The sequence below is a fragment of the Aminobacter sp. BE322 genome, assembly GCF_050433525.1.
GTDB lineage: Bacteria > Pseudomonadota > Alphaproteobacteria > Rhizobiales > Rhizobiaceae > Aminobacter.
Window position 1 is genome coordinate 53094 of the sequence record NZ_JBNPXB010000013.1, and the last position, 57671, is coordinate 110764.

The 57671-nt window shown below is 66.4% G+C and carries 47 protein-coding genes, 1 tRNA gene and 1 riboswitch (1 of these 49 only partly in view); of the genes, 18 read left to right on the plus strand and 30 right to left on the minus strand.

The window, feature by feature from the left end; all coding sequences use genetic code 11:
* Together J2X50_RS17745 and galE are read right to left on the minus strand one after the other, a co-directional pair.
* Positions 1-576 carry the 5' end (the start) of a D-amino acid dehydrogenase gene (locus tag J2X50_RS17745; protein ID WP_429096912.1) on the minus strand. It extends 675 nt beyond the left edge of the window, so only the first 576 of its 1251 coding nucleotides appear in the window; its start codon is at positions 574-576; the stop codon falls past the left edge of the window.
* 146 nt (positions 577-722) lie between these two features.
* Positions 723-1712, minus strand: coding sequence for a UDP-glucose 4-epimerase GalE (gene galE, locus J2X50_RS17750; RefSeq protein ID WP_429096915.1), 990 nt, complete (start codon positions 1710-1712; stop codon positions 723-725).
* A gap of 258 nt (positions 1713-1970) precedes the next feature.
* Between galE and hemA the strand changes: the two genes are divergently transcribed.
* On the plus strand, positions 1971-3248 hold the full coding sequence (hemA, locus tag J2X50_RS17755) for a 5-aminolevulinate synthase (RefSeq protein ID WP_429096917.1): 1278 nt from the start codon (positions 1971-1973) through the stop codon (positions 3246-3248).
* A 62-nt stretch (positions 3249-3310) separates the two neighbouring features.
* Here hemA and J2X50_RS17760 read toward each other — a convergent pair whose 3' ends face one another.
* Together J2X50_RS17760 and mscL are read right to left on the minus strand one after the other, a co-directional pair.
* On the minus strand, positions 3311-4477 hold the full coding sequence (locus tag J2X50_RS17760) for a pyridoxal phosphate-dependent aminotransferase (RefSeq protein ID WP_429096919.1): 1167 nt from the start codon (positions 4475-4477) through the stop codon (positions 3311-3313).
* A gap of 114 nt (positions 4478-4591) precedes the next feature.
* The gene (mscL, locus tag J2X50_RS17765) at positions 4592-5014 is read right to left on the minus strand and encodes a large conductance mechanosensitive channel protein MscL (RefSeq protein ID WP_429096921.1); all 423 of its coding nucleotides are present in this window, start codon (positions 5012-5014) and stop codon (positions 4592-4594) included.
* A 241-nt stretch (positions 5015-5255) separates the two neighbouring features.
* Here mscL and J2X50_RS17770 point away from each other — a divergent pair, with 241 nt between their 5' ends.
* Positions 5256-8750 carry a NahK/ErcS family hybrid sensor histidine kinase/response regulator gene (locus tag J2X50_RS17770; RefSeq protein ID WP_429096922.1) on the plus strand — a complete coding sequence of 1165 codons (3495 nt, stop codon included), beginning with the start codon at positions 5256-5258 and terminating at the stop codon, positions 8748-8750.
* A gap of 2 nt (positions 8751-8752) precedes the next feature.
* Here J2X50_RS17770 and J2X50_RS17775 read toward each other — a convergent pair whose 3' ends face one another.
* Entirely contained in the window at positions 8753-9445 is a 693-nt protein-coding gene (locus J2X50_RS17775; protein WP_429096925.1) for a response regulator, read from the minus strand.
* Positions 9446-9562: 117 nt separating this feature from the next.
* Positions 9563-9997 carry a hypothetical protein gene (locus tag J2X50_RS17780; protein ID WP_429096927.1) on the minus strand — a complete coding sequence of 145 codons (435 nt, stop codon included), beginning with the start codon at positions 9995-9997 and terminating at the stop codon, positions 9563-9565.
* A gap of 113 nt (positions 9998-10110) precedes the next feature.
* Here J2X50_RS17780 and J2X50_RS17785 point away from each other — a divergent pair, with 113 nt between their 5' ends.
* Both J2X50_RS17785 and J2X50_RS17790 read left to right on the plus strand, forming a co-directional pair.
* Positions 10111-10461 carry a DUF952 domain-containing protein gene (locus J2X50_RS17785; protein WP_429096928.1) on the plus strand — a complete coding sequence of 117 codons (351 nt, stop codon included), beginning with the start codon at positions 10111-10113 and terminating at the stop codon, positions 10459-10461.
* A complete protein-coding gene (locus tag J2X50_RS17790; RefSeq protein ID WP_429096929.1) occupies positions 10458-11534 on the plus strand; it encodes a quinone-dependent dihydroorotate dehydrogenase in 1077 nt (358 codons plus the stop codon). Before J2X50_RS17785 ends, J2X50_RS17790 begins: the two co-directional genes overlap by 4 nt.
* Here the strand turns inward: J2X50_RS17790 and J2X50_RS17795 are convergent.
* The gene (locus J2X50_RS17795) at positions 11510-12868 is read right to left on the minus strand and encodes an MATE family efflux transporter (RefSeq protein ID WP_429096930.1); all 1359 of its coding nucleotides are present in this window, start codon (positions 12866-12868) and stop codon (positions 11510-11512) included. The two genes, J2X50_RS17790 and J2X50_RS17795, sit on opposite strands and share 25 nt — an antisense overlap.
* A 112-nt stretch (positions 12869-12980) precedes the next feature.
* Here J2X50_RS17795 and J2X50_RS17800 point away from each other — a divergent pair, with 112 nt between their 5' ends.
* A complete protein-coding gene (locus J2X50_RS17800; RefSeq protein WP_429096933.1) occupies positions 12981-13877 on the plus strand; it encodes a histone deacetylase family protein in 897 nt (298 codons plus the stop codon).
* A 1-nt stretch (position 13878) separates the two neighbouring features.
* Here J2X50_RS17800 and J2X50_RS17805 read toward each other — a convergent pair whose 3' ends face one another.
* Positions 13879-14142 (minus strand): DUF6460 domain-containing protein, encoded by a 264-nt coding sequence (locus J2X50_RS17805; RefSeq protein ID WP_429096936.1) that lies wholly within the window; start codon positions 14140-14142, stop codon positions 13879-13881.
* A 144-nt stretch (positions 14143-14286) separates the two neighbouring features.
* On the opposite strand from J2X50_RS17805, the gene J2X50_RS17810 reads away from it, so the two are divergent.
* Positions 14287-14360, plus strand: a tRNA-Gly gene (locus J2X50_RS17810).
* Positions 14361-14510: 150 nt separating this feature from the next.
* Here J2X50_RS17810 and J2X50_RS17815 read toward each other — a convergent pair.
* Together J2X50_RS17815 and J2X50_RS17820 are read right to left on the minus strand one after the other, a co-directional pair.
* A complete protein-coding gene (locus J2X50_RS17815) occupies positions 14511-15290 on the minus strand; it encodes an ABC transporter substrate-binding protein (protein WP_429096938.1) in 780 nt (259 codons plus the stop codon).
* Positions 15291-15398: 108 nt separating this feature from the next.
* Positions 15399-16487 carry a 2'-deoxycytidine 5'-triphosphate deaminase gene (locus J2X50_RS17820; RefSeq protein WP_429096939.1) on the minus strand — a complete coding sequence of 363 codons (1089 nt, stop codon included), beginning with the start codon at positions 16485-16487 and terminating at the stop codon, positions 15399-15401.
* A gap of 149 nt (positions 16488-16636) precedes the next feature.
* Positions 16637-16714, plus strand: a riboswitch (SAM riboswitch).
* A gap of 43 nt (positions 16715-16757) precedes the next feature.
* Between J2X50_RS17820 and J2X50_RS17825 the strand changes: the two genes are divergently transcribed.
* A complete protein-coding gene (locus J2X50_RS17825) occupies positions 16758-17951 on the plus strand; it encodes an O-succinylhomoserine sulfhydrylase (RefSeq protein WP_429096942.1) in 1194 nt (397 codons plus the stop codon).
* A 74-nt stretch (positions 17952-18025) separates the two neighbouring features.
* On the opposite strand, the gene J2X50_RS17830 is transcribed toward J2X50_RS17825, so the two are convergent.
* Positions 18026-18958 (minus strand): DUF6454 family protein, encoded by a 933-nt coding sequence (locus J2X50_RS17830; protein WP_429096943.1) that lies wholly within the window; start codon positions 18956-18958, stop codon positions 18026-18028.
* 186 nt (positions 18959-19144) lie between these two features.
* On the opposite strand from J2X50_RS17830, the gene apaG reads away from it, so the two are divergent.
* On the plus strand, positions 19145-19537 hold the full coding sequence (gene apaG, locus J2X50_RS17835; RefSeq protein WP_340036301.1) for a Co2+/Mg2+ efflux protein ApaG: 393 nt from the start codon (positions 19145-19147) through the stop codon (positions 19535-19537).
* Position 19538: 1 nt separating this feature from the next.
* On the opposite strand, the gene J2X50_RS17840 is transcribed toward apaG, so the two are convergent.
* The 3 genes from J2X50_RS17840 to J2X50_RS17850 all read right to left on the minus strand — a co-directional run bounded on the left by J2X50_RS17840 (position 19539) and on the right by J2X50_RS17850 (position 22770).
* Positions 19539-20528 (minus strand): Hsp33 family molecular chaperone, encoded by a 990-nt coding sequence (locus tag J2X50_RS17840; RefSeq protein WP_429096946.1) that lies wholly within the window; start codon positions 20526-20528, stop codon positions 19539-19541.
* 116 nt (positions 20529-20644) lie between these two features.
* A complete protein-coding gene (gene argF, locus J2X50_RS17845; protein ID WP_429096949.1) occupies positions 20645-21562 on the minus strand; it encodes an ornithine carbamoyltransferase in 918 nt (305 codons plus the stop codon).
* Positions 21563-21576: 14 nt separating this feature from the next.
* Entirely contained in the window at positions 21577-22770 is a 1194-nt protein-coding gene (locus J2X50_RS17850; protein WP_429096952.1) for an aspartate aminotransferase family protein, read from the minus strand.
* Positions 22771-23121: 351 nt separating this feature from the next.
* Here J2X50_RS17850 and J2X50_RS17855 point away from each other — a divergent pair, with 351 nt between their 5' ends.
* Positions 23122-23643, plus strand: a complete 522-nt coding sequence (locus J2X50_RS17855) for a GcrA family cell cycle regulator (protein WP_429096954.1) — start codon at positions 23122-23124, stop codon at positions 23641-23643.
* Positions 23644-23797: 154 nt separating this feature from the next.
* On the opposite strand, the gene J2X50_RS17860 is transcribed toward J2X50_RS17855, so the two are convergent.
* From J2X50_RS17860 to J2X50_RS17870, 3 genes are all read right to left on the minus strand, one after another.
* A complete protein-coding gene (locus J2X50_RS17860; protein ID WP_429096956.1) occupies positions 23798-24805 on the minus strand; it encodes a magnesium and cobalt transport protein CorA in 1008 nt (335 codons plus the stop codon).
* Positions 24806-24893: 88 nt separating this feature from the next.
* Complete coding sequence (gene phoU / locus J2X50_RS17865) at positions 24894-25616, minus strand: phosphate signaling complex protein PhoU (RefSeq protein ID WP_340036295.1); 723 nt, start codon at positions 25614-25616, stop codon at positions 24894-24896.
* 114 nt (positions 25617-25730) lie between these two features.
* A complete protein-coding gene (locus J2X50_RS17870; protein ID WP_429096957.1) occupies positions 25731-27008 on the minus strand; it encodes an ATP-binding protein in 1278 nt (425 codons plus the stop codon).
* A 102-nt stretch (positions 27009-27110) separates the two neighbouring features.
* Here J2X50_RS17870 and ppk2 point away from each other — a divergent pair, with 102 nt between their 5' ends.
* Entirely contained in the window at positions 27111-28046 is a 936-nt protein-coding gene (ppk2, locus tag J2X50_RS17875) for a polyphosphate kinase 2 (RefSeq protein ID WP_429097037.1), read from the plus strand.
* A gap of 7 nt (positions 28047-28053) precedes the next feature.
* Here ppk2 and J2X50_RS17880 read toward each other — a convergent pair whose 3' ends face one another.
* On the minus strand, positions 28054-29859 hold the full coding sequence (locus J2X50_RS17880) for a glycosyltransferase family 2 protein (RefSeq protein ID WP_429096958.1): 1806 nt from the start codon (positions 29857-29859) through the stop codon (positions 28054-28056).
* Between the two features lie 519 nt (positions 29860-30378).
* On the opposite strand from J2X50_RS17880, the gene J2X50_RS17885 reads away from it, so the two are divergent.
* Positions 30379-31203: a transporter substrate-binding domain-containing protein gene (locus tag J2X50_RS17885; RefSeq protein ID WP_429097040.1), complete on the plus strand. Its 825-nt coding sequence runs from the start codon at positions 30379-30381 to the stop codon at positions 31201-31203.
* Between the two features lie 3 nt (positions 31204-31206).
* On the opposite strand, the gene J2X50_RS17890 is transcribed toward J2X50_RS17885, so the two are convergent.
* Positions 31207-31620: a tellurite resistance TerB family protein gene (locus tag J2X50_RS17890; RefSeq protein ID WP_429096961.1), complete on the minus strand. Its 414-nt coding sequence runs from the start codon at positions 31618-31620 to the stop codon at positions 31207-31209.
* A 154-nt stretch (positions 31621-31774) separates the two neighbouring features.
* Between J2X50_RS17890 and J2X50_RS17895 the strand changes: the two genes are divergently transcribed.
* Positions 31775-33427, plus strand: coding sequence for a lysine--tRNA ligase (locus J2X50_RS17895; protein ID WP_429096963.1), 1653 nt, complete (start codon positions 31775-31777; stop codon positions 33425-33427).
* A 209-nt stretch (positions 33428-33636) separates the two neighbouring features.
* Here the strand turns inward: J2X50_RS17895 and J2X50_RS17900 are convergent, their stop codons facing one another.
* The 8 genes from J2X50_RS17900 to J2X50_RS17935 all read right to left on the minus strand — a co-directional run bounded on the left by J2X50_RS17900 (position 33637) and on the right by J2X50_RS17935 (position 43461).
* Complete coding sequence (locus J2X50_RS17900; RefSeq protein WP_429096965.1) at positions 33637-34422, minus strand: thermonuclease family protein; 786 nt, start codon at positions 34420-34422, stop codon at positions 33637-33639.
* Between the two features lie 6 nt (positions 34423-34428).
* Complete coding sequence (locus tag J2X50_RS17905) at positions 34429-35076, minus strand: S24 family peptidase (protein WP_429096966.1); 648 nt, start codon at positions 35074-35076, stop codon at positions 34429-34431.
* A gap of 109 nt (positions 35077-35185) precedes the next feature.
* The gene (locus tag J2X50_RS17910) at positions 35186-35734 is read right to left on the minus strand and encodes a thioesterase family protein (protein ID WP_429096968.1); all 549 of its coding nucleotides are present in this window, start codon (positions 35732-35734) and stop codon (positions 35186-35188) included.
* A 7-nt stretch (positions 35735-35741) separates the two neighbouring features.
* On the minus strand, positions 35742-37961 hold the full coding sequence (locus tag J2X50_RS17915) for a 3-hydroxyacyl-CoA dehydrogenase NAD-binding domain-containing protein (protein WP_429096970.1): 2220 nt from the start codon (positions 37959-37961) through the stop codon (positions 35742-35744).
* A gap of 211 nt (positions 37962-38172) precedes the next feature.
* Positions 38173-39381 (minus strand): acetyl-CoA C-acetyltransferase, encoded by a 1209-nt coding sequence (locus tag J2X50_RS17920; protein ID WP_429096972.1) that lies wholly within the window; start codon positions 39379-39381, stop codon positions 38173-38175.
* Between the two features lie 220 nt (positions 39382-39601).
* Positions 39602-40771 carry an acyl-CoA dehydrogenase family protein gene (locus J2X50_RS17925; RefSeq protein WP_429096974.1) on the minus strand — a complete coding sequence of 390 codons (1170 nt, stop codon included), beginning with the start codon at positions 40769-40771 and terminating at the stop codon, positions 39602-39604.
* A gap of 216 nt (positions 40772-40987) precedes the next feature.
* Positions 40988-42784: an acyl-CoA dehydrogenase gene (locus J2X50_RS17930; RefSeq protein ID WP_429096977.1), complete on the minus strand. Its 1797-nt coding sequence runs from the start codon at positions 42782-42784 to the stop codon at positions 40988-40990.
* Positions 42785-43008: 224 nt separating this feature from the next.
* A complete protein-coding gene (locus J2X50_RS17935; RefSeq protein WP_429097042.1) occupies positions 43009-43461 on the minus strand; it encodes a MerR family transcriptional regulator in 453 nt (150 codons plus the stop codon).
* A 440-nt stretch (positions 43462-43901) separates the two neighbouring features.
* On the opposite strand from J2X50_RS17935, the gene J2X50_RS17940 reads away from it, so the two are divergent.
* The 3 genes from J2X50_RS17940 to J2X50_RS17950 all read left to right on the plus strand — a co-directional run bounded on the left by J2X50_RS17940 (position 43902) and on the right by J2X50_RS17950 (position 49567).
* Entirely contained in the window at positions 43902-47609 is a 3708-nt protein-coding gene (locus J2X50_RS17940) for a peptidoglycan-binding protein (protein ID WP_429096980.1), read from the plus strand.
* Positions 47610-47843: 234 nt separating this feature from the next.
* Entirely contained in the window at positions 47844-48773 is a 930-nt protein-coding gene (locus J2X50_RS17945) for a sulfite exporter TauE/SafE family protein (protein ID WP_340036281.1), read from the plus strand.
* The gene (locus J2X50_RS17950) at positions 48770-49567 is read left to right on the plus strand and encodes a TIGR02186 family protein (protein ID WP_429096982.1); all 798 of its coding nucleotides are present in this window, start codon (positions 48770-48772) and stop codon (positions 49565-49567) included. The genes J2X50_RS17945 and J2X50_RS17950 overlap by 4 nt, the downstream gene beginning before the upstream one ends.
* A gap of 162 nt (positions 49568-49729) precedes the next feature.
* On the opposite strand, the gene pdeM is transcribed toward J2X50_RS17950, so the two are convergent.
* Together pdeM and J2X50_RS17960 are read right to left on the minus strand one after the other, a co-directional pair.
* Positions 49730-50443, minus strand: a complete 714-nt coding sequence (gene pdeM / locus J2X50_RS17955; RefSeq protein WP_429096985.1) for a ligase-associated DNA damage response endonuclease PdeM — start codon at positions 50441-50443, stop codon at positions 49730-49732.
* The gene (locus J2X50_RS17960; protein WP_429096987.1) at positions 50440-53100 is read right to left on the minus strand and encodes a ligase-associated DNA damage response DEXH box helicase; all 2661 of its coding nucleotides are present in this window, start codon (positions 53098-53100) and stop codon (positions 50440-50442) included. The genes pdeM and J2X50_RS17960 overlap by 4 nt, the downstream gene beginning before the upstream one ends.
* A 391-nt stretch (positions 53101-53491) precedes the next feature.
* On the opposite strand from J2X50_RS17960, the gene J2X50_RS17965 reads away from it, so the two are divergent.
* On the plus strand, positions 53492-53668 hold the full coding sequence (locus J2X50_RS17965) for a hypothetical protein (RefSeq protein ID WP_429096988.1): 177 nt from the start codon (positions 53492-53494) through the stop codon (positions 53666-53668).
* Here J2X50_RS17965 and J2X50_RS17970 read toward each other — a convergent pair.
* Positions 53665-54576 (minus strand): methyltransferase domain-containing protein, encoded by a 912-nt coding sequence (locus J2X50_RS17970; RefSeq protein ID WP_429096989.1) that lies wholly within the window; start codon positions 54574-54576, stop codon positions 53665-53667. The genes J2X50_RS17965 and J2X50_RS17970 overlap by 4 nt on opposite strands.
* A gap of 85 nt (positions 54577-54661) precedes the next feature.
* On the opposite strand from J2X50_RS17970, the gene J2X50_RS17975 reads away from it, so the two are divergent.
* Both J2X50_RS17975 and J2X50_RS17980 read left to right on the plus strand, forming a co-directional pair.
* Entirely contained in the window at positions 54662-55672 is a 1011-nt protein-coding gene (locus J2X50_RS17975) for a ligase-associated DNA damage response exonuclease (protein WP_429096990.1), read from the plus strand.
* A 259-nt stretch (positions 55673-55931) separates the two neighbouring features.
* On the plus strand, positions 55932-57650 hold the full coding sequence (locus tag J2X50_RS17980) for a cisplatin damage response ATP-dependent DNA ligase (RefSeq protein WP_429096991.1): 1719 nt from the start codon (positions 55932-55934) through the stop codon (positions 57648-57650).
* Positions 57651-57671: the final 21 nt, after the last annotated feature.

Here is a 57671-nt window from a genome sequence, read left to right on the forward strand (position 1 = left end):
CGAGAAGACGGCGCCGGCAATGCCGTCCCTGGCGGCGGCAAGCCCCGGCTCGAGCTCGGCCATGCGGTTGCGGTCGACGACCTCGATGTCGAGGCCATGCTCGGCAAGGAAGCCGTACATCGCAGCGCCATGCTCCAGGCTCTGCTGCGAGCGGAAGAAATACATGATGCCGCGGGCGCGCTGGTCGTAGCCGATGCCGGTCTCGGAGGTGATCTCGTTGATGCAGAGGCGCGAATAGAGCGCCAGCCTGAGCTTCGCCCTGGTGTTCTCGCGCACCCGGGCATTGGTGCACTGGAGCAGGAAGCGGAAGCTCCAGGCGTAGAAATAAGGATCGAGCCCGAGCCGTACCTTGATGCCGAGGTCCGGCGTGTAGAGCGACTTGATGAAGGTCTTGAGCGCCGCCGGCGAGGCCCAGGCGGTGGCGTCCCCGGGCGACACCAGGCCGGCATTCGAATAGCTCGTCCCCCGCGCGGCCTGCGCGTGGCGTTCGACGACCGTCACCTCGTGACCGTCGCGGGCCAGGTAATAGGCGGCCGCCGTTCCGACCACGCCCGCGCCGAGAACCAGGATCTTCATTCCGTACCTTGATTGACACCGGGCTCTGAGCGGGAACCCATGACCGCCGGGAACTCAGTTCCGCGGGTGCACGACTAGCGCTTCCTCCCCCGAATTTCGAGGGAGGAAGGGCAAGATTCCACTAAGCCAGCGCCAAGCGGCCGGCGTCAGGCCGAGTTCTTGCGGCTCAGCAGGCTTTCCCAGTTGAGCGCGTCGCGCACGATGCCGTCGAGATCGTCACGGGTAGGCGTCCAGCCGAGCTCCTTGCGCGCAAGGTCGGCGTTCGCCACCACCGAGGCGGCATCGCCGGCACGGCGGGGACCGGTCTCGACGGCGAAGTCCGCGCCGTGCACGCGCCGTACGCTGTCGATCACCTCGAGCACCGAATAGCCGTGGCCGTAGCCGCAATTGGCGACGAGGTTCCCTTCACCCGCGCGCAACCGCTGCAGCGCAAGCCGATGCGCCGCGGCCAGGTCGGAGACGTGGATGTAGTCGCGCACGCAGGTGCCGTCGGGCGTCGCATAGTCGGTGCCGAAGACCTGCATCGACGCCCGCTTGCCGAGCGCGGTCTCGGAAGCCACCTTGATCAGGTGCGTTGCGCCCTTGGTCGACTGGCCCGTGCGTCCCTTGGGATCGGCGCCGGCGACGTTGAAATAGCGCAGCGCCGTGTAGCGCAGCGGATGCGCGGCGGCCGCGTCGCGCAGCATCCATTCGCTCATCAGCTTGGACAGGCCATAGGGCGACTCGGGCGCGAGCCGGGCGTCCTCGCTCACCGGCTCTACTCCGGCCGCGCCATACACGGCAGCGGTGGACGAGAAGATGAAGTGCTTCACGCCGCAGCTGACCGCCGTCTCGATCAGGCTGCGGGTCTTGCAGGTGTTGTTGTCGTAGTAGCCGAGCGGGTCGGCGACCGATTCCGGCACCACGATGGACCCGGCGAAATGGATGATCGCGTCGACGCCGTTCTCCCCGATCAGCTTGCCGACGAGTTCGCTGTCGGCGACATCGCCCCTGACGAGCTTGGCCTCCGGCGCCACCGCCCAGTCGAAGCCGGTCGAGAGCCGGTCCAGCACGACGACCTGTTCGCCGGCGTCGAGCAGTTCCCAGACCATATGGCTGCCGATATAGCCCGCGCCGCCCGTCACCAAAACCGCCATCTATGCCTCCATATGCCGACTCGTGGGCCTCCTCTGTAGCGCGAAAGGTCCGTCGAATACGAGGCATGCCCGAACACAATCGATGAACGCAGGCAATGCGCGCCGCATCGCTGCGGCGCGCTTGATCTGCATCAACGACGCCGCCGCCGGCGGATGGTCTTTGACAAGCGTCGAGGGCGTGGCATTTTGACCGGTGTCGGTCGATGGACGCCGAACCGGCCGTTGATTATGCTCACGGCGAAAAATTGGGACGTCGAGATGAACTACCAGCGGTTTTTCGAAGAAGCGATCGACCAGATCCACGCCGAGCGCCGTTACCGTGTATTCGCCGATCTGGAGCGCATCGTCGGAAAATTCCCGCGCGCCATATGGCGGTCCAACGGCAAGGCCCAGGAGATCACCGTCTGGTGCTCCAACGATTACCTCGGCATGGGCCAGCACCCCGACGTTGTATCGGCCATGCAGCACGCGGCCGGCAACATGGGCACCGGTGCCGGCGGCACCCGCAACATCTCCGGCAACAACCACCCGCTGGTCGAGCTCGAACTCGAGCTCGCCGACCTGCACGGCAAGGAAGCCGGCCTCGTCTTCACTTCGGGCTTCGTCTCCAACGAGGCGGCGATCTCGACCATCGGCCGGCTGCTGCCGAACTGCCTCATCCTGTCGGACGAACTCAACCACGCCTCGATGATCGAGGGCGTGCGCCGCTCCGGCGCCGAGAAGAAGATCTTCCGCCACAACGACGTCGCCCATCTCGAAAGCCTCTTGCAGACGGCCGGCCGCGAGCGGGCCAAGCTGATCGTGTTCGAGAGCGTATATTCGATGGACGGCGACATCGCGCCGATCGAGGCCATCGCCGACCTCGCCGAGAAGTACAATGCCATGACCTATATCGACGAGGTCCATGCGGTCGGCATGTACGGCCCGCGCGGCGGCGGCATCACCGAGCGCGAGGGCCTGGCGCATCGCATCGACATCATCGAGGGCACGCTCGCCAAGGCGTTCGGCACGCTCGGTGGCTACATCACCGGCACCCGCTCCGTGATCGACGCCGTGCGCTCCTACGCGCCGGGCTTCATCTTCACCACGGCGCTGCCGCCGGCGATCGCCGCCGCGACCACCGCATCGATCCGGCATCTCAAGAATTCGCAGGCCGAGCGCGACGCCCAGCAGCGCCAGGCGACACGCGCCAAGCACGTGCTGGCCGAAGCAGGCCTGCCGGTGATGGAATCGGCCACCCACATCGTGCCGATCCTGGTCGGCGACCCCGAGCTCTGCAAGATGGCCACCGACCGCCTGCTCGGCGTGCACGGCATCTATATCCAGCCGATCAACTATCCGACCGTGCCGCGCGGCACAGAGCGCCTGCGCATCACGCCGACGCCGTTCCACGACGACGGCCTGATCGAGACGCTGAAGGATGCCTTGATCGAGACCTGGAACGCGCTCGGCATACCCTATCGCACCGAGGGCCACACCGAGGTCGCCAAGAGCGAGCGCATCGTGCCGCTGCTGGTGCCCAAATCCGGCGGCTGACCGACAGTTAGCCGAACCCAACAAAAAAGGCCCGGAGCGGTTTCGCTTCCGGGCCTTTTTCGTCAGAGGTCCCTGATCCACTTCGCCAGGCGGTGCGCCGCCTCCTCGACCTGGTCGAGGCGGCGGTGGAAGCAAAGCCTGAGGAAGCCCTCGCCGCCTGCACAGAATGCCGTGCCCGGCGCCAGGCCGACCAATGCCTTGTCGACGATGTCGAAGGCGGCCCGCTCGGCGTCCTTCATGCCGTCCACCGCGAAGAACAGGTAGAACGCGCCCGGCGGCACGCTGAACCGCACCCTGCCCGTCTCGCCCAGAACCCGGCAGACGATGTCGCGCGCCTTTCTTGCCCGCGTCACCTGCTCGGCGATGAAGCCGTCGCCCTCGTCGAGGGCGGCGATCGCGCCGCGCTGCAGGAACTGCGCGACGCCCGACGTCGAATACTGCACCAGGTTCTCGAACATGCGGCTGAGCGAAGGATGCGTCTTCAGCCAACCGACGCGCCAGCCGGTCATCGCCCAGTTCTTCGAGAAGGTGTTGACGAACAGGATCTTGTCCTCGGGCTCCATGATGTCCATGAAGGACGCCGCCCGGCCGCCGCCATAATAGAACAGTGCGTAGATCTCGTCCGCGACGATCCAGAGGCCGTGCTTGCGGGCGAGGTCGAGGATCGCCTGCAGGGTCTCGCGGTCGGCGGTCCAGCCCGTCGGGTTGGACGGCGAATTGACGAAAATGACCTTCGTGCGCGGGGTGATCGCAGCCGCGATCTTCTCCACGTCGCAGGACCAGCCGTTGTCGGTCATGTCGAGCAGCACCGGCACGGGCCTCGCGCCGGCAATCCCCGCCGCACCGGCGAAATTCGGCCAGGCCGGGGCGAGATAGATCGCCTCGTCGCCGGTGCCGGACGTCGCCTGCAGCGCCATGGTGATCGCCTGCATGCCGCCGATGGTGACGATGAATTCGTCTGCGCCGAAATCCCTGCCGAAATGGCGCGTGTGGTAGCGCGCAATCGCCTGGCGCAGCTCCGGAATGCCGGCCTGCCAGGTGTAGAAGGTTTCGCCGTTGGCGAGCCCGCGGCTGGCGGCATCGCTGATGAAGGCCGGCGTCGGCATGTCGCTCTCGCCGGCCCAGAGCGGGATCAGGCCGGCACGGTCGCGGCCGTAATTGGCCACCGCCTCGATGCCGCTCACCGGCGCGAGACGGGCTTCGGGGCGAACCATATCGATGAGGCTCATGATCATCCCAGGCTAGGAGTTGCTGCTAGCACCAACTCCTAGCGCGCCGCTGGCAACGAAAAAACCCCCGGTGGACCAGCCACGCGGGGGTTTTCGGCATGCCAGCGAAAGACGTTACTTCTTGGCCAGCAGATCGCGGATCTCGGTGAGCAGCACCACGTCGGCAGGCGGCGGTGCGGCCGGTTCGGCTGCCTTTTCCTTTTCCAGCCTCTTGCGCATCGTGTTCACCGCCTTGACCATCAGGAAGATGATCCAGGCCAGGATCAGGAAGTTGATGACGACGGTGAAGAAGTTGCCGTAGGCGAATACCGCGCCCTGCTTCTTCGCCTCTTCCAAGGTCACCGCCGTGACCGACGACGACAGCGGCAGGAAGTAGTTGGAGAAGTCGAAGCCGCCGAAGACGGCACCAACGACCGGCATGATGATGTCGCCAACCAGCGACGACACTATCAATCCGAAGGCGCCGCCGATGATCACGCCGACGGCCAAGTCCATCACGTTGCCCTTGGAGATGAACTCCTGGAATTCCTTTAGCATAGAACCCTCCTTGTGCGATCTGCAGAAAGGCGAATCGTCCCCCGCCATCCGTCGCCGAGCGCCGCCACCATAGCAAAAACCTCCGCGTGCAAAACCCGTCAATGCAACGACAGCGTACAAGCCGGACCAGACCCTGCGGAAAGCCTCTAGGCGACAAGGATAATGGACTTGGCTTGCAAGCTGTGATTGCCTCCGGCGGAAGGGCCCGGGAAGCGGCCCGGATCCGGAGAAGGCGCTCGACGTGCAAGGCCTGGCTATCGTCTTCATCGCCATCGCCTATGTGTCGCTGCTGTTCGCCATTGCGAGCATCGGCGACCGCCGTGCCGCCGGCTGGGCGCCCGGCCGGCCACGGCCGTTCATCTATGCGCTGAGCCTTGCCATCTACTGCACCTCCTGGACGTTCTTCGGCTCGGTGGGTCTCGCCTCGGAACGCGGACTCGAATTCCTCGCCATCTATATCGGCCCGGTGCTGGTATTCATGTTCGGCTTCCCGCTGCTCAGCCGCGTCATCAAGCTCGCCAAGGCCGAAAAAATCACTTCCATCGCCGATTTCCTCGGCGCCCGCTACGGCAAGAGCTTCACCGTCGCCTCCATCGCCACGCTGATCGCCACCGTGGGCGCGGTGCCCTATATCGCCCTCCAGCTCAAGGCGATCTCGGGGTCGGTCAGCCTGATGGTCGAGCACTACACCGGCTCGCCGCCGTCCTTCGATCCGTTCGTCAGCGACATCTCGCTGGTCGTGGCTCTGCTGCTCGCGCTGTTCGCGGTTTTGTTCGGCACCCGCCATGCCGACGCCACCGAGCATCAGAACGGGCTGGTGCTTGCGGTCGCGGTCGAGTCCATCGTCAAGCTCGTGGCGTTCCTGGCCGTCGGCCTGTTCGTCACCTTCGGCCTGTTCGGAGGCCCCGGCGACATGTTCAAGAGTTTCGCCGCCAATACCCAGGCGACAGACGCCATGGGCTACGGCACGTCGCTCGGCACCTGGCTGGTCGTCACGGTCATGAGCGGCTTCGCCATCGTCATGCTGCCGCGCCAGTTCTACGTGATGATCGTCGAGAACCGCAGCGACAGCGAGCTGCGCACGGCGGCTTGGGTTTTTCCGGCCTACCTGGTCGCCATCAACCTGTTCGTTCTGCCGATCGCCTTTGCCGGCCTCGCCATCGTCGGCGGTGGCACCACGGGCGACCTCTACGTGCTGTCGCTGCCCTTGTTCGAAGGCTACGACTTCCTGGCGATGGTCGCCTTCATCGGCGGCCTGTCCGCCGCCACCGCCATGGTCATCGTCGAGAGCGTGGCGCTGTCGATCATGATCTCCAACGACCTGGTGATCCCGATCTTCGTGCGCCGCCTGATCAACACAAAGTCCGGCAATACCGAGGACTGGTCGGCGATCATCCTCAACATCCGCCGCGCCTCGATCTTCATCATCCTGTTCGTCGCCTTCCTCTACTACCGCGAAAGCACCAACAGTACGCGGCTCTCCTCGATCGGCCTGATGTCGTTCGCGGCCATCGCCCAGTTCGCGCCGGCCCTCATCGGCGGCCTGATCTGGCGGCGCGCCAATGCCCGCGGCGCGGCCCTCGGCATGACTGCCGGCATCGCCACCTGGTTTTACACCCTGCTCTTGCCTTCGCTCGCCTCGCCCGGCGCCTCGATCATCTCCGACGGCCTGTTCGGCATCGAGGCGCTTCGCCCGCAGTCGCTCTTCGGCACCGTGGCCGAGCCGCTCAACCATGGCGTCCTCTGGAGCCTCGCCGTCAATACGCTGTTCTTCGTGCTCGGTTCGCTGTCGCGCGCATCCGTGCCGCTCGAACGCATCCAGGCGTCGATCTTCGTGCCGCGCGACACGAGCCCGATGCCGAGCCTGCGCCGCTTCCGCACGGCGATCACCGTCAACGACCTCAAGGACACGATCGCCCGCTACCTCGGCGTCGAGCGCACCGAACGCTCGTTCCAGACCTTCCAGAACGAGAGCGGCAGCAAGCTCGTCGGCAACGAGCAGGCGGGCATGGACGTCATCCGCTTCTCCGAGCAGCTGCTCGCCAGCGCGGTCGGCTCATCGTCGGCCCGGCTGATCCTGTCACTCCTGTTCAAGCGCGGCGACAACTCCGCCAAGGACACGTTCCGCCTGCTCGACGACGCCACCGAGGCGCTGCAGCACAATCGCGACCTGCTGCAGATCGCGCTCGACCAGATGGAACAGGGCATCACCGTCTTCGACCAGGACTTCAGGCTGATCTGCTGGAACCGGCAATACCGGTCGCTGTTCGACCTGCCGGACGACATGGGCCAGGTCGGCGTCTCGATCGACCGCATCCTCGGCTACCTCGTGGCGCGCGGCGACATTGCGCAGGCCTCGCGCCTGACCGCGCTCAACCGCCTTACCGGCTTCGGCGGACCATGGCAGATCGAACTCAAGACGAGTGGCCGCATCATCGAGATGCGCTCCAACCCGATGCCCGACGGCGGCATCGTGGCGACCTACACCGACATCTCGGCGCGCGTCGCCGCCGACCTCGCGCTCAAGCGCGCCAACGAGTCGCTCGAGCAGCGGGTGAAGAGCCGCACCGCCGAACTCACCCGCGTCAACGAGGAGCTGGCGCAGGCGCAGATGCTCGCCGAGGAGGCCAATCTCGGCAAGACGCGCTTCCTTGCCGCCGCCGGCCACGACATCCTGCAGCCGTTGAACGCCGCTCGCCTCTACTGCTCGTCGCTGATCGAGAAGGCCGGCAAGGGGACGACCGGCCAGGCGGCGCGCAACATCGAATCCTCGCTCGAATCCGTCGAGACGATCCTGGGTGCGGTGCTCGACATTTCGCGCCTCGACGCGGGTGCGATGAAGCCGGCCGAGTCCGCCTTCCGCCTCGACGGCCTGCTGCGCCAGATCGGCACCGACTTCCAGCCCATGGCGCGCGCCAAGGACCTCGACCTCGTCATCGTGCCGTCGCGGCTCGCGGTCGAGACCGACCGCAACCTCCTGCGCCGGCTGATCCAGAACCTGGTCTCAAACGCCATCAAATACACACGCTCGGGACGCATCCTCGTCGGCGTCAGGCGGCGGGGCGAGCTCGCCGAGATCCAGGTCATCGACACGGGCATCGGCATCGCCGCCGACAAGCTCGGCACCGTCTTCAACGAGTTCACCCGCCTCGACGACGGCGTGCGCGAAGCGCAGGGGCTGGGTCTCGGCCTATCGATCGTCGACCGCATCGCGCGCGTGCTGAAGCTCGAGATCCGCATCCATTCGCTCAAGAACAAGGGCACGCGCTTCTCGGTCATCCTTCCGGTCACCATCGCCGAGGCTCTGCCGGCCGCCTCGGCCGCGCGGCCGCGCGTGCAGGCGGGTGCGGTGCTCGACGGCCTCCGGGTGATCTGCATCGACAACGACGCCCGCATCCTCGAAGGCATGCGCCTGCTGCTCGAAGGCTGGGGCTGCGCGGTGCGCACCTATTCGGGCACGGCCGAGTTCGCTGCAGCCGCCACGGACGGCCCTGCGCCGGAGGTCATCCTCGCCGACTACCATCTCGACGGCGAGAACGGCCTCGACGTCATCCAGGCCCTGCGCGCCAGCTTCGGCGAAACCACCCCCGCCGTGCTCATCACCGCCGACCGCTCGAACGAGGTGCGCGCGGCCGCCGACGCGATCGACGTCGTCGTGCTCAACAAGCCGCTGAAACCGGCCGTGCTCAGGACGCTGATGAACCGCATGCGGCGGATGGCCCACGCCGCGGAATAGGCTCAGGAGGCGATGCGCGGCTCGCTGCCGATCTTGGAGAGCAGGATCACCGCCTGGGTGCGGCTGTCGACGCCGAGCTTCTGCAGGATGGCCGAGACATGCGCCTTGATGGTCGCCTCCGACACGCCGAGCTCGTAGGCGATCTGCTTGTTCAACAGCCCTTCGGCCAGCATGCCGAGCACGCGCGTCTGCTGCGGCGTCAGCGATTGCAGGCGCTTGATGAGATCGGAAATCTCGGGGTCGCGCTCGACGCCCAGGTCGATGTCGCTCGGCGCGATGATTTCGCCCGACAGCACCGTCTCGATCGCCTCGCGGATCTCGTCCATGCTCGCCGACTTCGAGATGAAACCCGAAGCGCCGAGCTCCAGCGCGCGGCGGATGGTTTCCGGATCGTCGGTGGCCGAAACGATGACGACCGGAACCGTGGCATGGACGCCGCGCAGCGAGATCAGCCCCGACAGGCCGCTCGCGCCCGGCATCGAAAGGTCGAGCAGCACGATGTCCAGGTCGTCATTGGCGGCGACGATCGCCTTGACGCTTTCGAAATCGCCGGCCTCGAGCACGCTCGACACGTCGGCCAATCCGGCAATGGCCTGCTTGAGCGCGCCCCGAAACAGCGGATGATCGTCTGCGATGACGAACTTGTGGCCTGCCGACAATTGTCCCTCCCGAGATCCCGGCCATCTGCGCGCCATGGACCGTCGGGCGCGATTATGCGGCCCGGTGGCGTCTTTTCAAGCAGTTAAACGGAAGTCGGGCCTCCAGAATGCGCTTCATGCGCAACTTTCGGGCATCGGCGGGCGGTCGGCGGTTCAAGTCCGGTCGGGCGCCGGCGCCGGCTTGCCTGTCTTTTCGTTCTCGAAGTCCTTCACGATGCCCAGGAAGCTGCGGAAGAAGCGCTCCATGTAGCCCATCGTCTTCTCGAACTCCTCCTCGCTCGGCAGGGTCGATTCGAATTTCTGGGCCAGCGAGCCCTCGAGCTTGACGACACGCTGGTCGAGATCCTTCAGCTCGGTCTGCAGCCGGTCGATCTCGTCCTGCAGTGCCGAGCGCTCGTCGGCGGCCAGCTTGCAGACGAGTTGGCCGTCGCGGTCCTCGCAGATCGACATCTCGCCGGTCTGCGTGTCCATGCGCACGTAGCCCTTCTCCGTCTTCTCCATCTGGTAGCGCTGGACCTCGGCTGCCGAGGCGTTCCCCATGCCCAGGCCGGCCAGCAGCGGAACGAGCAGGATTGCACTCTGGCGCATGGCATTCTCCATTTTCGACCCGGGGCCATTGTCGCGCCCCAATAGGCCCAAATTACGGTGGGGCGAGGCTTGCCGCCCTTCCACGCATGATGCTTTCAGCCTATAGCGCCCGTATGACGAAGACCATCTACAAGATCTGCCCCGAGCCGCTGTGGCGCGACGCCGAGCGCAAGGGGGTTTTCGAGGGCGCCACGGTCGATCTGGCCGACGGCTTCATCCATTTCTCGACCGCCGGACAGGTCAGGGAAACGGCGGCAAGGCACTTCGCCGGCCAGGCCGGCCTGCTCCTGGTCGCCATCGACGCCGATAGCCTCGGCGCGGCCTTGAAATACGAGGTCTCGCGTGGCGGCGCCCTGTTCCCGCATCTCTACGCCCCGCTCCAGACGGCAGCCGCCGTCTGGGCCCGGCCGCTGCCGCTCGAGGCAGACGGCAGCCACGACTTTCCGGAGCTCGAACGGGAATGAACGCACTCGACCGGCTTGGACGCCACCTGCTCTTCGGCTTCGATCCGGAGGCCGCGCACGGGCTGTCGATCAAGGCGCTGCGTTGCGGCCTGCCGGTCGGCGGGCGCGCGCCGCTGGATGCCCGGCTCAGGGTCAGGGTCGCCGGCCTCGACTTCCCCAACCCGCTCGGCATGGCCGCCGGCTACGACAAGAACGCCGAGGTGCCCGATGCGCTGCTCGGCCTCGGCTTCGGCTTCGCCGAGGTGGGCACGGTGACGCCGCTGCCGCAGGCCGGAAACCCCAGGCCGCGCATCTTCCGCCTCGTCGAGGACGACGCCGTCATCAACCGGCTCGGCTTCAACAACGAGGGCCACGACGCCGCCGAGCGGCGGCTTGCGGCGCGCGCCGGACGCCCAGGCATCGTCGGCGTCAACATCGGCGCCAACAAGGACAGCGCCGACCGGATCGCCGACTACGTCATCGGCGTGAAGCGCTTTGCCCGCCACGCCTCCTATCTGACGGTCAACATCTCGTCCCCCAACACGCCCGGCCTGCGCAACATGCAGGCGCGGGAGCAGCTGGCCGAGCTATTGGCCAGCGTCATGATCGCCCGCGCCGAGACCGGCCAGGCGGTGCCGATCTTCCTCAAGATCGCGCCCGACCTGCACGAGGCCGAGCTTGAGGACATCGCCGCCGAGGTGACCGAAAAGGCCATCGACGGCATCATCGTCTCAAACACCACCATCACGCGGCCGCCGCTGCGCAGCCCGGTCCATACCGGCGAAACCGGCGGCCTCTCCGGCAAGCCGGTGTTTGCTCGCTCCACCGCGGTGCTCGCCCGCATGCGCAAGCTGGTCGGCCCCGAGCGCGCGATCATCGGCGTCGGCGGGGTGGATTCCACCGACACCGCGCTCGAGAAGATCCGCGCCGGCGCCGACCTCGTGCAACTCTATACCGGCATGGTCTATGCCGGGCCGTCGCTGCCGGCGCGCATCGTCCGCGGCATGTCCGACTTTGCCCGGCGCGAGGGCCTCAAGAGCATCGCCGAACTGCGCGACAGCAAGCTCGATCAGTGGGCCGCGGCACCGCTGTGAAAGGCCGTGCGCGCCCGCGGCCGCAGCAATGCGAGCAGCGACAGGCCGCGCGCGATCAGGAACAGATGCAGCGAAGCCCATAGGCCGGCATTGCCGAAGACGGCCGGTAGCGTCGCCAGCGCGGTCACGAACACCAGCAGCGACAGCAGCATCATGTTGCGCATGTCGCGCGACCAGGCGGCCCCTATGAAGACGCCGTCCATCTGGAAGGCGAGGACGCCGCTCAGGGCGGTGAAGGCCGCCCAGGGCAGGAACGCCATCGCCACGGCACGCACATCCTCCGCCGTCGAGATCATCGCGACGAAGCTGCCGCCGAAGGCGAGCAGGACGAGCGCCATGACACCGGCCATCGCGAAGCCCCAGACCGAGCAGAGGCGGACGGCCTTGCGGAAGGCCGGCTCGTAGCGGGCGCCGATCGCCCGTCCGGCAAGCTGCTCGGCCGCGGTGGCGAAGCCGTCGAGGAAGAAACTCGCGACGAGGAAGAAGTTCATCAGCACGGCGTTGGCCGCGAGCGTCGCGGTGCCGAACTGCACGCCCTGGCGGGTGAACAGCGCAAAGGCCGCGAGCAGCGCAAAAGAGCGGATCATGATGTCGCGGTTGAGCCCGAACAGCCGGCGGAACGCCTTGCCGTCGAAGATGCGGGCGCGCGCCAGCGGCGGCTGCCGGCCGAACCGCCGCATGAGCACGGCGAGCCCGAGAACAGAGCCTGCCACCTCGCCGCCCACCGCCGCCCAGGCCACGCCCTCGACGCCCCAGCCCAGCTCCAGCCCGAGGAGGATGGACAGCACGATGTTGACGCCGTTGAGCGTAGCCTGCAGCAACAGGCCAAAACCGCCCTCGCCGCGGCCGAGCACATAGCCGAGCACGGCGTAGTTGACGAGCGCGAACGGCGCCCCCAGCATGCGGATGCGGACATAGGCGTCGAGCGTCTGGCTGACGCGCGGCTCGGCCGACATGAACCATTGCCCGGCGAGCGACGTCAGCGGCGCCGCAAGCATCAAAAGCATGCCGGCGACCACGGCGATCACCGTCGCCCGCCAGAACACGGCCTGCTGCTCGGCATCGTCGTCGCGGCCGACGGCCTGGGCCACCAGGGCCGTGGTACCGGCGCGCAGGAAATTGAAGCTGGTGAAGACGACGTCGAAGGCGACGGCGCCCGCGGCCAGTCCGCCGAGCAGGGCCGCATCGCCGAACTGCCCGACCACCGCCGTGCCGACCACGCCGATGAGCGGCGTCGTCAGATAGGCGAGCGTCATCGGCACGGCGATCGCCAGCACCGTCCTGGTGGTCACGTCGAAAGCAGCTGTATGCGTGGCCCTGGACGCAGCGTCCACCGTCTCCCCTCCCCAGGCATGATTCCCGTCAGCTGCGCAGTTGGACCGGTTTCTTCGCCCCGCGCAACCGTCTAACCTGGCCGGACAATTCATTGCGCCGCACTGGTTCAGCATGCCGCTTCAGATCGTCAGCCACCCGGATTACGACGCCGGCTTCTCGCCGGATCACCGTTTCCCGATGGGCAAATACACTCGGCTCATGGAGCGCCTCGCCGAGCTGGGCCTGACGGCCGGCCTCAACCGTCCCGAGCCGATCTCGCCCGAATGGCCGCGGCTCGCGCATGACGACGGCTATGTCGGGCAGGTGCTGGCCTGCGCGGTGCCGCCGCACATCGAGCGCGAGATCGGCTTTCCCGTCGGCGAACGGGTGTCGCGCCGCGCCCAGCTCGCCGCCGGCGGGACGCTGCTGGCGGCGCGGCTGGCGCTCGACCACGGCATCGCCTGCAACACGGCCGGCGGCAGCCACCATGCCAGGCGCTCGCAGGGCGCCGGCTTCTGCACCTTCAACGACGTCGCGGTCGCGGCACTGGCGTTGCTCGCCGAGCGGCGGGTCGAGAACATCCTCGTCGTCGACCTCGACGTTCACCAGGGCGACGGCACCGCGGAGATCCTCGCCGGCGTGGCCGGAACCTTCACCTTCTCCATGCATGCCGAGAAGAACTATCCAGTGCGCAAGGTCGCCTCCAGCCTCGACATCGGCCTGCCCGACCGCACCGGCGACGATGCCTATCTGGCGACGCTGTCGGAGGCGCTCGGCAGCCTGTCGGCGATGCGCCGCTGGGACCTCGTCTTCTACAATGCCGGCGTGGACCCGCACCGCGACGACCGGCTCGGCCGCCTCGCCCTGAGCGACGACGGCCTGCGCCGGCGCGAGCGTCTGGTCATCGAGCATTTCCGCGCGGCCGCCGCGCCGCTCTGCGGCGTCATCGGCGGCGGATATTCGACCGACGTCGCCGCGCTCGCCGAACGCCACGCGATCCTGTTCGAGACGGCCGCCGGCTTCGCCTGAGCTATTTGCGGTAGCTGAAGAGCCTGAGGACGACGAAGGCCGGGATGACGATCGCGGCGCCCAGCAGGATGTAGCCGAGGAAGCGGTCGATGGCGCGGAAGCCCATGCGCCAGATGTCGAGGAAGAAATCGCGGATGCCGTAGAGCACGTCCCAGGGCGACCAGCCGAAGGCATTCATCACGATGCCGACCAGGAAGGAGATGACCAGGAGCTTGATAAACACCCGAAGCGGGGTGTCGCCGAGAAAACGCGCCAGTCCGTTCAAGCTCAGTCTCCTGCGATTCTAGGTCCTACCCCCGAATATCGCGATTGCGCCGCGCGCTTCAAGATGCGGCACCGGGGCATATCGGCGAAGATCTCGTCGAGTGCCATTGCCGAGCGGGATGCGCGATGCTAACCAAGTGCGCGCGCGGGTATGATGTAATGGTAGCCTGTCAGCTTCCCAAGCTGAACGCGCGGGTTCGATTCCCGCTACCCGCTCCAGCTTTCAAATCAAGGCCTTGAGCCCGTTCGACGCCCCGCGCTCATTCCGGTTTTACTGCCGTCGTTGCGGAATCGGTTCCCACGTGCGAGACGCGCCACGGGGAGCGGGTGCCGCAGGCCAGCGGCACCCTGTTTCGAGGCTCCAGCCGATCAATCCTTGCCGTAGATGTCGAAGTCGAAATACTTGGCGTTGATCTTGGCGTAGGTGCCGTCGGCCACGATCGCGGCGATGGCCGCATTCAGCTTCTCGCGCAGCGGGTCGCCCTTGCGCACGGCGATACCGGTCAGGGACTCCGTGCCCTTGAGGTCGCCGACCAGCTTGCAGCAGTCGTTGCCGGTGGTCTTCATCCAGTCGACCAGCACAAACTTGTCGGACACCACCGCATCGAGACGCCCGTTGGTCAGGTCGGCCATGGCTTCGTCCTGCGTCGGATAGAGTTTCACGTCGGCGCCGGCCTTGGCATACTTGTCCTCGGCGTAGATGGCCTGGGTGGTCGAGGCCTGAGCGCCGACGGTCTTGCCGTTGAGCGCGTCCGGCTCCGGCGAGGTCAGGGTCGTGTCCTTCAGCGCCACCAGCGCCAGCGGCGTGGTGTAGTACTTGTCGGTGAAGTCGACCTGCTGCTTGCGCTCCTCGGTGATGGTCATCGAGGCGATGATGGCGTCGAACTTGCCGCCCTGCAGTGCCGGGATGATGCCGTCCCAGTCCTGCGTGACCCACTCGCACTCCACCTTCATCTGGGCGCAGAGCGCATTGCCGACGTCGATGTCGAAGCCGGCCAGCTTGCCGTCGGCCGTCAGGGTGTTGAAGGGCGGATAGGCGCCTTCCGTGCCCAGCTTGAGCTTGCCGCCTTCCTGCGCCGAGGCGGCGCCGACGCTCAGCAGAAGGGCCGCCAATGCGGCGGAGCATGCCAATCTTCTGGAAATCTGCATTTTCGTCTCCGTTGTCGAACCACTCTTTTCTTGGCGAGTGTTCCCACCTTTCAGCCAATCACAGAGGCCGGCAACGGACAAGCAAAGTCTTGACAAGGCCGGGCTACCTTAGGTCATGCGGAAGTGCTTGGACAACTTGAGGCCCTGCGCCTGGTAGTTGGAGCCGAGGTCGGAGCCGTACAGCGCGCGCGGGCGTGCCAGCATGTGCTCGTAGACGAGGCGGCCGACGATCTGGCCATGTTCGAGGATGAACGGCACCTCGTGGCTGCGCACCTCGAGCACGGCGCGGCTGCCGGTGCCGCCGGCGGCGGAATGGCCGAAGCCCGGGTCGAAGAAGCCGGCATAGTGGACGCGGAATTCGCCCACCAGCGGATCGAAGGGGGTCATCTCCGCGGCGTAGAGCGGCGGCACGTGCACGGCCTCGCGGCTGACGAGGATGTAGAATTCGTCCGGGTCGAGCACCAGTTCGCCCGAACCGTGGTTGTAGATCGGCTCCCAGAAATCGACGACCGCCTGAGCGGCACGCTTGTCGACGTCGACCAGGCCGGTGTGGTGTTTGCCGCGATAGCCGACGATGCTGCCCGGCTCGCCGCCGAGGTCGATGGAGAGCGCTATGCCGCCGCCCGAAATGTTGGGCGGATCGATGGCCACCAGCCGATCGGAGGCATGCAGCGCATGCAGCTCGGCCTCGGACAATAGCGCATTGCCCTTCCTGAAGCGGATCTGCGACAGGCGCGAGCCCTTGCGCACGACGATCGGGAAGGTGCGCGGGCTGACCTCGAGATAGAGCGGGCCGACATAGCCGGCCGGGATCTTGTCGAACTCCTGGCCGCGGTCGGTCATGACGCGGGTGAAGATGTCGAGCCGGCCGGTCGAGCTCTTGGGGTTGGCCGAGGCCGAGATGTCGGCAGGCAGGTTGAGCGCCTCCTGCAGCGGCACGATGTAGACGCAGCCGGTCTCCAGAACGGCGCCGTCGGCCAGGTCGATCTCGTGCAGCTTGAGCCGGTCGAGCTTGGCCTGCACCAGATGCCCCGGCCCCGGCAGGAAGCTGGCGCGCACGCGAAAGGCTTTGGCGCCGAGGCGCAGGTCGAGGCTCGCCGGCTGGACCTGGTCAGCCTCGAGAGGTGGCGCGGCCAGCGCGCCCGAAGCGAACAAAGCCGCGATGTCCTGGTCAGGAAGAATGCCCGACTGCCGCATTGGCCAACTCCTCTACAACGCCGGCCCGACCGTGCGGCAAGGACGCTGCGGCGCTCGATGCCCATGGACCCGGCCTTCGGACCATGCGCGTGGCCCAAAACGTTTAGTCGAGCCCGCGATTGACGCAAGCCGGGCTTGGGTCTAAAGGACCTTTATCCCGTGGTGATTTGGCCGGTCGGCTTGCAGCCACGTTAAACAAGTCGCTAAAGGGCCGCAGTTGGACCGGTTTGCGACTTCTCGCGGCCGGTTTTTTTGTATTTGGAAGTCGCTATGACCACCGACAAGACACGCAACTGGAACCCCCAGACCACCCTCGTCCACGGCGGCACGCTCCGCTCGGAATTCGGCGAGACGTCCGAAGCCATCTACCTGACCCAGGGCTATGTCTACGACAGCGCCGAAAGCGCCGAGGCGCGCTTCAAGGGCGAGACGCAGGGCTTCATCTACTCGCGCTACGCCAACCCGACCGTCGACATGTTCGAGAAGCGCATGTGCGCCCTCGAAGGCGCCGAGGACGCCCGCGCCACCGCCTCGGGCATGGCCGCGGTCGCCGCCGCCATCCTCTGCAGCCTCAAGGCCGGCGACCACATCGTCGCCGCACGGGCGCTGTTCGGTTCCTGCCGCTGGATCGTCGAGACGCTGGCGCCCAAGTACGGCATCCAGGCGACGCTGGTCGACGGCACCAGGATCGAGAACTGGGAAAGGGCTCTCCAGCCCAACACCAAGCTCTTCTTCCTCGAAAGCCCGACCAACCCGACGCTCGAGGTGGTCGACATCGCCGCCGTGGCCCAGCTCGCCAACTCGATCGGGGCGCGCGTCGTCGTCGACAACGTCTTCGCCACGCCGATGCAGCAGAAGCCGCTCGAACTCGGCGCCCACATCGTCGTCTACTCGGCCACCAAGCACATCGACGGCCAGGGCCGCTGCCTGGGCGGCGTGATCCTCTCCGACAAGAAGTGGATCGACGAGAACCTGCACGACTATTTCCGCCACACCGGTCCGAGCCTGTCGCCGTTCAATGCCTGGACGCTGCTCAAGGGCCTGGAGACGCTGCCGCTGCGCGTTCGCCAGCAGACCGAGACCGCCGGCAGGATCGCCGACTTCCTCGCCGGCCGGCCGGAAGTTTCGCGCCTCATCTATCCGGGCCGCGCCGACCACCCGCAGGCCGACATCGTTCGGAAGCAGATGAAGGGCGGTTCGACGCTGATCTGCTTCGACGTCAAGGGCGGCAAGAAAGCGGCCTTCGCCTTCGAGAATGCGCTCCGGATCATCCTGATCTCGAACAATCTCGGCGACTCCAAGAGCCTGATCACCCATCCGGCGACCACCACGCACAAGAACCTCACCGACGAGGCGCGCGCCGAACTCGGCATCGACGACGGCACGCTGCGCCTGTCGGTCGGCCTCGAAGACGCCGACGACCTGCTCAACGACATCGGCGATGCGCTGAAGGCCACCCGCTGAAGCCGGCAGGCAGGCAGAGCAGGAAGACAAGCAAGGGGTGCTCCGGTCGACCGGGGCGCCCCTTTTCTTCCGTCCTACGGCAGCTTGGTCTCGTAGACGTAGAGCTTGGTCTCGTTGTCCTCGGGCGCCGCAATCAGGCGGATGCCGGTTTCGGTCTTCTCGACCAGCACCGGATTGCCGGTGATCGACTTGCCCTTCTCCGTCCAGATCTGCACGGGTACCTGGAACAGGGGACGGCCTTGCTTGAGGTCGATCACGTCGATGCCACCGAGGCGGAACAGCTGTCCGTCCGGGCCCGGACGGTACTCGGTCAGGCCGGTGCAGACCGCCTGGCCCGGCTTCGCCAGCCCGCAGTCCTGATAGTCGATATAGTGCGAGGGATTGAGCGTGCGGGTCTTTTCGGGGTCGAGCGCCGCGTCCGGCACGGTAAGGTCCTCGGTCACCTTCCAGGTGTAGAAGCGGCGCGAACCCCAGCTGACGGCATGCAGCGTGCCCTGCTCGGCATCGTAGACGACGCCGCCGATGTGGTCGGGGAAGCGGAAGACCTCGGTGGCTTCCAGCGTCTGCGGATCGACGCGGTAGATGATCGACTTGCTGTTCGGGCGGTATTCGGCGACCGGCACCCACAGCCAGCGGCCGTCGTAGTCGATGCCGCCGGGATGGTAGATGGCCCCTTCGCCGAGCTTCACCTGGCCGATGAGCTTGCCGTCGGCGTCGAGCTTGAACAGATGCCCGGCGCCCTTGCCCTCGTCGCGGTCCAGGCCGTTCTGCGGCGTCTCGTATTTCTTGGTGCGCTCGATGATCTCGACCGACGACATGAACAGGGAGTCGCCGACGCGCGCAAAGCCTTGCGGATGGAAGGTGTCGAAGCCGAGCATCGAAGACTTGACGAGTGTCCACTCCGTGCCCCGGGTCAGCTTGCCGATGCTGTCTGCCAGGTCGGCGGCGCGGGCGGCCGTGCCGGCCAGGCAGACGGATGCGAGGAGGAGCGTGAAGAGACGTTTCATTGCAGTGATTCCTTGTCGATGGACGACGCGGAAATTCACGCGCGCGCATGACGCGCGGGTGACACATGGGTGTCGGTTATGCGAAACCCCGCCATGCGCCGATCACATTCGGCGTGGACAAGTCGATCAGTTGTTGACCGCCCGCGACAAGGGGCGGACCCTAGCGTGAAGGTCATGGAGCGCAGCATGTATCGCGCGGTCACCCGAAACATCGCCGTCGAGGTCGAGCCGTTCTACCTCGAGGAGCGGTCGGACCCTTCCGAGAACCACTACGTCTGGGGCTATCGCGTCACCATCGAGAACAATTCGGACGAGTTCGTCCAGCTCCTGTCGCGCTACTGGCACATCACCGACGCAGCCGGCAAGATCGAGGAGGTGCGCGGCCCAGGCGTCGTCGGCGACCAGCCCGAGCTCAACCCCGGCGACAGCTATCAATACACGTCGGGCTGCCCGCTCTCGACGCCGTCGGGCATCATGGTCGGGCGCTACACCATGCGCAACGAGGCGGGCGAGCTGTTCGACATCGCGATACCCGCCTTCTCGCTCGACCTGCCCAATGTACGGCACCGGCTGAACTGAGCTAATCGACTGCCGCGAACTCGCCCGGATCGAACTCGTAGGCCTTCGAGCAGAACTCGCAGTTGACGCGAATGCGGCCGCCTTCGACGCTGTCCTTGATCTCCTCCGCCGAGAAACCCTGCAGGATGCCGCGGATCTTATGGTCCGAGCACGAGCAGTTGTCGGCGACATGCACGCCCTCATAGACGCGCACGCCGTGCTCATGGAACAGGCGGTAGAGCAGCCTTTCGGCGCCCACGGTCGGATCGATCAGTTCCGTCGGCTCGATGGTCGCGACCAGCGCCAAGAGCTCCTGCCAGGCATTGTCCTCGGGCTCGGCCGCGATATCGCGCTCGTCGCCGTCGCCGCCATGGATGTCCTGCACCCTCCGGCGCTCGGGCGAGTCCGGCAGGAACTGGGCCAGCAGCCCGCCGGCGCGCCAATGCTCGCCGCCGCCCTCGCCCGGAAGCACCAGCTTGGCGACCGACAGGCGCAGGTCGGTCGGGATCTGCTCCGACTGCCTGAAATAGGTACGCGCCGCCTCTTCGAGCGAAATGCCGTTGAGCTCGACGATGCCCTGGTAGCGCTGGGTATGCGCACCCTGGTCGATGGTCAGCGCCAGGACGCCGGTGCCGAGCAGGTCCCCGGGTGCGGTCATGCCGGCCTTGATGGCCGCCTCGACGCGGTCGGCATCGAAGCGGGCATAGGCACGCAGCGAATGCGGCGTGGTGAAGTCGGCCACCAGCATGTCCACCGGCCCGTCGGTGCGGGTCTGCAGGATGAACTTGCCCTCGAACTTGAGCGAGGTGCCGAGCAGCACGGTGACCACGCAGGCCTCGGCGAGCAGCCTCGCTACGGGCTCAGGATAGTCATGACGGTCGAGTATCTGGTCGAGCAGGGGCCCGAGCTGCACGGTGCGGCCGCGCACGTCGAGCGGCTCCACCGCGAATGGAACGACGTGGTCGTCGCCGGCGAACCCGAACTCGCCGAGCTTGCGTTCGGTCTCAGTCACTGGATCTGTTTCCCATACAATGAATTCCGCGATCCGTCGGCCAGCCGGCGGTCGCAGAACAAGGCATCGATAGATTGTGTTGATCCCGCCCCAGATAGGGTCGCGGGATCAGTCATTCAAGCGCCGAGGCACCAGGCCAACACGGCCTTCTGTGCATGCAGCCGGTTCTCGGCCTCGTCGAACACCACCGAGTTGGGCCCGTCGATCACCTCGTCGGTGACCTCCTCGCCGCGATGCGCCGGCAGGCAGTGCATGAACAGCGCGTCCGGCTTGGCGTGCTTCATCAGTTCGGCATTGACCTGATAGGGCAGGAAGACGTTGTGGCCGCGGGCGCGGTGCTCCTGGCCCATCGACACCCAGCAGTCGGTGACGATGGCGTCGACGCCGCTGACGGCTTCCTCGGCATCGCGCGTCATCATCACCTTGCCGCCATTGGCGCGGGCCCAGTCGACATACTTCTGCTCGGGCTCGCTGCCTTCCGGCACGGCCATGTTGACGTTGAAGCGGAAGCGCGCCGAGGCTTCGAGCAGCGAGTGCAGCACGTTGTTGCCGTCGCCGGTCCAGGCAAAGGTCTTGCCGGCAACCGGGCCGCGATGCTCCTCGAAGGTGAGGATGTCGGCCATCAGCTGGCACGGATGGGTGTCGTCGGTGAGGCCGTTGATGACCGGGATGGTGGCGTTCTCGGTCAGCTCGAGCAGGCGGTCATGCGCCGTCGTGCGGATCATGATCGCGTCGACATAGCGCGACAGCACCTTGGCGGTGTCGGCGATCGACTCCGAACGGCCGAGCTGCATCTCGGTGCCGGTCAGCATGATCGTCTCGCCGCCGAGCTGGCGCATGCCGACATCGAAGGAGATGCGCGTGCGCGTCGACGGCTTGTCGAAGATCATCGCCAGCACCTTGCCCTCGAGCGGCTTGGATCGTTCGCCAGCTTTCAGGCGCGCCTTGCGCGCCGCCGCATCGTCCAGAATCCCGCGAAGGTCGCTCCCGGACAGGCCCGAGAGGTCGGTGAAATGACGAATTGCGCTGGTCATAAGTCGTCCTTGGTTTATCCGCCGTTGGCGGCGGCCTTGGAGAGGCTGGCGGCGCCGGCGCGGATGCGCTTCAGCGCTTCCTGGATGTCCGCGTCGGTGGTCGTGAGCGGCGGCAGCAGACGGATCACGTTGTCGCCGGCAGGCACCGCAAGCAGCTTCTGGTCGCGCAGCGCCATGTTCACCTTGGTGTTGGGCATGGTGCATTTGAGACCGAGCATCAGGCCGGAGCCTCGGATGTCGGAAATCACATCCGGGAACTCGTCGGCGATGGCCGCGAGCCCTTGCTTCAGGAGCAGCGCCTTGCGGCTGACCTCGTCGAGGAAGCCTTCTTCGAGCACGACATCGAGCACGGCGTTGCCGACCGCCATGGCGAGCGGATTGCCGCCGAAGGTGGTGCCGTGCACGCCCGGCGTCATGGCGCTCGCCGCCGCTTCGGTGGCAAGGCATGCACCCACCGGGAAGCCGCCGCCGATGCCCTTGGCGATCGCCATCAGGTCGGGCGCGACACCCGACCACTCATAACCATACAGCTTGCCGGTCCGGCCGATGCCGCACTGCACCTCGTCGAAGATGAGCAGCAGGCCGTGCTTGTCGCACAGCTGGCGCAGGCGCTTGAGCGAGGCCGTCGGGAACGGGCGGATGCCGCCCTCGCCCTGCACCGGCTCGAGCAGGATCGCCGCCGTTTCGGGCCCGATCAGCTTCTCCGCCGCATCGATGTCGTCGAAGGCCACCTGGTCGAAGCCGTCGACCTTGGGGCCGAAACCTTCCAGGTACTTCGCCTGGCCGCCGGCGGCGATGGTCGCCAGCGTGCGCCCGTGGAACGCGCCCTCGAAGGTGATGACGCGGTAGCGCTCCGGATGGCCGTTCTTGTAGTGGTAGCGGCGCGCCGTCTTGATCGCGCATTCCAGCGCTTCCGCGCCCGAATTGGTGAAGAAGACGCGGTCGGCGAAGGAGTGCTCGGCCAGGCGCTCGCCCAGCCGGCTCTGGCCGGGGATCTCGTAGAGGTTCGAGACGTGCCACAGCTTGGCGGCCTGCTCGGTCAGCGCCTTGACGAGATGCGGATGGCCGTGGCCCAGCGAATTGACGGCAATGCCGCCGGCGAAATCGAGATATCGCTCGCCGTTCTCGGCCACCAGCCAAGAGCCCTCGCCTCGCTCGAAAGCCAGGGGTGCGCGAGCAAATGTCTCGTAAAGCGCCGAACCGCTCATTATATGCATCTCCGGAACCGGAAAATCAAAAAGCCGCCTCAAGCGGCGGCCCCGCGGGTATATCAGGTTTTTCGGTCATGAAGTCAACGAAAACGTCGTGCAGGACCAAGCGACGTGCCCTTGCTGGCCGCGCCCGGCGGCAAGGTTGAGGCAAGTTGGGGAAAACCGAAAAAACAGAATCACTGTTGCCGGTCGGACTCTTGTCACCGAGTCAGCGCATCGGTAATTGTAGTTGAGAAATAACTAGATTTCGTGCGGCGGACATAATCACCGAATAGATGTGGTGCCCACCCGGCCCCCGGGGTGGTGAAGGATTCCGAATTCTGCGCGCTAAATCAGGAGCACGGTCTCATGAACTGGACTGACGAGCGGGTCGAACTTCTCAGGAAATTGTGGTCGGAGGGTCTGAGCGCAAGCCAGATCGCGGCGCAGCTGGGCGGTGTCAGCCGCAATGCCGTCATCGGCAAGGTCCATCGCCTGAAGCTGTCCAGCCGTGGCCGCGCCACGGCCGCGCCGGCGCGCCAGAAGAAGGCGACCGCGACGGCCCCGAGCGCGACCAAGTCGGTCCAGCGCACGGTAACGACCACGCGCACCGTGACCGCCACCATCGGCGCCACCGCGCTCCAGGCCCAGTTCGACGTGGAGCCGGTCGCCCGCCACTACATCCGCCCTGTCGAGAACGTCGTCGTGCCGATCTCGCGGCGCCTGCAGCTGATCCAGCTCAGCGAGCGCACCTGCAAGTGGCCCAATGGCGACCCGCTGAGCGAAGACTTCAACTTCTGCGGCAACGATGTCGGCGACAGCGGCCCCTATTGCGGCTACCATTCGAAGGTCGCCTTCCAGCCCGCCTCCGAGCGCCGCAAGGCGCGCTGAGCGAATAGCGAATAGCGAATAGAAATCCAAGAAAAGGCCCCGGATCGTCGATCGAACGGGGCCTTTTTCTTTCTAGTCGCCACTCACTACCTATTTCTCAATATTCCCCAATTCCCTTCGCTACTCACTACTCACTACTCCCTACTCGCTCCCTTCACAGCCACCCGTTCTTCCTGAACCGCCAGTAGAGTACCGAGCACACTACTGTGATGATGGCGAGCACCGTCGGGTAGCCGTAGGCAAACCTGAGTTCGGGCATGTCCTGGAAGTTCATGCCGTAGATGCCTGCGAGTGCGGTCGGCACGGCCAGGATCGCCGCCCAGGACGCCAGCTTCTTGGCGATCGCCGTCTCCTGGCTCTGGCCGACGAGCACGCTCGCCTCGAAGGCGAAGGCCAGCACCTCGCGCAGCGTGTCGACCTTTTCGAGCACCGTCCGGATATGGTCGCTCACGTCGCGGAACATCGGATGCATGGCGGGCCGCAGCTGCGGCAGGTCGGCCGTCGTCAGCCTCCGGCAGACCTCGACCAGCGGACCGGCGGCATTGCGCAGCCTGAGCAGGTCACGCCGCAGCATGTAGAGCCGCTCGATGTCCTTCGAGGTCATCGGCCGCGCCAGCACGCCGTCCTCGATGACGTCGACCTCCTCCTCGATCTGCTCGAGCACCGGCATGTAGTTGTCGACGATGAAGTCGAGGATGGCGTAGAGGATGAAGTCCTCGCCCTTGGCCAGGGCGCTCGGGCAGGATTCCCAGTGCTGGCGGACCGCCGCGTAGGACGTCGAGACGCCGTGCCGCACGCTGACGATGTAGCCCTTGCCGACGAACATGTGGGTCTCGCCGAAATCCACCCTGCCCTGCACGAGCTGCGCGGTGCGCGCGACGATGAAGAGCGCGTCGCCATATTGCTCGATCTTGGGACGCTGGTGCGGATGCTCGGCATCCTCGATCGCCAGGTCGTGGAGGTTGAACTGCTTCTGCACCCGCAGGAGCAGTTCGCGGCTCGGCTCCAGCAGCCCGATCCACACCACATGGCCATCCTTGGCGGCCCAGTCTCCGGCTTCCTCGATGGCGATGTCGGCCAGCCTGCGCCCGCCGAGATAGACGCTCGAAGCGACGACGCCCGGCTCCGGGTCCTGGTCGAACTTCCTGGCTAGCTCGGTCATGGCTGCACCTGGAGAGTGATGTGCCTGCGCGATCAGGCGTTCAGTCTAGCCCCTCGCCGCAATCCATAGAAGTGCCTTGCGCCGAAGCTCAGGGCTTGGCCTCGGCGGCAAGCGTGACGCGGTGGCTGGCGTCTTCCTTCGGCCGCTCGGGCGGCATCTGCTCGCCGGTGACGATGTAATAGATGGTCTCGGCGATGTTGGTGGCGTGGTCGCCGATGCGCTCGATGTTCTTGGCCACGAACAGGAGATGCGTGCAGGGCGTGATGTTGCGCGGGTCCTCCATCATATAGGTCAGCAGCTCGCGGAACAGGGATGTGTACATGGCGTCGATCTGTTCGTCGCGGTCGCGCACGAAGCCGATCTTCTCGACCGAGCGCGAAGCGTAGACGTCGAGCACTTCCTTGAGCTGCGTCAGCGCCAGTTCGGCCAGCGCCTCGAGGCCGCGGAACAGGCTGGTGGGCTGCCGCCCCTCGGCCACCACCGAGACGCGCTTGGCGATGTTCTTGCCGAGGTCGCCGACACGCTCGAGGTCGGCCGAGATGCGGATCGCCCCGATGATCTCGCGCAGGTCGGTCGCCATCGGCTGGCGGCGGGCGATGATCAGGATCGCCTTGTCGTCGATCTCGCGCTCGGCCTCGTCCAGCAGCGCGTCGTCCTGGATCACCCGTTGCCCGAGCTCGGGATCGCCGTTGACGAGCGCTGCGACCGCGCGGTCGACCATGCGCTCGGCCTGACCGCCCATGGCCGCGATCTTGCGGGCGAGGAACTTCAGCTCCTCGTCATAGGCGCTGACGATGTGAACGGACTGCATTTTCGACACGGGCCTTCCTGCTTGGCGGATGATTCATGCTTCTAAATCCGCAAGCCTAAGCTAGCCTGATGACAGAAAAAAGAAATGCTTGGCGTCGGCAAACCTTTTGCCGGCTCAGCGCGCCGGCAACGACACGGTGAAGGCCGATCCCTTGCCGAGTTCCGACCTGATGGTCAGCCGGCCGTTGTGCCGGCTCAATATGTGCTTGACGATCGAAAGGCCCAGCCCGGTGCCCTTCTGGGCGCGGCTGGTCTCGACGTCCACCCGATAGAAGCGCTCGGTGACGCGCGGAATATGCTCGGCCGGGATGCCCGGGCCGAAGTCGCGCACCGTCACTTCCAGCTCCGGTTCGCCGGCCTCGCTGACACGCCGCATCGACACCTCCACGCGTCCGCCCGACTGGCCGTACTTGCAGGCGTTCTCGAGCAGGTTCTGGAACACCTGGAACAGCTCGTCGCGGTCGCCGTGGACCTCCAGCGGGCCCTCGGCGAAATCGCGCTCCACCACCACGCCGGTCTCGGCGGCGAGCGGCGCCAGCGAGGCGATCACCGCCTCGACGGTCTGGCGCAGGTCGACCTTCACGCCGGGCTTGAGATAAGGCTTCATCTCCAGCCGCGACAGGGACAGCAGGTCGTCGATCAGCCTGGCCATGCGGCCGGTCTGGTTCTGCATGATCTGCAGGAACTGGTCACGCGCATTGGCATCGTTGCGGGCCGGTCCGCGCAGCGTCTCGACGAAGCCGGCGATCGAGGCCAGCGGGGTGCGCAACTCGTGGCTGGCATTGGCGATGAAGTCGGCACGCATGCGGTCGATGCGGCGCGACTCGCTCTGGTCCTTGAAGGCAAGCACGAACAGGCCGGTGCCGCGCCCGACCGCCGATGCGGTGACGCGGAAGACCCGTTCGAACGGCACTCTTTCGACATATTCAGCAGTCAGCGAGCCGTTGCGGCCGTCGAGCACGCCCTCGATCAGGGACTGCATTTCCGGCGCGCGGAATTTCAGCAGCAACGGCAGGTCGGGCTTGATGGCGCCGAAGGCCGCCTCGGCGGCCTCGTTGGCATGCACCACGGCGCCGCCGCGATCGAAGATGATCAGCGGGTCGGCGACGGCTGCGGCCAGCTTTTCGCCCGACAGCCGGTCGAGCGGCGAGCGCTCTGCTCGCGCTGCCACCTCGGCCAGGCGCCGCCCGGCATTGGTGCGGGGCGCGACCATCGCAAACAGGAAGAGCAGGGCGATGGCAAATACGGTGACCCAGGCGGAGGCGGCGCCGTAGAAATGCACGACAAGCACCGCGACGACCGCCGCGGCGAGCATCCACCGGTTCTGGTAGAGGCGCCCGGCCGTGAGCCGCACCGTCCGCTTCGCTCGTGTCTGGGTGCCGGTATCCGCCATCTCTGCCCATCGCGACGCACGCCCGAGGCATCCAACAAGCCTCTGGACCGCAGTTGTGCCACCCAATAGCATGGTTCGCAGAGCTGGAAAGGTGCCGTGGCCATGAAAAAAGACAAGGAAACCAAGAAGGATGCTCCCGCCGAGGCCGTCGGCGCGCCACCTGCCGCCGAGGCCGGCCCGGTCAGGCTCAAGGTCGGCAAGGACGAGCGCAGCTTCGACATCAACGACCCGAAACTGCCCGACTGGGTCGACAAGAAGGCGCTGAAGTCGGGCAACTATCCCTACGACGACAAGCTGCCCGAGAAGCAATACGAGGAGACGCTGGAACAGCTCCAGATCGAGCTGGTCAAGTGCCAGGCCTGGATGCAGGCGACCGGCAAGCGCGTGCTGGCGTTGTTCGAGGGCCGCGACGCCGCCGGCAAGGGCGGCACCATCTTCGCGATCAGGCAGTACATGAACCCGCGCACCGCGCGCAACGTGGCGCTTACCAAGCCGACCGAGACCGAGCGCGGCCAATGGTACTTCCAGCGCTACGTCGCCCAGTTCCCGACCGCCGGCGAGTTCGTCACCTTCGACCGCTCCTGGTACAACCGCGCCGGCGTCGAGCCGGTCATGGGCTTCTGCACGCCCGAGCAGCACCGGCAGTTCCTCGACGAGGCGCCGCATTTCGAGGAGATGATCGTCAACGAGGGCATCTACCTGTTCAAGTTCTGGCTCGACATCAGCCAGGAGATGCAGCTCAAGCGTTTCCACGATCGCCGCCACAGCCCGCTGAAAAACTGGAAGTTCTCGCCGATGGACATTGCCGGCATGACCAAGTGGGACGCCTACACCAAGGCCATCGAGTTGATGGTGGAGAAGACGCATACGGCGCACGCGCCCTGGATCGTCGTGCAGGCCAACGACAAGCGGCGGGCGCGGATCGCCGTCATCCGCCACGTCCTGCGCGCCCTGAACTACCCGGGTCGGGACCTCGACGCCATCGGCCGTCCCGACGGCAAGATCATCCACGAAGGCATGAAATTCCTGAACGACTGATCCGCGCTCAGAATACGCGCGCCCTGCGGTGCGGCGTCTTGGCCCAATGGTGCGGACGCCGCCACAGTTCGAACAGCGCGCACCAGGCTGCCCACGAGAGCATCGTCCAGTAGACCGGCGTGAACAGGCACAGCTTCCAGAAATCATGCCGGTCCTGCGGCTTCAGCACGATCCAGCCCAGGAGCAGGAAGGAGCCGTAGCCCAGCAGCATGCTGAAGACGTCGAAGGCCACCAGGTAGGACTGCCAAAGCTCCATCGGCAGGTCGAAGACCACCTGGATGCCGAGGCCGAACAGCAGCAGGATCAGCACCAGGTGCAGCAGCGACGACAGCACCATGCCGGCGAACAGGATCTGCGTCACCACGAACGACAGCACGGGCAATTGCCTGGCCAGCAGGGCCGGCTCGCGCATGTGCACCAGCCAGGTCATGATCCAGCCCTTGAGCCAGCGCACGCGCTGGCGATGCCAGGAGCGGAAATCCTCGGGCCCGTCCTCCCGGGTCGGGCGCGACAGCGTCTCGCATCGATAGCCCCGGCGCGCCAGCCTGAGTCCGAGATCGGCGTCCTCGGTCACGTTGTAAGGGTCCCAGCCGCCGACCTCCTCGAGCACCTCGCGGCGAAAATGGTTCGACGTCCCGCCCAGCGGCAGCATCAGTTCGTTGTGCGCGAGGAAGGGCAGCAGGCCGCGGAACAGGGCCGCATATTCGAAGCCGAACATGTTGGCGATCAGCCCCGCGCGGCGGTTGGCGATCTCGAGCGGCGCCTGCAGGCAGGCGAGATCGCGTCCCGAAGCGTGGAAGCGCTGCCAGGCTTCCACCAACTGCATGGAATCGGGGCGGTCCTCGGCGTCGTAGAGGACCACCAATTCGCCGCGCGTCAGCGGCAGCGCATAGGCCAATGCCTTGGGCTTGGTGCGCGGCAGCGACGGCGGCACCAGCACAAGCTCCACAATTCGGCTGAGCGGATGCGTCTGGATGGCGGCGATGGTCTCGAGGTCGTCCTCCTCGCAGACCAGCTTGATCTCCAGCTTGGTTCGCGGCCAGTGCAGCCGGCTCAGCCCGATGAGCAGGTCGGGCACCACCTCCGCCTCCTGGTAGAGCGCAACGATCACCGAATAGACCGGCAGGTCCGGCGACAGGAGCATCGAAATCCGTGGCTGCCTCGCCGGCGGCCGCGAGATCGCCGCCGTCGTGCGCAGGGCGGCGCAGGCGATGAAGAAGGTCACCAGGAACAGGTGCAGGCCAAACAGCATCAGGGTCGGCACGGTCGCCATGGCGACGGGCAGAAATCCCGTCAGCATGCCAAGCGCGTAACCCTGCCACGGCCACATCACGTGGCGCGCCGAATGCTCCGGCTGCTGCTCGTACAGGGCGTCGCGTGCCCGGCGGGTCAGGCTGCGATGGAAACGCGCCAGCAGCGCCTTGCGCAGCGCCGAGGGCGTGACGATGCTGACGCGATGCCTGATGTCCTGCCCGCAGCGCCGGCGCAGGATGTCCCAGCCTGACTGGCAGGGCGCGATGAGTTTGCACAGCCGGCCGTCCCCGTCGAGATAGCCCGCGGCCATGATGCGGTCGCCGCCGCGGCCGAGCATCTCCATGCATGCTCCCTCGTCGAGGAACAGCCGGTCGGGATCGATGGATCGGGCATATTGCATGCCGATCGCACGCGCCATGGCGGCGAAATAGGCCGGTTCGGACACCTGGCCCGACGCCAGCACCTCTGCCTGGAACGTGGTGCCGTGAAAACGCGCCTGCGCCGCCAGCCGCGCGCACTCGCCTGGCGACACGCCTAGGCCGCCGAGCACTGCACGCATATCCTCCAGGCTGGCTGGAATCGAAAAAAGCGGATCGACGGCGCTTCCGGCGCTTTCGCCCGGCAGGGCGCCATCAGCCGCAGGCTTGCGCACAAAAAAAGAGGGGCGGATGGTTGCTCGACTTACGTCCGCGGCAACCATCACGCACCCGCGGCCTGCGAGCCGCAAATTTGGATACTACAACGATAGTCGGACCAAACCGCACCGATCGCAGCACACGATCTGTACGCCCCCGCACATCCTCCCCACGGCGACTGGTCCAGTGCCACTGCAACATCCCCCAATGCTGCAAGCCCTGCCGCCATCTATGCATATCGCCAGGCGCTGTTCCATGCCCCGAACGGGTGAGTTAACAAGCCGAACATATATCATGCTATATGTTTCGCGGCATCGCCGCACCAACTCACATAAAGTTGCATCGTAGCGTCGCAGGGGGCTTTGCCTGGCCCCGGCAGCGGCGCTAATGCTTGCGCACAGGATGGGGAATTGGCCGGAGCATTCATGAAATTCGCACCGCTGATGCTTGCGACGGCCATGTCGTTGACGGCTCTCGCCGCGCCGCCGGCTGCCGCGGAACCGCAGGTGCCGGTCCTGTGGGATCAGAAGGAGAGGCTGCCGAAGCCGGATCTCTCGGCGATGCCACGGCTGCGATTCCTCACGACGACCGACTTCCCGCCCTTCAACTTCATCGACAAGAACGGCCGCCTGTCGGGCTTCCATGTCGATCTCGCCCGCGCTATCTGCGCCGAGCTGGGCATTCCCGAGAAGTGCCAGATCCAGGCGCTGCCATGGGCGGAGCTCGACGGAGCCCTCAAGGCGGGCGACGGCGAGGCACTCATCGCCGGCGTGCCGGCCACCGCCGACAACCGCGAGCAATATGCCTTCTCGCGGCCCTATCTCCAGTTTCCGGCGCGCTTCATCATGAAGAAGCCCCAGGCCGTCACCGAGCCGCTCGTCGACAAGCTCGCCGGCAAGCGCGTCGGCGTCATTGCCGGCTCGGCGCATGAGCGGGTGCTGCGTGACTATTTCCCCCAGGTCCAGACCGTCACCTTCTCCAAGCCGGAATGGCTCTTCGGTGACCTCAAGGCCGACAAGCTCGACGCCGTCTTCGGCGACGGCATGCGCCTGTCGTTCTGGCTGGCGGGCAACGAGGCCGAAGGCTGCTGCCGCTTTGCCGGCGGGCCCTATCTTGCGCCCGAATATCTCGGCACCGGGCTCGCAATCGCGGCGAAGCTCGACGACCAGCGTCTGGCCGAGGCCTTCGACTACGCGCTGCACGAGATTTCGGCGAAGGGCACCTTCGCCGAACTCTATCTGCGCTATTTCCCCGTCAGCTTTTACTGAGCGTCAGGTCAGCATGCGGTGGCGGGCCTTGGTCGCCCGCTCGATCGCCGCGACCGTCAGCGCATCGACGCTCAGATGCTTGCGCAGCAGCTGCAGCACGCGCAGTTCCTCCATGCGCATTTCGAGATCGACCGAAGCGACCTCGAAAGCCGCCGCATAGGCGGTATCGTGCAGGCGCTCGGGGATGACCCGCCTTGCCGTGTCGAGGACATCGTCGAGACCGTTGTCGGCATGCAGCATCAGCTGGCAGTCCTGGGCCACCGCAATCAGGCGCTTGGCGTCGAAGTCGATGAAGACCGGCCAAGTCCTGACCACCTCGCCGATCCGCGCCAGCTCGACGTCGGTCATGTCGCGGTCGGAAGCGGAGGTGATGACCATCAGGTAGATCAGCGCCTCGTGGGCGGTCGGCAGGGGCATGGAATACTCCGGAGGTTGAATGTCCGCAGAACTTAGGAACGAGCCGGCCCCGCCGCAATGAAAAACGGCCGGAATCGTTGACGCCCGCGGCAGGCGCGCATAGAGCATGGCCGTCTTCGGCGGAAATTCCGCCAACAATCAAAGGGCTCTCGACATGACGAGATCAAGCATCATCGATCTCAACCCCGAACTCCTGGCGGCCGCTGCCGAAAGCAAAGCCTGGCCGTTCGAGGAAGCCAAGAAAATCGTCGAGCGCTACAAGAAAACGGGCCTGCCCGAGACGGTGCTGTTCGAGACCGGCTACGGCCCCTCCGGCCTGCCGCACATCGGCACCTTCGGCGAAGTGGCGCGCACCACCATGGTGCGCCACGCCTTCCACGTGCTGACCGAGGGCAAGGTCAAGACCAGGCTGCTGTGCTTCTCAGACGACATGGACGGCATGCGCAAGATCCCGGACAACGTGCCGGATCGCACAGCACTCGAGCCCTATCTGCACATGCCGCTGACCGCCGTGCCGAACCCCTTCGGCGGCGACTACGAGAGCTTCGGCCACCACAACAACGCGATGCTGCGCCGCTTCCTCGACACCTTCGGCTTCGACTACGAGTTCGCCAGCGCCACCGACTACTACAAGTCGGGCAAGTTCGACGCGATGCTGCTGATGGCCGCGGAAAAGTACGACGACATCATGAAGGTGATGCTGCCGACGCTCGGCGAGGAGCGCCAGGCGACCTACAGCCCGTTCCTGCCGATCTCGCCCAAGAGCGGCCGCGTGCTCTACGTGCCGATGAAGAACGTCGACGCCAAGGCCGGAACCATCACCTTCGACGACGAGGACGGCACGGAAACCACGCTTCCGGTCACCGGCGGCAAGGTCAAGCTGCAGTGGAAGCCCGATTTCGGCATGCGCTGGGCAGCGCTCGACGTCGATTTCGAGATGTTCGGCAAGGACCACCAGACCAACGCGGCGATCTACGACCGCATCTGCGTCATCCTCGGCGGCCGCGCGCCGGAGCATTTCGTCTACGAGCTGTTCCTCGACGAGAACGGCCAGAAGATCTCGAAGTCCAAGGGCAACGGTCTCACCATCGACGAGTGGCTGACCTACGCGCCGACCGAGAGCCTCGGGCTCTACATGTTCCAGCGTCCGCGCCAGGCCAAGAAGCTCTATTTCGACGTCATCCCGAAGGCGGTCGACGAATATTACAGCTTCCTCGCCGCCTATCCGCGCCAGGCCTGGAAAGAGCGCCTCGGCAACCCGGTCTGGCACATGCACGGCGGCAACCCGCCGGCCCTTGACCTGCCGGTGCCGTTCTCGCTGCTGCTCAACCTCGTCAGCGCCTCCAACGCGCATGACAAGAGCGTCTTGTGGGGCTTCATCTCGCGCCACGCTCCCGGCGTGACGCCCGAGACGCATCCCGAGCTCGACAAGCTGACCGGCTACGCCATCCGCTATTTCGACGATTTCGTGAAGCCGACGAAGGTGTTCCGCGCGCCCGACGAGGTCGAGCGCGAAGCACTTGCGGCCCTCGAAAAGGCGCTGGGCGAACTGCCTGCCGGTGCCGACGGCGAAGCGATCCAGAACGCCTCGCTCAACGTCGCCCGCAAGATCGAGCGCTACCAAGATCATTCGAAGCAGAGCCCGGAAGGCGGCCCCGGTGTGTCGGGCGCCTTCTTCCAGATGATCTACCAGGTGCTGATCGGCCAGGAACGCGGCCCGCGCTTCGGCTCGTTTGCCGCCCTCTACGGCACCGCCGAGACGCGCGCGCTGATCCGCAAGGCGCTGGAAGGCAAGCTCGCGGCTTAAGCCGCGCGATACGTTCTCCGAAGCTCTCCCTTCTCCCTGCTCTGTGCGGGGAGAAGGCCACGCTTGTCGAGCCGGCGAAGAAGAGCGCGTCTCAGTAGACCTCATGGTGAGCCTGTCGAACCACGAGGGCTACTGGGGCGCGCTTCGCCCCTCATCCTGAGGTGCGAGCGAAGCGAGCTCGAAGGCGGCACCGCCATGGATGCGTAGGGTCAATCGGTAGAGCCGGCGGTGTCGGGCGGCGGACCGAAGATGCCCTTTTTGTCCGCCTCGGCCTTCCTGCCGGCATCCTCATAGGGGCCGCCGGCCTCGGCCCTGGCCCAGCCATTGGCGACCAGCCATTCGCCGACATCCATCTTGCCGATCCGGCATTTCGCCACGGCCTCGCCGCCGGTCTTCTCCGGCGGCACGTCGCAAACCACGGCGCGGCCGCGCAGGAAACCGCGGAAGGCGGTGCGGGCGCGAGCGCTGCAATTCCATTCCTGGCCGTCGGCGGTGCAGCTCTCGCCCTCTTCAAGCGGAACGAGGCCGGCGATCGTCACGCCGAGGCCCATGGCCTCGATCCGCCCGGCAGCACTCGCCACCGGCCGGAACAGGGTTGCCCCGTCCCATTCGTCGTTCATCTTCGGCTTCGGCGGCAATGCCAGGCTGAGTTCGCTCAGCGGCGCCCGCGGCGCCTCGCGGGTGAGCCCGCCCGCCTCGGTGGCAGGCGGCGCGAATTCGCCCTTCGCCACAGGCCGCGCGGGATCGAGCGCCGCCTGCCCCGTCTCCTCCGCCACTGGCCCGCCGCTTGCCGCATCGGGTGCCGTTTCCGTCGGCGCGACCGCGGCGGTGCTGTCGACGTCGAAGTTTTCGGTCAGGTCGGCAGGCAGGTCGCTTTCGTCGATCGTGTCGAGGGACGGCGCTTCGAGCGCCGCGAGGCGCTGGCCGCCCGCGGAGACGACTGCCACTGCGAGACCGAAGCCCAGTGCGGCGAAGGCGAGTGCTGCTGGTTTCATGCGATGCTACTGGCTTGCCCAGACGATGCGGGCCACCCACTCCACCTCGCCCGTCACGAAGCGCCGGTTGGGATGCTCCGGATTGAGCGATATCAGTTCGATGATGCCCTGCGCCTGCCGTTCGAGCACCTTGGCCATGACCTCGCCGGAGGTGGTCTTGACCACGACGCGGTCGCCCTTGCGCACCGCGGCACCCGGCTCGACGATCAGCACGTCGCCGTCACGATAGAGCGGCAGCATGGAATCGCCCTGCACCTGCAAGGCGTAGGAACTGTCGGAGGTGCGCGCCGGAAGCTCGACCAGGTCCCACCCCTGCCCTGCCGGAAATCCGGCATCGTCGAAGAACCCGCCGGCGCCCGCCTGTGCAAAGCCGAGCAACGGCACGCCGGCCGTCCTCTGCCGTGCCTTCGCCTTGCCCGCCTTCGACGGCTCGATGAAGCCCAGGAACTCCTCCAGCGAGGAGTTGGTGGCCTCGATGATCTTGGCTAGCGACTCGGTCGAAGGCCAGCGCGGGCGGCCGTCGACGGACTGGCGCTTGGATTTGTTGAACGCGGTCGAGTCGAGCCCGGCCTTCTTGGCCAGGCCCGATGCCGAAAGCGAATAGCGCTCGGCAAGAGCGTCGATCGCGGCCCAGACACGTTCGTGCGAGAGCATGGCGCTCCCCTTGAGAACAGGAAAAAATACCTTTCGGCATTTAACCACGCGCTCGGGGAAAGTCCAGATGCCTCCGACAGTCATAAGCGCAGGGGAGCGCCCGCGGGCTTCACTCACCCGATTTGGCGAGTGCCCTCAGTCCCTTGTGCGAGGCGATGAAGATGCGCTCCTCCTCGCTCACGTCGCGGGGTGCGGCCCCGTCATAGCCGAGCTCGCGCACCAGGTCGTCGATCTGCACGAAGCGCCGGTTGCTCCGGTCGTAGACGCCGGCGCTGGTCATGATCAGGGCCGCCGTCTCGCCATTGGCGAGCACGAAGCGGTGCTTGCCGATCACCTCGGTGCCGTTCCAGGTCTCGACCGAGGAGACGACGTCGAAGCGTTTCCACAGCCTGATCTCGCGCACGAACACCGTCTGCAGGCCGCCCAGCATCGGCGCCCAGCCGTGCTTGCGGGCGAGCTCGATCAGGCCCGAGCGCATGAAGATGTCGATGCGGCCGACGTCGGCCAGCATCATGTAGCGCGCATTGTTGAGATGCATGTTGAAGTCGATGTCGGTCGGCAGGCAGCGGAACGACAGCCGGCCCTCATCGCCAAAACGGTAAGGGCCGCGACGGGATTTCGTCGCGGCCATCCGTGCCAGTCTTGCCCAGACGTACATTCTCGCCTCAGGCCGCCTTCTTTTCCTCGGCCTTCGCGTAGGAATCGAAGCGCTGGTAGAAGGTCTCGCCCTTCTCGGCCATGTCGACCAGAAGTTTCGGAGCCTTGAACTCGGCGCCGTATTTCTTCTGCAGGTCCCTGGCGATCTTGACGAACTTCCTGGCGCCGATGCCGTCGATGTAAGACAGCGCGCCGCCCGTGTAGGGAGCGAAGCCGAAGGCGAGGATCGAGCCGACATCCGCCTCGCGCGGGTCGGTGACGATGCCCTCCTCCATCACCCGCGCCGCTTCCAGCGCGATGACCGAGAGCAGGCGCAGCTTCAGTTCCTCGACGTCGACCTTCTCGGGCGCCTTCTGCGGATAGAGGTCCTTCAGGCCCGGCCACAGCTTCTTCTTCGCCGGCTTTGCCGGGTAGTCGTAGAAGCCCTTGCCGTTCTTGCGGCCGAAACGGCCATGGGTGTCGACCATGGTGTTGATCAGCTCCATCTGGCGCGGATCGACGGCCTTCTCGCCGAGATCCCGGATGGTCTGCTTCATGATCTTCTGGGCGAGGTCGACGGCCGTCTCGTCGGTCAGCGCCAGCGGGCCGACCGGCATGCCGGCAGCCTTGGCGGCGTTTTCGATCATCGCCGCAGGCACGCCTTCGATCAGCATCTTGAAGGCTTCCGACATGTAGCGCAGCACACAGCGATTGACGTAGAAGCCGCGCGTGTCGTTGACCACGATCGGCGTCTTCTTGATGGCGCGGACGAAGTCCATCGCAACTGCCAGCGCCTTGTCGCCCGTCTTCTTGCCCATGATGATCTCGACCAGCATCATCTTGTCGACCGGCGAGAAGAAGTGGATGCCGATGAAGTTCTTCGGACGGGCCGAGTTCTTGGCGAGCGAGGTGATCGGGATGGTCGAGGTGTTGGAGGCAAACACCGCCGACGACTTGAGCGCGGCTTCCGCCTTTTCGGTAGCGGCCTTCTTGACTTCCGAATCCTCGAACACCGCCTCGACCACGAGGTCGCAGCCGGCGAGGTCGGCATAATCGGCGCTCGGCATGATCAGCGACAAAAGCTTGTCGCGCTCCTCCGGCTTTGCCCGGCCCTTCTTGACTTGCTCCGAGATCAGCGTGTCGGAGTGGGCCTTGCCCTTCTCCGCCGATTCCTGGTCGCGGTCGATCAGCACCACGGGGATGCCGGCCTTGGCGGTGACATAGGCAATACCCGCGCCCATGAAGCCGGCGCCGATGATGCCGATCTTCTTGAACTTGGTGTCGGCGATGCCTCCGGGGCGGCGGGCGCCCTTGTTCAGCTCCTGCAGCGACACGAACAGCGAGCGGATCATCGCCGCCGCTTCCTTCGACTGCATGATCTCGGTGAAGTAGCGCTGCTCGATGCGCAGGCCGGTGTCGAACGGCACCAAGAGGCCTTCATAGACGCACTTCAGGATCGCCTCGGCGGCCGGATAGTTGCCGTAGGTCTCGCGGCGCAGGATGGCGATTGCCGGCGGCCAGAGATTGGCGCCCGCTGCCGAATAGACCGGACCGCCCGGCAGCTTGAAGCCCTTCTCGTCCCACGGCTGGACCGGCTTCAGGCCGTTCCTGATCATCGCCTTGGCGGCCTCGATCAGCTTCTTCGGCTCGGCGATCTCGTGGATCAGGTTCATGCCCTTCGCCTTCTGCGGCGAAAGGTTCTGGCCCGAGGTCAGCATCTGCAGCGCTGACTGGGGGTCGGCGAGCCTCGGCACGCGCTGGGTGCCACCGGCGCCCGGGAAGATGCCGACCTTCACTTCCGGCAGGGCCATCTTGACCTTGTCGGAGTCGGCCGCGACGCGGCCGTGGCAAGCCAGCGACAGCTCGAAGGCCCCGCCCATGCAGGTGCCGTTGATGGCAGAGACCCAGGGCTTGCCGCAGGTCTCGAGCTTGCGCCACAGCGCGCCCATGCGGCCGGCATTGTCGAACAGAAGCTTGGCCGCCTTCTCCGGGTCCTTGGCCTTTTCCTTGGCATAGATGCCGAGCATCTTCTGCAGCATGGTGAGGTCCGCACCGCCCGAGAAGGTCTCCTTGCCCGAGGTGATGACGGCGCCCTTGATGGCGGCGTCGGCGACGACCTGGTCGATGATCTTGTCGAGCTCGTTCATCACCTCCTCGGTGAAGACGTTCATCGAGCGGTCGGGCATGTTCCAGGTGACGAGCGCGATGCCATCGGCATCGACGTCGACCGAAAAGTTCGTGTAGGTCATGGAGAAGTTCCTCCTTGAAAATCTGTTGCGTCAGCGAAAGAGCGCGACGGTGAAACTGCGGGCCTCTCCCCGTTTACGGGGAGAGGATGCCGGCAGGCAGGTGAGGGGCGGAGTTGACGTCGCCGATCCAGGCGCAGCCCCTCATCCGGCCTCCCGAGTTCAATCGAGGGGCGGGCCACCTTCTCCCCGTGAACGGGGAGAAGGAAAAGCGTCACACCCTCTCGATGATCGTCGCGGTGCCCATGCCGGCGCCGATGCACAGCGTCACGAGTGCCGTGTTCAGGTCGCGGCGCTCGAGTTCGTCGAGCACGGTGCCGAGGATCATCGCGCCGGTGGCGCCCAGCGGGTGGCCCATGGCGATGGCGCCGCCATTGACGTTGATCCTGTCGTGCGGGATCTCGAAGGCCTGCATGTAGCGCAGCACGACGCTCGCGAAGGCCTCGTTGAGCTCGAACAGGTCGATGTCCGAGAGCTTCATCTTGGCGCGCTTCAAGAGCTTCTCGGTCACGTCGACCGGGCCGGTCAGCATGATCGCCGGCTCGGAGCCGATGTTGGCGAAGGCGCGGATGCGCGCGCGCGGCTTGAGGCCCATCGTCTTGCCGGCCTTCTTCGAGCCGAGCAGCACTGCCGCCGCGCCGTCGACGATGCCCGACGAATTGCCGGCGTGGTGGACGTGGATGACCTCTTCCAGCTCCGGATAGCGCTGCACGGCGACCGCGTCGAAGCCGCCCATCTCGCCGGGAATGACGAAGGACGGCTGCAGTTGGCCGAGCGACTGCATGTCGGTGGTCGGGCGCATGTGCTCGTCATGGGCGAGGATGGTCAGGCCGTTCTGGTCCTTCACCGGCACGACCGACTTGTTGAAGTAGCCCTTCTCCCACGCCTTGGCGGCGCGCTTCTGGCTCTCGACCGCATAGGCGTCGACGTCGTCGCGCGAGAAACCGTACTTGGTGGCGATCAGGTCGGCCGACACGCCCTGCGGCATGAACCAGGCAGGCAAGCCGACCGAAGGGTCCATGAACCAGGCACCGCCCGACATGCCCATGCCGACGCGCGACATCGACTCGACGCCGCCGGCAATGACGATCTCGTCTGCCCCTTGCGCGATCTTGGCCGCGCCGAAATTGATGGCGTCGAGGCCGGAAGCGCAGAAGCGCGAGATCTGCATGCCCGGCGCCTTGTTGTCATAGCCGGCCTCGAAGGCGGCCGAGCGCGGGATCACCGAGCCTGCTTCGCCGACCGGGTCGACGCAGCCGAAGATGATGTCGTCGACCTGGGCGGTGTCGAGCCCGTTGCGGTCGCGCAGGGCTTCCAGCACCTTGGCGCCGAGGCGCACCGCCGGGACTTCGTGAAGGGAACCGTCCTTCTTGCCCTTGCCGCGCGGCGTGCGCACGGCGTCATAGACAAAAGCGTCAGCCATTTTTCGTCTCCTTTAAGGCCAAGCCCTGCGATTTCTCCGCATGGCTTTGCGTCTGCAGTCGACCCCCGCTCCGTCTCGGCTTCGCCTCGACACCTCTCCCCCGTTCGACGGGGGAGAGGAAAGGCAAGCTGTCCCGGCGCTACTCCAGCTTGGGTTCCTCTCCCCCGGGCAGGGAGAGAGGTGGCCCGCAGGGCCGGAGTGGGGGTGGTTCAATCTTCCGCTACAAGCTCCTCGCGATGAGCAGCTTCATGATCTCGTTGGTGCCGCCGTAGATGCGCTGCACGCGGGCATCGCGATACATGCGGGCGATGGGATATTCATTCATGTAGCCATAGCCGCCGAACAGCTGCAGGCACTCGTCGACGATCTTGCACTGCAGGTCCGACAGCCAGTACTTGGCCATCGAGGCAGTTACCGGATCGAGGCCGCCGGAAATGTGACGAGCGACGCAGTCGTTGTAGAAGACGCGCCCGATCGTCGCCTCAGTCTTGAGTTCGGCCAGCTTGAACTGGGTGTTCTGGAAATCGAGGATCGCCTTGCCGAAGGCCTTGCGCTCCTTGACGTAATCGATGGTGGCGGCGAGCGCCCGCTCGATCATGGCAATGGCGCCGGTACCGATCTGCAGTCGCTCCTGCGGCAGCTGCTGCATCAGTTGCACGAAGCCCTGCCCTTCCTCGGCACCGAGCAAATTGGAGGTCGGCACGCGCACGTCGTTGAAGAACAGCTCGGAGGTGTCGTTGGCCTTCAGCCCGATCTTGTCGAGGTTGCGGCCGCGCTCGAAGCCCTCGACCTCGTCGGTCTCGACGACGATCAGCGAGGTACCCTTGGCGCCCTGCGAGGGGTCGGTCTTGGTCACGACGATGATCAGATTCGCCAGCTGGCCGTTGGTGATGAAGGTCTTGGAGCCGTTGATGCGGTACTGGTTGCCGTCCTTCTCGGCGCGCGTCTTCACGCCCTGGAGGTCGGAGCCGGCGCCCGGCTCGGTCATGGCGATGGCGCCGATCAGCTCGCCGGTCGCCATCTTGGGCAGCCACTTCTTCTTCTGCTCTTCCGAGCCGTAGTGAAGGATGTAGGGCGCGACGATCGAATTGTGCAGGGCGATGCCGAAGCCGTCGACGCCGACATGGCCGATTGCCTCGATGATGGCGCTCTCATGGGCGAAGGTGCCGCCCGAACCGCCATATTCCTCGGGCATCGAGGCACAGAGCAGGCCGGCCGCGCCCGCCTTCTCCCAGCTCGCGCGGTCGACCATCTCGTTCTTCTCGAACTCGTCGTAGCGCGGCAGGATTTCTTCCGTCAGGAAGCGGTGTGCCATGTCGTAGAGCATACCGACTTCCTCGCCCGCCCAGGCGGGCTTGGGTAATGAAAGGACTTCGGCTGGGTTGATCATTCGCTTCCTCCCAAAGTCACCGTCTAGACACCCCCCTCTGGCCTGCCGGCCATCTCCCCCGCAAGGGGGGAGATTGGCTGTCGCGATGGCATCCGCCAATCTCCGACGTTGCAGGACGAGCGCTGAAACTGAAACTGTTGATCTCCCCCCTTGCGGGGGAGATGCCCGGCAGGGCAGAGGGGGGTGCGAAGAAACGCCAAGCCGGACATCACGTTTCTAGAACGCCTCCGCCGGAAGCGCCATCATGGTCGCCGAGCCGGTCGAGATGCGGGCGAGATGCGCCGCGGTCTCGGGCATGACGCGCTCCATGAAGTAGCGGCCGGTCACCAGCTTGGTCTCCAGGAACGCCGCCTGGTCGCTGGCGCCGCCCACGAGCTTGTCCTGCGCGGCCTTCACCATCCGGCCCCACATGTAGCCGAGCGCGACGAGGCCGAAGAGATGCATGTAGTCGGTCGAGGCGGCACCCGCATCGTCCGGGTTGGCCATGCCGTTCTGCACCAGCCACATGGTCGCGGCCTGCAGGTCGTTGAGCCCCTTCTTCAGGCCCTTGGTGTAGGGCGCCATCTTCTCGTCGGCGCGGTTGGCCTCGCAGAATTCGCCGACGTCCTTGAAGAAGGCCTGCACGGCGCGGCCGCCATTGAGGCCGAGCTTGCGGCCGACGAGGTCGAGCGCCTGCACGCCGTTGGCGCCTTCATAGATCATGGCGATGCGAGCATCGCGCACGAACTGGCTCATGCCGTGCTCTTCGATATAGCCGTGGCCGCCGAAGACCTGCTGCGCCATGACGGCATGCTCGAAGCCCTTGTCGGTCAGCACGCCCTTCACCACGGGCGTCATCAGGCCCATGTGGTCCTCGGCCGCCTGGCGCTCGCCTGCCTCTCCGGAGCGGTGGGCGACGTCGGAGTTGATCGCGGTCCACAGCACCAGGGCGCGGCCGGCCTCGTTGAAGGCCTTCATGGTCATCAGCTTGCGGCGGATGTCGGGGTGGACGATGATCGGGTCGGCCTTCTTCTCGGGCGCCTTGGCGCCGGTCAGCGAACGGCCCTGCAGGCGGTCCTTGGCGTAGGCGACGGCGTTCTGGTAGGCGACCTCGGAAACAGCCAGGCCCTGCAGGCCGACGCCGAGGCGCGCCTCGTTCATCATCGTGAACATCGCCTTCAGGCCGCCATTGGCCTCGCCGAGCAGGAAGCCCCTGGCCTGGTCATAATTCATGACGCAGGTCGAGTTGCCGTGGATGCCCATCTTCTCCTCGATCGAGCCGCAGGAGACGGCGTTGCGCTCGCCGGCATTGCCCTGGGCGTCGAGGTTGAACTTGGGCACGATGAACAAAGAGATGCCCTTCACGCCTTCCGGCGCGCCCTCGATGCGGGCCAGCACCAGGTGCACGATGTTCTCGGACATGTCGTGCTCGCCGGCCGAGATGAATATCTTCTGGCCGGAAATCCTGTAGGAGCCGTCGCCGTTGGGCACGGCCTTGGAGCGCAGCAGGCCGAGGTCGGTGCCGCAATGCGGCTCGGTCAGGTTCATGGTGCCGGTCCAGGTACCCTCGACCATCTTGGGCAACCAGGTCGCCTTCTGCTCGTCCGAGCCGTGGACGAGGATCGCCGCCATCGCGCCCTGGGTCAGGCCGGGATACATCATCAGCGCCATGTTGGCCGAGGACATGAATTCGCCGACCGCCGAATGCACGGTATAGGGCAGGCCCTGGCCGCCATGCTCGGCCGGCACGGCCAGGCCCATCCAGCCGCCTTCGCGATACTGGTCGAAGGCTTCCTTGAAGCCCTTCGGCGTGGTCACCGTGCCGTCGTCGTTGCGGACGCAGCCTTCCATGTCGCCGACGCGGTTGAGCGGATGCATGACGTTTTCGGCAAGCTTCGCGCCCTCGGCGAGGATCGCCTCCAGCACGTCGGCGCTGGCGTCGGCAAAACCGGCGAGGTTGCCGTAGCGCTCGTAGCCGAGCACGTCGTTCAGCACGAAAAGGGTGTCCTCGACCGGGGCCCGGAATATCGGCATGCTCTTCCTCCAAGCAAGTTGGTGCCGGCTCCGACGAGACGCTATGCGACACGGAACCGCTTGTCGAACCGCGAATAGCAAAAATTGACGTTTGCGTAAACGTCAATTTTTGCTGATGCCGGCTTTGGAGTCGAAACCCTCGCCACGCGCGCCCTGCAAACGCAGAACGGCCCGGCAGGGTCTCCCCGGCCGGGCCGTCCAAATCGTTGCTCTGGCCGTGCGGCTCAGCCTGCCGCGCTGACCTGCGGTGTCGTGCGCTCGGCCAGCATCTGCCGGACGACAGTCATGTGGTTGGTCAGCTCGTCGATCGCCTCGTCGAGCAGCTGGCGCTGCTTCTGCAGGCGGCCGAGCTGCTTCTCCGACTTGTCGATGGTGAGGCGAAGCTGCTTCGAATTGGTGCCGCTCGGATCGTAGAGATCGATCATCTGCTTGACGTCGCGCAGCGAGAAACCGACCTTCCTGCCGAGCAGGATCAGCTTCAGGCGGGCGCGGTCGCGCCGCGTGTAGAGGCGGGTCGAGCCTTCGCGCTTGGGGTTGAGCAGCCCCTTGTCCTCGTAGAATCGCAACGTCCTCAGTGTCACGCTGTATTTCTTCGCCATCTCGCCGATACGGACATAGTCCTCACCGGTAAGATTGTTTTCATTGGCCGCGGCTTCGGCGACCGATACGAGCTTCATCATCTACTTCCGATATCCCCGATTGCGAGCATGGCGGCGTGGCCTGCGGTGCTCTGATCAAAGCCGAAGGGGGGAGGGCTTTCGATCGTGGTTGCTGTGTAAATGCACTTAAGCGGGTGTTCCCCACCCGACTTACGTTTACGTAAATGCTATAACGATGAGGCGCACCCTACGCAAGGGAAATCTGGTCGCACCTCACCGTGCGGCAGGGTGCCGCGATGTCGCACATTCTTAAGCTTGGTTAAGGGCTTGTTTACCACGTTGGGGGAAATGTGCGCATGTCGGTTCTCCCGTGGTCATCATGTATCGAATTGTTCACGGTTTCGGAGGGCGGCGAGAGCCCCGGAAGCCATATTCCGCGCGGCGCTTCGCAGACCCCGATCCCGGCAAGGATTTGAGACTCTGGTCTTCTGCCAGCACTCTGACCAACGGGCGTTTCGATGAACAGCAAGCGGTCCTATATCGACTCCCTCAACTCCGGCAGGCAGCGCCGCGAGCACGTGTCGCTGGAGGAGCTCAACCGTTCGCTTGAAAAGCTCGAGGCGCGGCTCGACCGCTCGCACGATGAAAGCGCGGAGACGCCTCGCTCCAACTATCGCCAGGCGCCGGCGCCCGGCTACGTCCCGCGCGGCGAGTATGGCCGCAGCAAGCCCTACGAGCGCCCCTACCAGGCGATCGTCCGCGACATCGACCGGGTTCGCGGACAGGAGGACGGCGTCGCCGCGATCGGCAAGATCGCCGGCGAGTTGCGCGCCCTGCGCGACGAGATGCGCCACCAGATGAGCGTCGGCCTGCAGCGCGAGTTCGACCAGTTGCGCAAGGAAATCGACGTCGCCGGCCGCTCCGGCTCGCTTGGCGCGGACAATGCGGAATTCGGGCACGAGCTGGACCGCCTGTCGGGCGCCATCCAGTCGCTGGCCGAACGCAGCGACGACAAGAGCATCAGCATGCTGCGACTCGAGCTCGAACAGTTGCGGGGCTCCGTCGCCGGCCTCGCACGCGAAGAAACCGTCCGCTCCGTCGACCGCCGCTGGGACGAGTTCGATCGCCGCTGGAACGATTTCACCGACCGCATGTCGGCCGGCCAGGCACCCGAAGGCGCGGATCCGGCGCTGGCGGCACTCGCCCATCGCCTCGAACAGATCAACGACGCCGTCGGCAACCTGCCCGAATCGCTGTCGCTGAGGACCATGGAAGACAAGGTCCGTACGCTCGCCAGCGCGGTCGAGCAGTTCGTGCGCCAGCGCGACAGCCACAGCGACGAGATGTTCGGCCTGATCGACGAGCGGCTCGACGAAATCTCGCGCGCCATCGTCGCCTCGACGGTCGCCGCCCAGCCGCATTTCGACCCCGCCCCCTTCGAGCGCGTCGAGGCCCGCATCGCGGCGCTGGCCGCCCAGATCGAGGAAGTCGTCGCCGACCAGCCGACCGCCGAGATCATCGAGCGCCTCAACCTGCTTTCCGACCGCGTCGACCACATCGCGGCGCGCAGCGACGTGCCCGAGCAGGCCGTCGAGCGCCTCGGCCGCCAGATCTCGCTCATCGCCGACAGGATCGAGCGCCAGCCGGCCGCACCCGACACCGGCCTGATCTTCGAGGGCATCGAGCAGCGCTTCGACGCGCTCGCCGACGTGTTCGAACGCCGGCAGGGCGATGCGATGGAACACGGCAACGCCCTGTTCCGCGACCTCGAGCACCGCCTCGAAGACCTCGCCCAGCGGCTCGACCGGCAGTCGGCGCAACCCGCCGCCGACCAGCGCGGCATCATGGAGGCGATCGACGCACGCTTCACCGCCTTCGCCCAGCGGCTCGAAACCAATCGCCCCGACGCGGCGACCGAGCAGGCCATGCGCGGCCTCGAAAAGCGGCTCGAGGACATCTCGCACCGTCTCGAAATTTCCTCGGCCCAGGTCGCAAGCATGGATCCGGGCCTGATCCGCAGCCTCGAGGCGCAGGTGAGCGAATTGTCGGCGCATCTCGCCCGTCCAGGCGCGTCGCTGCCGGAGTTCGAGGACATCCATCCGCGTCTCGAAGAGATCGAGCGCTCGATCGCGGGCAACCATCGCGCCCTCGTCGAGGCTGCCCGCCAGGCTGCCGAGGACGCCGTGCGCGGCTTCACCGGCTCGGCCGCGGAGTCGGTCGCCGTCGAGGGCCTGGCGCAGGACCTCAAGGCGCTCGAGGCGCTGGCGCGCCGCTCGGACGAGCGCAACGGCAAGACCTTCGAAGCCATCCACGACACGCTGCTCAAGATCGTCGACCGCCTCGGCTCGCTGGAAAGCAGCGGCAAGGCGCCGGCCGAGATGCCGCCGGCCTCGGTCGCCGAACTGCTCACCGCGCCGATCGCTGAGTCGGAGCCGGTGCGCACCGTGCTCGAAAGCCCGTCGCTGGCGCCCGACGAACCGGCGCCGCTGCCGGAAGAGCCCGCCACCTTCGGCCGCCGCGGCACCGACCGCCTGGTGCCGGATGAACGCAGCGCCCGCAGCCCGGCCCAGGCCGCGGCGGAAGCCGCCGCCGCAGTTGCCGCGCTCGACGGCGTCCGCGCCGACAAGAACGAGCAGAAGCCCGGCAAGAGCTCGATGTTCGGCGGCATCGCCCGCGCCTTCGCGAGAAAGCCCAAGGAACAGCCGGCCGCGGCGGAACCTTCGGAGCCGGTGGCCATCGTTTCGACGCCCGAGGTTTCGCTCGACGCGCCGCTCGACCCCAAGGTGGTCAATCGTCCGCTGGAGCCCGGCTCCGGCGCACCCGACCTCAGCGCCATCATGCGCCGCGTCCGCGACGAGCGCGGCCAGACCGGACGCGCCGGCGAGACCGACGCCGCCAAGGCCGATTTCATCGCGGCGGCCCGCCGCGCCGCCCAGGCCGCGGCCGCCGAGGCCGAGGCACTGAAGCGCAGTTCCGATCTCAAGGGCCCGGTGCGGGCACTGCGCATCGGCGACCTGATCAAGGCGCGGCGCAAGTCGGTGCTGATGGCCGTCGGCGCCGTCATGCTCGCCCTTGCCGGCATGCAGCTCGGCAAGGCGTTCCTCGACGATCCGGTAGCGACCGCAAGTATCGTCACCCGGTCACCTGCCGAGGCTGCAAAGGCCGAAGCACCGGCCCAAGCGGTGAAGGAAGCGATCGCCCCCAAGGCCGCCGAGATGCCGGCCGCCCCGGCCGTCGAAGTCACAAGTGCGGAACAGCCGATGGACGATGTCGGCGAGACCGCCCCGGTCGACTTGGCGCTCGATCGCAGCAGCACCCAGTCCATCCCGGCGGCGCCGGCCGTCTCCGAGCAGCCGGCCCCGGCGGCAACGGTGCCCGCGGCAATGCCGGCGGTACCCGGGAGCATCGGCCCCATGGCGCTGCGCGAGGCGGCGAATGCCGGCGACCCCAGGGCGCTGTTCGAGATCGGCGTCCGCTTCGCCGAAGCCCGCGACGCGGACCTGAAGTCCGCCTCGCAATGGTACGAGAAATCGGCCGAGCTCGGCTTCGCCCCGGCCCAGTACCGCATCGGCAACATGTACGAGAAGGGCCTCGGCGTGGACCGCGACGTCTCGAAGGCCAAGACCTGGTACCAGCTCGCCGCCGCGCAGGGCAATGCCAGCGCCATGCACAACCTGGCGGTGCTGCTCGCCATGGGCGCCGACGGAACCGTCGACAACGACACGGCCGCCCGCTGGTTCATCGACGCCGCCGAACTCGGCGTCAAGGACAGCCAGTTCAATCTCGGCATCCTCGCCGCCAAGGGCGTCGGCATGAAGCAGAATCTCGAGGAGTCCTACAAGTGGTTCGCCCTCGTCGCCAAGCAGGGCGATGCCGACGCCGCCTCCAAGCGTGACGAGGTCGCCAAGGCGCTGCCGCCGGAACAGCTCAAGCGCGCCAAGGCGGCGGCCGAACTCTGGCAGGCCAAGGCCCTCGACCCCGCCGCCAATTCCGCCGACGTTCCCGCCGCCTGGCAGGAGGCCCCGGCTGCCGGCGTGGACGTGAAGAAGGCCATCGGCAACGTCCAGGCCATCCTCAACAAGAACGGCTACGACGCCGGCAAGCCCGACGGCATGATGGGCCAGAAGACCAAGGACGCCATCGTCGCCTTCCAGAAGGACAACGGCATGTCCCCGACCGGGGAGGTCGACCGCAAGCTGGTTCAGGCACTGCTCGACCGCAAATGAGCGCCGAACGGCGGCGTTTGTCGCCGCCGTCTTTACCGGGCGGTTAACTGATTGAGATATTTTCCGTTTCGAGCGCGGTTCGTTTGACTTCGCCGCAATGTCGGCGCAAGTAGCCGCTACGGCATGTCCCCGGAGATCGACAGCGATTTTCGGATAGGAACATGCACAGGTTCCTGGTGCACCGGCGCCCGCAAACGGGCGGCGGCATGTTGTTTATTTTGTAGAGACTGACGGGTGGGCATCTATCTCCCGATCGCGGAAATGTCGGTCAACGTGTTCGTGCTGCTGGCGATGGGGGCTGCGGTCGGCTTCCTGTCGGGCATGTTCGGGGTCGGCGGCGGCTTCCTGATCACGCCGCTCTTGATCTTCTACAATATCCCGCCGGCGATCGCGGTCGCCACCGGCGCCAACCAGGTCATCGCCTCCTCCTTCTCGGGCGCGCTCGCCCATCTCAAGCGCGGCACCCTCGACTTCAAGCTCGGCACGGTGCTGCTGGTCGGCGGCATCGCCGGCTCGGCCGCCGGCGCCTTCGTCTTTGCGCTGCTGCGCGCCATCGGCCAGCTCGACCTGTTCATCTCCTTGCTCTACGTCGTCTTCCTCGGCACCGTCGGCGGGCTGATGCTGGTCGAAAGCGTCAATGCGCTGCGGCTCACCAAGGGCGGCGTGCCGCCGGCCTTGAAGAAGTCGGGCCAGCACAACTGGATCCACCGCCTGCCCTTCAAGATGCGCTTCCGCACCTCGAAGCTGTTCGTCTCGGTCATTCCCGTGCTCGGCATCGGCGCCGGCATCGGCTTCCTCTCCGCCATCATGGGCGTCGGCGGCGGCTTCATCATGGTGCCGGCGCTGATCTACCTGCTCAAGGTGCCCACCAACGTCGTCGTCGGCACCTCGCTGTTCCAGATCGTCGTCGTCTCCGCCTTCACCACGCTGGTGCATTCCTCGACCAACCAGACCGTCGACATCATCCTGGCGCTGGTGCTGATGATCGGCGGCGTGGCGGGCGCCCAATACGGCGCCAAGGCCGGCCAGAAGCTGCGTGGCGAGCAGCTGCGCGCCCTGCTTGCGCTGCTGGTGCTGGCCGTCGCGCTCCGCCTCGGCTTCGACCTCTTCGTCAAGCCGCAGAACCTCTATTCGCTGACTGCACCCAGCGGGGGCACGCTGTGAAGGCGGCCGCGGCCACCGCCGCCCTCGCAGCCACGCTCGCCGCCATTCTGACCACGGCGCTTCCGGCCCGGGCCCAGGAGGTCCCTGCCGAAAACATCCAGATCGGGCTGTCCACCGACCGCGTCGCCATCACCGCCGACTTCGCCGGCGCCGACCTCACCATCTTCGGCGCGCTCGAGAACGCCGACCCCCAGGTCACCCGCCAGGGCCGCTACGACGTCATCGTCGTGCTCGAAGGGCCGGCCCGCCCGGTGGTGGTGCGCCGCAAGGACCGCATCCTCGGCATGTGGATCAACACCCGCTCGGAAACCTTCGTCAACGTGCCGGTGTCCTATTCCATGGCCACCACCCGGCCGCCGCAGGACGTCACCACCCCCAACAGCTACAAGCAGCTGTCGCTCGGCATCCCCAACATCTATCTCGAGCCCGACGACAAGCGCGGCAACCCCGTCACCATCCAGGAGTTCACCGACGCGCTGCGCGAGCGCAAGGAAGGGCTCGGCCTCTACTCCGACAATGTCGGCGGCGTCCAGTTCCTGTCGCAGAACCTGTTCCGCGCCACCCTCCACCTCGCCCCCAACGTGCCGGTCGGCACCCACAAGGCGCGCGCCTTCCTGTTCCGCAACGGCCTGTTCGTCAAGGAAACCTCGACCCAGCTCGCCATCGTCAAATCGGGCTTCGAGCAGACCATCTACCGCTTCGCCAACGACCACGGCTTCGGCTACGGCCTCTTCGCCATCGCCCTTGCCATGTTCACCGGCTGGCTCGGACGCATCATCTTCCGGAAAGACTGAGGCGGCCCGGGCAGGTTTCGCGCTGCCCCTCATCCGGTCCTGAGTTTACCGAAGGGCCGGCACCTTCTCCCCGCAATGACGGGAGAAGGACAAGCGGCTACGCCGATGTCCCCCTCGCCCCGTTTACGGGGAGAGGGTAAGGGTGAGGGGCTCTGAACAACCCTACCCCGGCCGCAGAAGCGATCCCGCAATCGCATACACCCGGCTGGTGCCGATCATGTAGGCGGTCGGCGCGCCCTCGCGGAACATGCCCCTGTAGGCACGGTCGAGCACGTTGAGCGAGCCGGTGAAGGCGCCGAAGGCCGGCATCACCAGCCGCGCGCCGTCGCTGGCAAAGCAGCGCCGCCTGACCGAGCGGCCGCGCTGGACGATCCTGGCGCAGGGATGCAGATGCCCGGCAATCTCGCCCTCGGCATGGCCGGCCGACGGCTCGTGGCGGAACACGAGGCCTGCGACCGCCAGTTCCTCGACCGTCTCGCCCGGCAGGTCGGCCGGTGCCTCGGGGTCGTGGTTGCCCGCGATCCAGAACCAGTTCCGCCCCTTCATCATGGCCGTCAGGCTCACGCGGAACGGATCTGGCAGGCGCTCGGCGCCCTCGCCGTCGTGAAAACTGTCGCCGAGGCTGACAATGGTACGCGGCTGGTAGTCCGCGACCACCTCGGCCAGGCGGGCAAGCGTCGCCGCCGTGTCATAGGGCGGGATCAGCCGGCCGCGGCGGGCATGGGAAGACCCCTTCTCCAGATGCAGGTCGGAGACGACGAGCAGGTCGAGTTCGGGGAAATGGGCGACGCCGCGCCAGTCGCAGGCGGCGCGCACGCCAGCGACCGCGATCACCTCGCAGCCTGCCCTGGTCAGATCGCGCGCGGCTAGGTTCATGCGCTTCCCATCGCCTCTTCGATCAGGTCCGCCGCCTCCAGAAGCAGGGAGTCGTGCGCCTCGCCATTGACCGGCTCCTTGCCGATCTCGAGCATGACCGGCACCGCCAGCGGCGAAATCTGGTCGAGCATCTTATGAACGATTCGGCCGCGGATGCGCGAGAGCATCTCGGCCAGCCTCCTGACATCGAGCAGCCCGCTCGCGGCATCCGCCCGCGTCGCCCTGAGCAGGATGTGGTCGGGCTCATGGCTGCGCAAGACGTCGTAGATGAGGTCGGCCGAAACCGTCACCTGCCGGCCGCTCTTCTCCTGCCCGGGAAAACGCTTCTCGATCAGGCCGGAGATCACCGCGCAGTTGCGGAAGGTGCGCTTGAGCAGCCAGCTGTCGGCCAGCCACGCCTCGAGATCGTCGCCCAGCATGTCCTCGTCGAACAGCTCGGCCAGCGACGGTTTTTTCGCCCTGAACATGTGGCCGAGGTCGCCCAGCGCCCAGATGGCGAGCGAGTAGTCGGTGGCGACGAAGCCGAGCGGCCGCGCGCCCATGCGCTCCAGGCGGCGGGTCAAAAGCATGCCGAGCGTCTGGTGCGCCAGCCGGCCCTCGAAGGGATAGGCCACCATGTAGAAGCGCTCGCCGCGCGGAAAGGTCTCGACCAGCAGGTCTTCCTTGCGCGGCAGCACGGATTTTTCCTGCTGGATGCGCAGCCAGTCGGCCACCTGCTCCGGCAGCGCCTTCCAGCGCGCGGGGTCGGCCAGCATGCCGCGCACCTGGTCGGCGAGGTATGTCGACAGCGGAAACTTGCCGCCGGCATAGGACGGCACCAGCACGTTGCCGGCGCCGCCGGTCGAGACGTAGCACTCGTTCTCGCGGATGCCCTCGAAACGCAGCACCTTGCCGGCGAACATGAACATGTCGCCGACAGATAGGGTCTCGACGAAATACTCCTCGATCTTGCCGAGCACCGGCCCGCCGCGCAACGCAACCGATGCGGCGCTGCCTGCGCCCACCCTGCCCTTGGCGCGCGTGTACCGCACGTTCAGCATCGGCGCCTCGATGATGGTGCCGACGTTCAGCCTGTATTGCTGGGCGATGCGCGGGTTGGAGACCCGCCACTTGCCGTCCTTGGTCTTGCGGATGCGGGCATAGCGCTCGTAGCTGCGCAGCGCGTAGCCGCCGGTGGCGACGAAATCGACGACGCGGTCGAAGCTGTCGCGGTCGAGCCCGGCATAGGGTGCCGCGCCCGTCACCTCGGCATAGAGCTCATCGGCGTCGAATGGCGCACCGCAGGCACAGCCCAGAACGTGCTGGGCCAGCACGTCGAGCGCACCCTCGATCAGCGGCGGCGTGTCCTGCGCGCCGAGATAATTGGCCTCCAGTGCCGCCCGGCACTCAAGAACCTCGAAGCGGTTGGCCGGCACCAGGATCGCCCGGCTCGGCTCGTCCATCCGGTGGTTGGCGCGGCCGATGCGCTGGGCGAGCCGGCTGGCACCCTTGGGCGCGCCGACATGCACGACGAGATCGACGTCGCCCCAGTCGATACCGAGGTCGAGCGTCGAGGTGGCGACGACGGCGCGCAGGCTGTTGTCGGCCATCGCCTTCTCGACCTTGCGGCGCCGGCCGACGTCGAGCGAGCCGTGATGGAGCGCTATCGGCAAATTGTCGTCGTTGACGCGCCACAACTCCTGGAACAAGAGCTCCGCCTGGCTGCGGGTGTTGACGAACAGAAGCGTCGTCCTGTGCCTGCGGATCGCGTCGTAGACATCGGGGATGGCATAACGCGCCGAATGGCCCGACCACGGCACGCGCTCCTCGGAATCGAGGATTGATATTTCGGGCTTGGCTCCCCCCGACACGGTGATCAGATCGGCCATGTTGGCGCTGCCAACACCCTCCCCCTTGTGGGGAGGGCCGCCCGAAGGGCGGGGTGGGGGTTCGCCTGCGCCGCTGGAAGTCACCCCCACTCCGACGCTGCGCGTCGACGTACCGGGGCGAGCAGCAGGTCTCGCCCGTCCTGCGCGCCCCCACAAGGGGGAGGGCAAAGTGCCCTGCCTCACCAGCCAGCGCCTCAGCTCGTCCGGTTCGGCCACCGTCGCCGACAGGCCGATGGCCTGCAGGTTCGGCACGAAGGCCCTGAGACGCGCCAGCCCGAGCGACAAAAGATGCCCGCGCTTGGAGGTCACCAGCGAGTGCAACTCATCCAGCACGATGTAGCGCAGGCCGTTGAAGAAGCGGTCGGCGTCGGGCGAGGCGATCAGCAGCGCCAGCTGTTCCGGCGTCGTCAGCAAAATGTCGGGCGGCGACAGCTTCTGACGGGTGCGCTTGTGCTGCGGCGTATCGCCGGTGCGCGTCTCCATCGTGATCGGCAGGTTCATCTCGTCGACCGGCTTGCCGAGGTTGCGCTCGATGTCGACGGCGAGCGCCTTGAGCGGCGAGATGTAGAGCGTGTGCACGCCGCGCTGCGGCTCGCCCGGCCGCTTCTTCGGCCTGACCGCCAGGTCCGTCAACGCCGGCAGGAACCCGGCCAGCGTCTTGCCCGCGCCGGTGGGGGCGATCAGCAGCACCGAGTTGCCCTGCTGGGCACTTGCCAGCAAATCGAGCTGATGCGCGCGCGGCGACCAGCCACGCTCGGCGAACCATCGCACGAATGGTTCCGGCAGCATGGCAGGGCTCGAATTCGGCTCCAGTCGCGCTTGGCTCGTCACGCCCCATGCCTAGCGCGGGGATCGTGCCGCGCCAAGCGAAATCTGGAACAAAAAGGGATCAAGAGACCTTCGTAGGCCGTGATCCGTCCCACCCCCCTCTGCCCTGCCGGGCATCTCCCCCACAAGGGGGGAGATTAGGCCTTCGCCGGCGCCGCAGCCAATCGCCAACGTAGCAGCCTGCCCTTTGCAACCTTTCAGGACGAGCATTGCCGGCGACGAGACTAATCTCCCCCCTTGTGGGGGAGATGCCCGGCAGGGCAGAGGGGGGTGGAACGGAACGCGAGTTACCCGACTTGCATCCCGAGGGCTGCCGTATCAAATGGCGACCCCACAAATCCGAGCCCGCACCATGACCGACACAGCCTCCCACGAAGCCCGCATCACCGAGCTGGAAAAACTCGTCCGCGAGCTTCAGGCGCAGATCGAAACGCTGAACAAGCAGGCAGGCATCACCCCAAAGCCCGCGGAAAAGCCGCTGCGCTCGCGCGGCATGCTCGGCAGCCCGAGCGGCAGCAGCCGGCGCTAGGCCGGCCGCTGCGTCACCACGATCAGCCCCTCGACCGGCTCGCGGCGGTCCTGGCGGATGACGGCGCGCTCCAGCGACACCAGCTTCAGGCCGGCGGCGGCGATCAGCCCGTGCACATAGGCCTCGGAATGCGCGTAGCGGCGCGACTCCTGGAGCGCGAAGGCGCCCTCGCCGGCAAAGCGCTCGACCGAGAACGCAAAGACGCCGCCCGGCGCCAGCATCTTCATGACGCTCGCGAACACAGGATCGAGCGCGCCGAGATACATGAACACATCCGCCGCGGTGACGAGATCGGCCGCCTCGCCCGCGAACTCCAGTTCCTGCAAATCGGCCTTGACCAGATTGTCATAGACGCCCTTGTCGCGGGCCTTGCGCAGCATCTCGGCGGAGATGTCGTAGCCATCCAGCCGCTTCGCCACAGGCCTCAGCTTCACGCCCATCAGGCCGGTGCCGCAGCCGAGGTCGACGGCATGCTCGAACGCGTTGCGCCCCGTTGCCCCGATCGCCGCCGCCAGAAGCTCCGGCACGCGGTAGTGCAGCGTCTCGACCAGCGCGTGGTCGAATTTCTCCGCATACTGGTCGAACAGCATCTCGACGAAGGCGCTGGGCGGGCTGTCGGCGGCGGGTGCCGCCCCGATCAGCTGCAGCTTGAGCGCGGCCCCCGGCCGGTCGGCAGGCTCGAGCTTCAGCGACATGCGCCAGGCCTCGGCAGCGGCGTCGAGCGCGCCGGCTGCCTCCTGCATCTCGCCCAGTCGGAACCAGCCCATCGCCCAACCGGGCGCGAGTTCCAGCGCGCCGAGCATCAGTTCGGCGGCGGCGGCATGGTCGCCCGAGGCGAACAGCATTTCGGCATAGTCCGCCCGCCGGTCGGCAAGCAGGTCGTTGGAAGAGAGCTGCAACGGCGTCAAGCGCGGCAATCCATGACAAGGAAGGTGGCGCGCATTACTGCCAAACCGGCCTTCCACGCAAGCGGCAAATGCCTATCTTGATGGGATGCGGCCCAGCGACCTGCTTCACTCCCGCCCCGAGGGGCTCTACTGCCCGCCAGGCGATTTCTACATCGACCCGGTGCGTGCGGTCGACCGCGCGCTGATCACACATGGCCATTCCGACCACGCCCGCCCCGGCCACGCCAAGGTGCTGGCGACGCGCGAGACGCTCGACATCATGGCGATCCGCTGCGGGCCGGATTTCGCCGGTACCACCCAGGCGATGGCACTGGGCGAGAAGATCCGACTCGGCGACGTCACCGTGTCGTTCCACCCCGCCGGCCATGTGCTGGGCTCGGCGCAGATATCGGTCGAGCGCAACGGCATGCGCATCGTCGCCTCCGGCGACTACAAGCGGGCCAAGGACCCGACCTGCGCTGGCTTCGAGGTGGTGCCCTGCGACGTGTTCATCACAGAGGCCACCTTCGCCCTTCCGGTCTTCCGCCACCCAGACGCCTCCGGCGAGATCGGCAAGCTGTTGAAATCCACCAAGCAGTTTCCCGAACGTGCCCACCTCGTCGGCGCCTATGCGCTCGGCAAGGCGCAGCGCGTGATGCGGCTGTTGCGAGACCAGGGCTACGACAAGCCGATCTACATCCACGGCGCGCTGACCCGCCTCAGCGAATATTACCAGAGCCAGGGCGTCGACCTCGGCGAGCTCCAGCCGGCGACCGTCGAGGACGGCGACAAGGCAGACTTCGCCGGCGCGATCATCGTCGCGCCCTCCTCCACCTTCGCCGACCGCTGGGCCCGCCGCTTCCCCGACCCGCTCGCCGCCTTCGCCTCGGGCTGGATGCGCATCCGCCAGCGCGCCAAGCAGGGCGGCGTCGAACTGCCGCTGATCATCTCCGACCATTCCGACTGGAACGAGCTGACCGCCACCATCGCGGAAACCGGCGCCGGCGAAGTCTGGGTCACCCACGGCCGCGAGGAGGCGCTGGTGCGCTGGTGCGAGCTCAACGGCATAGCGGCGCGGCCTCTGCATCTGGTGGGCTATGAGGATGAGGGCGATTGAGGATGGTCACATCCGCTATCCTTTACAGGCTCTGCTCGACCAACACTGTTCGGTTTGCGGGACAGCGCCCCCCTCTGTCCTGCCGGACATCTCCCCCGCAAGGGGGGAGATTGGCAGCGTCGCCGTCTCCGCTCACTCTGCGACCTTGCAGGACGAACACCGCCGGCGACGAGACTGATCTCCCCCCTTGCGGGGGAGATGGCCGGCAGGCCAGAGGGGGGCAACGTAGAGCGAAGACCTCGCCGGAAGCAGTTCTCCCATGAACCGCTTCGCCGAACTCCTCGACCGCCTGGTGCTGACGCCGTCCCGAAACGGCAAGCTGAAGCTCATCACCGACCACTTCCGCGCTGTCGAAGACCCCGACCGCGGGCTGGCGCTCGCGGCGCTGACCGGCGAACTCGACATCGCCTCGGTCAAGCCGGCGATGCTGCGCCAGCTCGTCTCCGAGCGCATGGACCCCATCCTCTTCGGCTATTCCTACGACTATGTCGGCGACCTCGCCGAGACGGTGTCGCTGGTCTGGCCTGAACCTGGCGGCCGCGCATCGCCTGCGTCACCCCCACCCCCCACCCCTCCCCACGAGGGGGAGGAGGACGTCAGCGTCTCAGAATCCCCCTGCCCCTCGTGGGAAGGGGTAAGGGGTGGGGGTCTTCCAGAACACAAACCAAGCCACGACATCACCCTGGCCGAGGTGGTGCAAAAACTCCAATCCGCCAGCCGCTCCGACGGCCCGGCCGTGCTCGCGCGCCTGCTCGACCAGGCCGGCACCTCTTCCCGCTTCGCCATCATCAAGCTCGTCACCGGCGGCCTGCGCATCGGCGTCTCGGCCCGGCTCGCCAAGCAGGCGCTGGCCGATCTCGGCGCGGTCGACGTCGCCGAGATCGAGGAGCTGTGGCACGGTCTTGCCCCGCCCTATGCCGGCCTGTTCGCCTGGCTGGAGGGCAAGGCGCCGAAACCCGAGAAGGCTGCGCGTGCGCTGTTCCGGCCGGTCATGCTGTCCAACCCGCTCGGTGACGGCGACCTCGAAAGGCTCGATCCCGCCGACTACGCCGCCGAATGGAAATGGGACGGCATCCGCGTCCAGGCCGTCGCCGAGGCCGGCATCCGCCGGCTCTATTCGCGCACCGGCGACGACGTCTCCGGCGCTTTCCCCGACGTGGTCGCGGCCATGGATTTCGACGCGGCCCTCGACGGCGAGCTGCTCGTCGGCGTGCCCCGCGAGGCGACCGGCACCTTCTCGGACCTGCAGCAGCGGCTCAATCGCAAGACCGTGTCGGCCAGGATGCAGGACCGCTATCCAGCCTTCGTGCGCTGCTACGACCTGCTGCAGCTCGGCGGCGAGGACCTGCGCGAGCACCCCTTCACCACGCGCCGCGCCCGCCTCGAAGCCTTCGTCGCCACGCTCGATCCCGACCGCTTCGACCTGTCGCCGCTGGTCGCCTTCGACGGCTGGGCGCAGCTCGAGGAGATGCGCAGCAGCCCGCCGCACCCGATCATCGAGGGCGTCATGCTGAAGCGGCTGGATTCACCCTACCTCGCCGGCCGCCCCAAGGGCCCGTGGTTCAAGTGGAAGCGCGATCCGCACACGGTAGATGCCGTGCTGATGTACGCCCAGCGCGGGCATGGCAAGCGCTCGAGCTTCTATTCAGACTACACCTTCGGCGTATGGTCGGGAGCGGAGGGTGCCGAAGAGCTGGTGCCGGTGGGAAAAGCCTATTTCGGCTTCACCGACGAGGAGCTCAAACAGATCGACAAGTTCGTCCGCGACAACACCATCGAGCGTTTCGGTCCGGTGCGCTCGGTCCGTGCCGACAGGGCCAACGGGCTGGTGCTGGAGGTCGCCTTCGAGGGCCTGAACCGCTCGACCCGCCACAAGTCGGGCGTCGCCATGCGCTTCCCCAGGATCTCGCGCCTGCGCTGGGACAAGCCGCCGGCGGAAGCCGACCGCATCGAGACGCTGCAGGCGCTGCTCGACTAAGCATGGTCCCGAAAAGTGGAC

Coding starts and splice junctions, on each gene's coding strand:
- galE (WP_429096915.1), bottom strand. CDS start 1,712: ATGGCGGTTTTGGTGACGGGCGGCGCGGGCTATATCGGCAGCCATATG.
- hemA (WP_429096917.1), top strand. CDS start 1,971: ATGAACTACCAGCGGTTTTTCGAAGAAGCGATCGACCAGATCCACGCC.
- J2X50_RS17760 (WP_429096919.1), bottom strand. CDS start 4,477: ATGAGCCTCATCGATATGGTTCGCCCCGAAGCCCGTCTCGCGCCGGTG.
- mscL (WP_429096921.1), bottom strand. CDS start 5,014: ATGCTAAAGGAATTCCAGGAGTTCATCTCCAAGGGCAACGTGATGGAC.
- J2X50_RS17775 (WP_429096925.1), bottom strand. CDS start 9,445: ATGGCGCGCAGATGGCCGGGATCTCGGGAGGGACAATTGTCGGCAGGC.
- J2X50_RS17780 (WP_429096927.1), bottom strand. CDS start 9,997: ATGCGCCAGAGTGCAATCCTGCTCGTTCCGCTGCTGGCCGGCCTGGGC.
- J2X50_RS17785 (WP_429096928.1), top strand. CDS start 10,111: ATGACGAAGACCATCTACAAGATCTGCCCCGAGCCGCTGTGGCGCGAC.
- J2X50_RS17790 (WP_429096929.1), top strand. CDS start 10,458: ATGAACGCACTCGACCGGCTTGGACGCCACCTGCTCTTCGGCTTCGAT.
- J2X50_RS17800 (WP_429096933.1), top strand. CDS start 12,981: ATGCCGCTTCAGATCGTCAGCCACCCGGATTACGACGCCGGCTTCTCG.
- J2X50_RS17815 (WP_429096938.1), bottom strand. CDS start 15,290: ATGCAGATTTCCAGAAGATTGGCATGCTCCGCCGCATTGGCGGCCCTT.
- J2X50_RS17820 (WP_429096939.1), bottom strand. CDS start 16,487: ATGCGGCAGTCGGGCATTCTTCCTGACCAGGACATCGCGGCTTTGTTC.
- J2X50_RS17825 (WP_429096942.1), top strand. CDS start 16,758: ATGACCACCGACAAGACACGCAACTGGAACCCCCAGACCACCCTCGTC.
- J2X50_RS17830 (WP_429096943.1), bottom strand. CDS start 18,958: ATGAAACGTCTCTTCACGCTCCTCCTCGCATCCGTCTGCCTGGCCGGC.
- apaG (WP_340036301.1), top strand. CDS start 19,145: ATGTATCGCGCGGTCACCCGAAACATCGCCGTCGAGGTCGAGCCGTTC.
- argF (WP_429096949.1), bottom strand. CDS start 21,562: ATGACCAGCGCAATTCGTCATTTCACCGACCTCTCGGGCCTGTCCGGG.
- J2X50_RS17850 (WP_429096952.1), bottom strand. CDS start 22,770: ATGAGCGGTTCGGCGCTTTACGAGACATTTGCTCGCGCACCCCTGGCT.
- J2X50_RS17855 (WP_429096954.1), top strand. CDS start 23,122: ATGAACTGGACTGACGAGCGGGTCGAACTTCTCAGGAAATTGTGGTCG.
- J2X50_RS17860 (WP_429096956.1), bottom strand. CDS start 24,805: ATGACCGAGCTAGCCAGGAAGTTCGACCAGGACCCGGAGCCGGGCGTC.
- phoU (WP_340036295.1), bottom strand. CDS start 25,616: ATGCAGTCCGTTCACATCGTCAGCGCCTATGACGAGGAGCTGAAGTTC.
- J2X50_RS17870 (WP_429096957.1), bottom strand. CDS start 27,008: ATGGCGGATACCGGCACCCAGACACGAGCGAAGCGGACGGTGCGGCTC.
- ppk2 (WP_429097037.1), top strand. CDS start 27,111: ATGAAAAAAGACAAGGAAACCAAGAAGGATGCTCCCGCCGAGGCCGTC.
- J2X50_RS17880 (WP_429096958.1), bottom strand. CDS start 29,859: ATGCGTGCAGTGCTCGGCGGCCTAGGCGTGTCGCCAGGCGAGTGCGCG.
- J2X50_RS17885 (WP_429097040.1), top strand. CDS start 30,379: ATGCTTGCGACGGCCATGTCGTTGACGGCTCTCGCCGCGCCGCCGGCT.
- J2X50_RS17890 (WP_429096961.1), bottom strand. CDS start 31,620: ATGCCCCTGCCGACCGCCCACGAGGCGCTGATCTACCTGATGGTCATC.
- J2X50_RS17895 (WP_429096963.1), top strand. CDS start 31,775: ATGACGAGATCAAGCATCATCGATCTCAACCCCGAACTCCTGGCGGCC.
- J2X50_RS17900 (WP_429096965.1), bottom strand. CDS start 34,422: ATGAAACCAGCAGCACTCGCCTTCGCCGCACTGGGCTTCGGTCTCGCA.
- J2X50_RS17905 (WP_429096966.1), bottom strand. CDS start 35,076: ATGCTCTCGCACGAACGTGTCTGGGCCGCGATCGACGCTCTTGCCGAG.
- J2X50_RS17910 (WP_429096968.1), bottom strand. CDS start 35,734: ATGTACGTCTGGGCAAGACTGGCACGGATGGCCGCGACGAAATCCCGT.
- J2X50_RS17915 (WP_429096970.1), bottom strand. CDS start 37,961: ATGACCTACACGAACTTTTCGGTCGACGTCGATGCCGATGGCATCGCG.
- J2X50_RS17920 (WP_429096972.1), bottom strand. CDS start 39,381: ATGGCTGACGCTTTTGTCTATGACGCCGTGCGCACGCCGCGCGGCAAG.
- J2X50_RS17925 (WP_429096974.1), bottom strand. CDS start 40,771: ATGATCAACCCAGCCGAAGTCCTTTCATTACCCAAGCCCGCCTGGGCG.
- J2X50_RS17930 (WP_429096977.1), bottom strand. CDS start 42,784: ATGCCGATATTCCGGGCCCCGGTCGAGGACACCCTTTTCGTGCTGAAC.
- J2X50_RS17935 (WP_429097042.1), bottom strand. CDS start 43,461: ATGAAGCTCGTATCGGTCGCCGAAGCCGCGGCCAATGAAAACAATCTT.
- J2X50_RS17940 (WP_429096980.1), top strand. CDS start 43,902: ATGAACAGCAAGCGGTCCTATATCGACTCCCTCAACTCCGGCAGGCAG.
- pdeM (WP_429096985.1), bottom strand. CDS start 50,443: ATGAACCTAGCCGCGCGCGATCTGACCAGGGCAGGCTGCGAGGTGATC.
- J2X50_RS17960 (WP_429096987.1), bottom strand. CDS start 53,100: ATGCTGCCGGAACCATTCGTGCGATGGTTCGCCGAGCGTGGCTGGTCG.
- J2X50_RS17965 (WP_429096988.1), top strand. CDS start 53,492: ATGACCGACACAGCCTCCCACGAAGCCCGCATCACCGAGCTGGAAAAA.
- J2X50_RS17975 (WP_429096990.1), top strand. CDS start 54,662: ATGCGGCCCAGCGACCTGCTTCACTCCCGCCCCGAGGGGCTCTACTGC.
- J2X50_RS17980 (WP_429096991.1), top strand. CDS start 55,932: ATGAACCGCTTCGCCGAACTCCTCGACCGCCTGGTGCTGACGCCGTCC.